52 protein-coding genes and 1 riboswitch are annotated in these 55,670 nt (G+C 71.9%); of the genes, 15 read left to right on the plus strand and 37 right to left on the minus strand.

All coding sequences use genetic code 11. The features are described from left to right. The first annotated feature begins 180 nt into the window (after positions 1-180). The gene (locus tag ACFYWQ_RS35475; protein WP_389522409.1) at positions 181-324 is read left to right on the plus strand and encodes a hypothetical protein; all 144 of its coding nucleotides are present in this window, start codon (positions 181-183) and stop codon (positions 322-324) included. A 24-nt stretch (positions 325-348) separates the two neighbouring features. Here the strand turns inward: ACFYWQ_RS35475 and ACFYWQ_RS35480 are convergent, their stop codons facing one another. Further along, positions 349-1,083, minus strand: a complete 735-nt coding sequence (locus tag ACFYWQ_RS35480) for an SDR family oxidoreductase (RefSeq protein WP_389522410.1) — start codon at positions 1,081-1,083, stop codon at positions 349-351. Positions 1,084-1,522: 439 nt separating this feature from the next. Between ACFYWQ_RS35480 and ACFYWQ_RS35485 the strand changes: the two genes are divergently transcribed. Further along, positions 1,523-2,404, plus strand: a complete 882-nt coding sequence (locus ACFYWQ_RS35485) for an SDR family NAD(P)-dependent oxidoreductase (protein ID WP_389522411.1) — start codon at positions 1,523-1,525, stop codon at positions 2,402-2,404. Positions 2,405-2,914: 510 nt separating this feature from the next. Here the strand turns inward: ACFYWQ_RS35485 and ACFYWQ_RS35490 are convergent. Both ACFYWQ_RS35490 and ACFYWQ_RS35495 read right to left on the minus strand, forming a co-directional pair. Next, complete coding sequence (locus tag ACFYWQ_RS35490; protein ID WP_389522413.1) at positions 2,915-4,048, minus strand: FAD-dependent oxidoreductase; 1,134 nt, start codon at positions 4,046-4,048, stop codon at positions 2,915-2,917. Between the two features lie 264 nt (positions 4,049-4,312). Beyond that, on the minus strand, positions 4,313-4,933 hold the full coding sequence (locus ACFYWQ_RS35495; protein WP_389522415.1) for a TetR/AcrR family transcriptional regulator: 621 nt from the start codon (positions 4,931-4,933) through the stop codon (positions 4,313-4,315). 72 nt (positions 4,934-5,005) lie between these two features. Between ACFYWQ_RS35495 and ACFYWQ_RS35500 the strand changes: the two genes are divergently transcribed. Next, positions 5,006-5,533 carry a GNAT family N-acetyltransferase gene (locus ACFYWQ_RS35500; protein WP_389522417.1) on the plus strand — a complete coding sequence of 176 codons (528 nt, stop codon included), beginning with the start codon at positions 5,006-5,008 and terminating at the stop codon, positions 5,531-5,533. Positions 5,534-5,715: 182 nt separating this feature from the next. On the opposite strand, the gene ACFYWQ_RS35505 is transcribed toward ACFYWQ_RS35500, so the two are convergent. Beyond that, complete coding sequence (locus ACFYWQ_RS35505; protein ID WP_389522419.1) at positions 5,716-6,099, minus strand: DoxX family protein; 384 nt, start codon at positions 6,097-6,099, stop codon at positions 5,716-5,718. Between the two features lie 281 nt (positions 6,100-6,380). On the opposite strand from ACFYWQ_RS35505, the gene ACFYWQ_RS35510 reads away from it, so the two are divergent. Next, complete coding sequence (locus tag ACFYWQ_RS35510) at positions 6,381-7,271, plus strand: LysR family transcriptional regulator (protein WP_389522420.1); 891 nt, start codon at positions 6,381-6,383, stop codon at positions 7,269-7,271. Between the two features lie 97 nt (positions 7,272-7,368). On the opposite strand, the gene ACFYWQ_RS35515 is transcribed toward ACFYWQ_RS35510, so the two are convergent. Next, complete coding sequence (locus ACFYWQ_RS35515) at positions 7,369-8,733, minus strand: family 43 glycosylhydrolase (protein WP_389522422.1); 1,365 nt, start codon at positions 8,731-8,733, stop codon at positions 7,369-7,371. A 1,077-nt stretch (positions 8,734-9,810) separates the two neighbouring features. Between ACFYWQ_RS35515 and ACFYWQ_RS35520 the strand changes: the two genes are divergently transcribed. Next, on the plus strand, positions 9,811-11,010 hold the full coding sequence (locus tag ACFYWQ_RS35520) for an oxygenase MpaB family protein (RefSeq protein ID WP_389522423.1): 1,200 nt from the start codon (positions 9,811-9,813) through the stop codon (positions 11,008-11,010). A 125-nt stretch (positions 11,011-11,135) separates the two neighbouring features. On the opposite strand, the gene ACFYWQ_RS35525 is transcribed toward ACFYWQ_RS35520, so the two are convergent. Then, positions 11,136-12,299 (minus strand): TetR/AcrR family transcriptional regulator, encoded by a 1,164-nt coding sequence (locus ACFYWQ_RS35525; RefSeq protein WP_389522425.1) that lies wholly within the window; start codon positions 12,297-12,299, stop codon positions 11,136-11,138. Positions 12,300-12,482: 183 nt separating this feature from the next. Here ACFYWQ_RS35525 and ACFYWQ_RS35530 point away from each other — a divergent pair, with 183 nt between their 5' ends. Next, positions 12,483-13,523, plus strand: a complete 1,041-nt coding sequence (locus tag ACFYWQ_RS35530; protein ID WP_389522427.1) for a vWA domain-containing protein — start codon at positions 12,483-12,485, stop codon at positions 13,521-13,523. Between the two features lie 228 nt (positions 13,524-13,751). Here the strand turns inward: ACFYWQ_RS35530 and ACFYWQ_RS35535 are convergent, their stop codons facing one another. Further along, a complete protein-coding gene (locus ACFYWQ_RS35535) occupies positions 13,752-14,732 on the minus strand; it encodes a threonine/serine dehydratase (protein ID WP_389522428.1) in 981 nt (326 codons plus the stop codon). A 90-nt stretch (positions 14,733-14,822) separates the two neighbouring features. After that, positions 14,823-16,031 carry a serine hydrolase domain-containing protein gene (locus tag ACFYWQ_RS35540; protein ID WP_389522430.1) on the minus strand — a complete coding sequence of 403 codons (1,209 nt, stop codon included), beginning with the start codon at positions 16,029-16,031 and terminating at the stop codon, positions 14,823-14,825. Between the two features lie 701 nt (positions 16,032-16,732). Here ACFYWQ_RS35540 and ACFYWQ_RS35545 point away from each other — a divergent pair. Beyond that, positions 16,733-16,993, plus strand: coding sequence for a pentapeptide repeat-containing protein (locus ACFYWQ_RS35545; RefSeq protein WP_389522432.1), 261 nt, complete (start codon positions 16,733-16,735; stop codon positions 16,991-16,993). Positions 16,994-17,022: 29 nt separating this feature from the next. On the opposite strand, the gene ACFYWQ_RS35550 is transcribed toward ACFYWQ_RS35545, so the two are convergent. Continuing rightward, entirely contained in the window at positions 17,023-17,874 is an 852-nt protein-coding gene (locus tag ACFYWQ_RS35550) for an NmrA/HSCARG family protein (RefSeq protein WP_389522434.1), read from the minus strand. A gap of 188 nt (positions 17,875-18,062) precedes the next feature. Further along, positions 18,063-18,971 (minus strand): NmrA/HSCARG family protein, encoded by a 909-nt coding sequence (locus ACFYWQ_RS35555; RefSeq protein ID WP_389522436.1) that lies wholly within the window; start codon positions 18,969-18,971, stop codon positions 18,063-18,065. A 105-nt stretch (positions 18,972-19,076) separates the two neighbouring features. On the opposite strand from ACFYWQ_RS35555, the gene ACFYWQ_RS35560 reads away from it, so the two are divergent. Next, positions 19,077-19,637, plus strand: coding sequence for a TetR/AcrR family transcriptional regulator (locus ACFYWQ_RS35560; RefSeq protein ID WP_389522438.1), 561 nt, complete (start codon positions 19,077-19,079; stop codon positions 19,635-19,637). An 18-nt stretch (positions 19,638-19,655) separates the two neighbouring features. On the opposite strand, the gene ACFYWQ_RS35565 is transcribed toward ACFYWQ_RS35560, so the two are convergent. From ACFYWQ_RS35565 to ACFYWQ_RS35595, 7 genes are all read right to left on the minus strand, one after another. Then, positions 19,656-20,729, minus strand: a complete 1,074-nt coding sequence (locus ACFYWQ_RS35565) for an LLM class flavin-dependent oxidoreductase (RefSeq protein WP_389522439.1) — start codon at positions 20,727-20,729, stop codon at positions 19,656-19,658. A 14-nt stretch (positions 20,730-20,743) separates the two neighbouring features. After that, the gene (locus ACFYWQ_RS35570; RefSeq protein ID WP_389522441.1) at positions 20,744-21,613 is read right to left on the minus strand and encodes an ABC transporter substrate-binding protein; all 870 of its coding nucleotides are present in this window, start codon (positions 21,611-21,613) and stop codon (positions 20,744-20,746) included. A gap of 1 nt (position 21,614) precedes the next feature. Further along, positions 21,615-22,334 carry an ABC transporter ATP-binding protein gene (locus ACFYWQ_RS35575; protein ID WP_389522443.1) on the minus strand — a complete coding sequence of 240 codons (720 nt, stop codon included), beginning with the start codon at positions 22,332-22,334 and terminating at the stop codon, positions 21,615-21,617. Then, positions 22,331-23,170 carry an ABC transporter permease gene (locus tag ACFYWQ_RS35580; protein ID WP_389522445.1) on the minus strand — a complete coding sequence of 280 codons (840 nt, stop codon included), beginning with the start codon at positions 23,168-23,170 and terminating at the stop codon, positions 22,331-22,333. Before ACFYWQ_RS35580 ends, ACFYWQ_RS35575 begins: the two co-directional genes overlap by 4 nt. After that, positions 23,167-24,168 carry an NrtA/SsuA/CpmA family ABC transporter substrate-binding protein gene (locus ACFYWQ_RS35585; protein ID WP_389522447.1) on the minus strand — a complete coding sequence of 334 codons (1,002 nt, stop codon included), beginning with the start codon at positions 24,166-24,168 and terminating at the stop codon, positions 23,167-23,169. Before ACFYWQ_RS35585 ends, ACFYWQ_RS35580 begins: the two co-directional genes overlap by 4 nt. Before the next feature lie 7 nt (positions 24,169-24,175). Next, positions 24,176-25,207, minus strand: coding sequence for an ABC transporter substrate-binding protein (locus tag ACFYWQ_RS35590; protein WP_389522449.1), 1,032 nt, complete (start codon positions 25,205-25,207; stop codon positions 24,176-24,178). Positions 25,208-25,492: 285 nt separating this feature from the next. Continuing rightward, entirely contained in the window at positions 25,493-25,573 is an 81-nt protein-coding gene (locus tag ACFYWQ_RS35595) for a putative leader peptide (protein ID WP_389522742.1), read from the minus strand. A 223-nt stretch (positions 25,574-25,796) separates the two neighbouring features. On the opposite strand from ACFYWQ_RS35595, the gene ACFYWQ_RS35600 reads away from it, so the two are divergent. Next, positions 25,797-26,570 carry an IclR family transcriptional regulator gene (locus ACFYWQ_RS35600; RefSeq protein ID WP_389522451.1) on the plus strand — a complete coding sequence of 258 codons (774 nt, stop codon included), beginning with the start codon at positions 25,797-25,799 and terminating at the stop codon, positions 26,568-26,570. Between the two features lie 61 nt (positions 26,571-26,631). Here ACFYWQ_RS35600 and ACFYWQ_RS35605 read toward each other — a convergent pair whose 3' ends face one another. Further along, the gene (locus ACFYWQ_RS35605) at positions 26,632-27,018 is read right to left on the minus strand and encodes a winged helix-turn-helix transcriptional regulator (protein ID WP_389522453.1); all 387 of its coding nucleotides are present in this window, start codon (positions 27,016-27,018) and stop codon (positions 26,632-26,634) included. A gap of 112 nt (positions 27,019-27,130) precedes the next feature. Here ACFYWQ_RS35605 and ACFYWQ_RS35610 point away from each other — a divergent pair, with 112 nt between their 5' ends. Beyond that, on the plus strand, positions 27,131-27,760 hold the full coding sequence (locus ACFYWQ_RS35610) for an LUD domain-containing protein (RefSeq protein WP_389522455.1): 630 nt from the start codon (positions 27,131-27,133) through the stop codon (positions 27,758-27,760). Between the two features lie 37 nt (positions 27,761-27,797). On the opposite strand, the gene ACFYWQ_RS35615 is transcribed toward ACFYWQ_RS35610, so the two are convergent. The 12 genes from ACFYWQ_RS35615 to ACFYWQ_RS35670 form a co-directional block, all read right to left on the minus strand. Then, positions 27,798-28,535 carry a glucose 1-dehydrogenase gene (locus ACFYWQ_RS35615; protein ID WP_389522457.1) on the minus strand — a complete coding sequence of 246 codons (738 nt, stop codon included), beginning with the start codon at positions 28,533-28,535 and terminating at the stop codon, positions 27,798-27,800. Positions 28,536-28,666: 131 nt separating this feature from the next. Further along, a complete protein-coding gene (locus ACFYWQ_RS35620) occupies positions 28,667-28,903 on the minus strand; it encodes a DUF6059 family protein (RefSeq protein WP_389522459.1) in 237 nt (78 codons plus the stop codon). Between the two features lie 7 nt (positions 28,904-28,910). Then, positions 28,911-30,131 (minus strand): dipeptidase, encoded by a 1,221-nt coding sequence (locus ACFYWQ_RS35625; protein WP_389522460.1) that lies wholly within the window; start codon positions 30,129-30,131, stop codon positions 28,911-28,913. Beyond that, the gene (locus ACFYWQ_RS35630; RefSeq protein ID WP_389522462.1) at positions 30,128-31,840 is read right to left on the minus strand and encodes a dipeptide ABC transporter ATP-binding protein; all 1,713 of its coding nucleotides are present in this window, start codon (positions 31,838-31,840) and stop codon (positions 30,128-30,130) included. Before ACFYWQ_RS35630 ends, ACFYWQ_RS35625 begins: the two co-directional genes overlap by 4 nt. After that, positions 31,833-32,807 (minus strand): ABC transporter permease, encoded by a 975-nt coding sequence (locus ACFYWQ_RS35635; protein ID WP_389522463.1) that lies wholly within the window; start codon positions 32,805-32,807, stop codon positions 31,833-31,835. The genes ACFYWQ_RS35630 and ACFYWQ_RS35635 overlap by 8 nt, the downstream gene beginning before the upstream one ends. Positions 32,808-32,810: 3 nt before the next feature. Next, positions 32,811-33,893 carry an ABC transporter permease gene (locus ACFYWQ_RS35640; protein ID WP_389522465.1) on the minus strand — a complete coding sequence of 361 codons (1,083 nt, stop codon included), beginning with the start codon at positions 33,891-33,893 and terminating at the stop codon, positions 32,811-32,813. Continuing rightward, positions 33,890-35,524 (minus strand): ABC transporter substrate-binding protein, encoded by a 1,635-nt coding sequence (locus tag ACFYWQ_RS35645; protein ID WP_389522467.1) that lies wholly within the window; start codon positions 35,522-35,524, stop codon positions 33,890-33,892. Before ACFYWQ_RS35645 ends, ACFYWQ_RS35640 begins: the two co-directional genes overlap by 4 nt. Positions 35,525-35,750: 226 nt before the next feature. Continuing rightward, positions 35,751-35,861: riboswitch (SAM riboswitch) on the minus strand. A 217-nt stretch (positions 35,862-36,078) separates the two neighbouring features. After that, complete coding sequence (locus ACFYWQ_RS35650; RefSeq protein WP_389522468.1) at positions 36,079-36,903, minus strand: DUF427 domain-containing protein; 825 nt, start codon at positions 36,901-36,903, stop codon at positions 36,079-36,081. Between the two features lie 318 nt (positions 36,904-37,221). Continuing rightward, positions 37,222-37,677, minus strand: a complete 456-nt coding sequence (locus ACFYWQ_RS35655; RefSeq protein WP_389522470.1) for a VOC family protein — start codon at positions 37,675-37,677, stop codon at positions 37,222-37,224. Between the two features lie 98 nt (positions 37,678-37,775). Beyond that, positions 37,776-40,352: an aminopeptidase N gene (pepN, locus tag ACFYWQ_RS35660; protein WP_389522471.1), complete on the minus strand. Its 2,577-nt coding sequence runs from the start codon at positions 40,350-40,352 to the stop codon at positions 37,776-37,778. Between the two features lie 141 nt (positions 40,353-40,493). Next, complete coding sequence (locus tag ACFYWQ_RS35665; RefSeq protein ID WP_389522473.1) at positions 40,494-41,399, minus strand: TauD/TfdA dioxygenase family protein; 906 nt, start codon at positions 41,397-41,399, stop codon at positions 40,494-40,496. Between the two features lie 78 nt (positions 41,400-41,477). Beyond that, a complete protein-coding gene (locus ACFYWQ_RS35670) occupies positions 41,478-42,383 on the minus strand; it encodes an FkbM family methyltransferase (RefSeq protein ID WP_389522475.1) in 906 nt (301 codons plus the stop codon). A gap of 291 nt (positions 42,384-42,674) precedes the next feature. Between ACFYWQ_RS35670 and ACFYWQ_RS35675 the strand changes: the two genes are divergently transcribed. Then, on the plus strand, positions 42,675-44,693 hold the full coding sequence (locus ACFYWQ_RS35675; protein ID WP_389522476.1) for a GTP-binding protein: 2,019 nt from the start codon (positions 42,675-42,677) through the stop codon (positions 44,691-44,693). A gap of 55 nt (positions 44,694-44,748) precedes the next feature. Further along, on the plus strand, positions 44,749-45,663 hold the full coding sequence (locus ACFYWQ_RS35680; protein WP_389522478.1) for an aminoglycoside phosphotransferase family protein: 915 nt from the start codon (positions 44,749-44,751) through the stop codon (positions 45,661-45,663). Positions 45,664-45,714: 51 nt separating this feature from the next. On the opposite strand, the gene ACFYWQ_RS35685 is transcribed toward ACFYWQ_RS35680, so the two are convergent. The 7 genes from ACFYWQ_RS35685 to ACFYWQ_RS35715 are packed head-to-tail and all read right to left on the minus strand — an operon-like array spanning position 45,715 to position 53,849. Continuing rightward, the gene (locus ACFYWQ_RS35685) at positions 45,715-47,475 is read right to left on the minus strand and encodes an ABC transporter ATP-binding protein (RefSeq protein ID WP_389522480.1); all 1,761 of its coding nucleotides are present in this window, start codon (positions 47,473-47,475) and stop codon (positions 45,715-45,717) included. Beyond that, positions 47,472-49,163, minus strand: coding sequence for an ABC transporter transmembrane domain-containing protein (locus tag ACFYWQ_RS35690; RefSeq protein WP_389522482.1), 1,692 nt, complete (start codon positions 49,161-49,163; stop codon positions 47,472-47,474). Before ACFYWQ_RS35690 ends, ACFYWQ_RS35685 begins: the two co-directional genes overlap by 4 nt. A gap of 56 nt (positions 49,164-49,219) precedes the next feature. After that, complete coding sequence (locus ACFYWQ_RS35695; protein WP_389522484.1) at positions 49,220-49,972, minus strand: class I SAM-dependent methyltransferase; 753 nt, start codon at positions 49,970-49,972, stop codon at positions 49,220-49,222. A gap of 28 nt (positions 49,973-50,000) precedes the next feature. Beyond that, positions 50,001-50,738 (minus strand): SDR family oxidoreductase, encoded by a 738-nt coding sequence (locus ACFYWQ_RS35700; RefSeq protein WP_389522485.1) that lies wholly within the window; start codon positions 50,736-50,738, stop codon positions 50,001-50,003. Next, positions 50,735-51,808: an alpha/beta hydrolase gene (locus ACFYWQ_RS35705; RefSeq protein ID WP_389522487.1), complete on the minus strand. Its 1,074-nt coding sequence runs from the start codon at positions 51,806-51,808 to the stop codon at positions 50,735-50,737. The genes ACFYWQ_RS35700 and ACFYWQ_RS35705 overlap by 4 nt, the downstream gene beginning before the upstream one ends. After that, positions 51,805-52,692, minus strand: coding sequence for an inositol monophosphatase family protein (locus ACFYWQ_RS35710; RefSeq protein ID WP_389522488.1), 888 nt, complete (start codon positions 52,690-52,692; stop codon positions 51,805-51,807). The genes ACFYWQ_RS35705 and ACFYWQ_RS35710 overlap by 4 nt, the downstream gene beginning before the upstream one ends. Then, positions 52,689-53,849: a glycosyltransferase family 2 protein gene (locus tag ACFYWQ_RS35715; protein WP_389522489.1), complete on the minus strand. Its 1,161-nt coding sequence runs from the start codon at positions 53,847-53,849 to the stop codon at positions 52,689-52,691. The genes ACFYWQ_RS35710 and ACFYWQ_RS35715 overlap by 4 nt, the downstream gene beginning before the upstream one ends. Before the next feature lie 116 nt (positions 53,850-53,965). Here ACFYWQ_RS35715 and ACFYWQ_RS35720 point away from each other — a divergent pair, with 116 nt between their 5' ends. From ACFYWQ_RS35720 to ACFYWQ_RS35730, 3 genes are all read left to right on the plus strand, one after another. Then, complete coding sequence (locus tag ACFYWQ_RS35720; protein WP_389522491.1) at positions 53,966-54,769, plus strand: LamG-like jellyroll fold domain-containing protein; 804 nt, start codon at positions 53,966-53,968, stop codon at positions 54,767-54,769. 163 nt (positions 54,770-54,932) lie between these two features. After that, on the plus strand, positions 54,933-55,187 hold the full coding sequence (locus ACFYWQ_RS35725) for an acyl carrier protein (RefSeq protein ID WP_389522493.1): 255 nt from the start codon (positions 54,933-54,935) through the stop codon (positions 55,185-55,187). Beyond that, positions 55,184-55,670: AMP-binding protein (locus ACFYWQ_RS35730; RefSeq protein ID WP_389522495.1), on the plus strand; the 487-nt coding region annotated here is incomplete at its 3' end. The genes ACFYWQ_RS35725 and ACFYWQ_RS35730, both read left to right, overlap by 4 nt.

Genomic DNA, 55,670 nt, shown 5'->3' on the forward strand with positions numbered 1-55,670 from the left:
AACGGGGCTATCCAGGAGGGCTCCGACGCCGTGATCACACCAGCCACGGCAAGATCATCTCACCCATGAACAGCAGTTACGGGACAACGCTTAGCGCCCTCCTCACCGTCCGTACGCCGTTTCGACCATCCGACCCTGGGGCGCATCGAACTCGGCTATGTGAAGTTCAGTCTCGCAGGCGTGGACGCGACCTTCGTCGTCTACCAGCCCGTCGCCGACAGCCGTCTCCTCGCCCGTCTCCGCGAGCTGGTCGAGGAGAGGATCCGACCGCAGTCGCGCATGCCCGGGGAATCAGTCGACAACACGGCAGGGCACCGAGGATGACCCCGGTCATCACGGTCCCCGCCCTCACAGCGTGCCGCCGCCGTCGACGTGCACGACCGCACCGGTGACGAAGGTGTTCCGCAGCAGGTGGAGCACCGAGAACGCGACGTCGTCGGGCTGTCCTACCCGACGCACGGGAGTGGATTGGGCGGTCTGCTCGAACAGGTCCGCGCGGGCGTCGGCGGGCAGGAAGTCCCACAGCGGGGTGTCGATCATGCCGCCCACGACCACGTTGACCCGTACCGGGGCCAGTTCGACGGCGAGGGAGCGGCCCATGCCACCGATGCCCGCGTTGGCGGCGGCGGTCGCGCTCATGTCGGCGTACGACTTGAAGCCGGCCGCCCCTGCGATCAGCACGATCGAGCCCCGGTCGGAGATCTTCCGGCCGGCGTACCGGACGCTCAGCAGCTGCCCGACGACCTTGGTGTTCAGGGCGGCGTGCACGGCGTCCAGGGAGACGTCGTAGACGGAGCCGACGGCCATGTCACCGGGGCAGACGACGAGGTGGTCGAGGGAGCCGAGGGAGTCGAAGAAGGCGCGCACGCTCTCCTCGTCGGTCACGTCGACGACACCGGTGGTGATGCCGTCGATCTCCTTGGCGGTCTGCTCCAGCTTGTCGAGGGAGCGGGAGCCGACCACGACCTGTGCACCGGCGGCCGCGGCCCGGCGGGCCACCGCCTTGCCGATGCCGGACGAGCCGCCGATCACCACGACACGGGTGCCGGACAGCGGGGATGCGGAAGAGGGAACAGCGGACACGGTTGTCTCCTGGTCACGAGCGGAGGGCTGTCGTACCGGCCGGGTCGGCTTGGCGGCCCGGCCGGAGATGACGCTGTCAGCTCGCGGAAGGGGCAGGGAGACCAGGATCGATGCTAGTGGGAACGCCACCTGGCTAGCCATGGGCGGGCACGCCACCATGGAATGACGTCGGGTTTCCCGGGCTCGGCCGGCGCCACCCCTGTTTTTCCCCGTGCGCACCCTCCTGTGCTGGGTGGAGACCGTGCCGTCCGGCGAGCCACGGCCGGCACACACGCTGAACCGATCAGAACGGTGACGCTGAAGACAGGGCAGGTCGTCCACCACCACGGCGAGTCCCTGCCCGTGTGGCACGACGTCCACAACCTCTCCGACCAGATGCTCGTCATGGTCGCCTCGAGCTACGCACGGCACCGGCGCCGGCGGAAGGAACACGTTCATCATGAGCCGACACGAGAACAGCGCGGGACAGCAGCCTCAGGGACGACCGCGGCCGACCGCCCCCGCCCTGGTCACCGGTGCCACCTCCGGGCTCGGCCGAAGCCTCGCCCGGGCACTCGCCGACCGTGGGTGGACCGTTTTGGTGCACGGCAGGGACAGGGACCGGTGTGCCGCCGTCGTCGACGAGCTGCGTACGGCGGGCGGCACGGCCCACCCGTATCTCGCGGACCTCTCCTCGCTGCGGGAGACCGCCGAGCTCGGTCGGCGGGTGGCCGCCGATCACCCCTCGCTCGGGTTGCTGGTGAACAACGCGGGCGTGGGCGCGGGGCGGGACGCGCGCCGCCGGGAGGTGAGCCGGGACGGCTACGAACTGCGGCTCGCCGTCAACTATCTGGCGCCGGTCGTCCTGACCCGTGTTCTGCGCTCCCCGCTGCGCGCGGCGGGCTCGGCTCAGGTCGTCAACATCGGATCGATCGGGCAGAGCCCGGTCGATCCGGACGACGTCCAGTTCACCCGTGGGTACGACGGCATGGAGGCGTACACGCGGAGCAAGTTCGCGCTCGCCGCGTTCACGCTCACCATCGCCGAGGAGTACGCCGTCGACGGCATCCGGGTCAACTGTGTGCATCCCGCGACCTACATGGACACCACGATGGTCACCGAGGCCGGGGTACGCCCCTGGACCTCGGTGTCCCAGGGAACCGAGGCGGTGCTGCGTGCCATCGACGAGGGCGCGCGGGGCGCGAGCGGTGAGTACTACGACGAGGGTCGCCGGGCCAGGGCGCATCGTCTCGCCTACAGCGCCGGCGTCCAGCGGCGACTCGCCGACCTCACCGACCGGCTCATCGCCCCCGTGGAAGAGGCGAACGGCACGACGTGGTGAGCGGACAGCGTCGGCGACGGCCGGAAAACAGCCTGGGCGTTGCCACGGTCCACCGGCACTTCCCCTCGCGCACCGACCTGGTCACCGCGGCGCTCGCCGAGCACGTCGCGGGGTGCCGCACGGACATGCGGGATGCCGCGCAGACATGCGGGGCGCCGCGCAGACATGCGGGGCGCCGCGCGGACATGCGGGGCGCCGCGCAGACATGCGGGCCGCCGCGCAGACATGCGGGCCGCCGCGCAGACATGCGGGCCGCCGCGCGGACATGCGGGCCGCCCTCGGCGAGCCCGACCCGTGGCGTGCGCTCAGCGGCATCGTCCGCCGCTTCGCGGAGCGCCGGCCACAGGCGGTCGTGGCAGCGGTGGCGATCTTCAGTGACGCGGTTGCCGGGATCAGCGGGTCGGGCGTTCGCGGAACGGTCACGGTGACCGTTCCACGAACGGGAGTCATGGAGCGGGAGGGCCACCTGGGCCGGAGGTGGCGGTCACCGCGGTGACCCCGGTCGGCGGCTCATGGGGTCCGCTCGTCTTCGGCGATCGCGGTGAACAGGCTGTGGGGTGCGTCGTCGCCGAACATGAGCTCGTGGAGCCGGGTGCCGTCGGTCGCGGCTTCGGTGCCGCGGGGAAACAGGGCCTGCTCGTACTCGGTGAGGGCGGCCTCGACGTCGTCGGGGTGCGCGGCGAGGGCCTTGCCGAGTTCGGCGCCGTCGTACAGGGCCAGGTTGGCGCCCTCGCCGTTCGGGGCCGAGAGGTGGGCGGCGTCGCCGACCAGGGTCACCCCGGGCACCCGGTCCCACCGGTGTCCGATCGGCAGGGCGTGGAGGGGGCGCAGGACCGGTGCGGTCTCGCTGTCGGTGATCAGCGCGGTGAGCTCGGGCGCCCACCCGTCGAACTCCTGCGCGATCCGTGCGGTGGCCACGGCAGCATCGGCGAAATCGATGGCGCCGAACCACTCCTGCGGCTCCGTGAGGGCCACGTAGGTGTGCAAGGTGCCGCCGCTCTCCCGGTGCGCCTGGATCCCCTTGCCCGGAGCGAGCGCCAACAGCGACCCGCCGCCGACCGCCTTCGCGGTGGCCGGGTGCCGGGTGTCGGCGTCGAACAGGTAGGTCTCGACGAACGACCTGCCGGTGTACTCGGGAGTGGCGTCGGAGAGCAGCGGTCGGACCCGTGACCACGCGCCGTCCGCGCCGACCAGCAAGCCGGTGACGACGGTGGTGCCGTCGGTGAAGGTCACCTCGTGGCGGCCCTCGCCGAGGGCACGGGTACCCCGGGCCTTGTGGCCCCAGCGGACGGTGCCGGCCGGGAGCGAGTCGAGCAGGATCCGGCGAAGCTCGCCGCGCATCACCTCGGGGCGTCCGCCCGTGCCGTCGTCGGGCTGGTCGAACAGGACGGTCCCGTCCCGGTCGAGGATGCGTATGGCCTCGCGGCCCTCGAGGACGAGGCTGCGGAACTCGTCCATCAGGTCCGCCGCCTCAAGGGCGAGCTGACCGTTGTAGTCGTGCACGTCGAGCATCCCGCCCTGGGCGCGGTCGGTCGGTGAGGCCTCCGCCTCGTAGACCGTGGCCGGGATGCCGTGGACGTGCAGGACGCGGGCGAGGGTCAGTCCTCCGAGCCCGGCGCCGATGATCGTGACGTCAGTGGTCATGGTGATTCCTGGTTCCTTGCGTGTCGCACGCCTGCCGGATGGGCCCGGCAGGACCACCGCCAAGGTTCCGGGCCTCCGCCGACAAGGCGCCGACAGGACCCGACAAGCAGCCGACAACGGACCGGCAGCGCCGACATGTGACCGACACCCTTCGCTCCGTGCCCCCTCGCCCCGGGGCGAAGCGCCGATCGGCCAAGGGGAGGCCGGAGGCTCGGCGGACGGTCCGACGCGGATGTCCTCGGATCCCGCGGTGACCGACGGCGGCTAGGGCGTCGGATCATGGTCAGGCGCCGTCGTGGTCCTGTCCTCGCCGTCCAGGTAAGCCAGTTGCCGGTGGACGGCGGTGGTCACCCTGCGCTCGTCGTCCGTGGCGAGGAGGTCGAGCAGTGCTCCGCGGAGGACCGCCAGCGTCAGGGTGCGGCGGGTGGCACCGTCCTCGCCGTCCCGTTCCGGCTGCGGCTGGCAGGCGGCCAGGACGTCGAGCCAGTCGTCCACCGTCGTCCTGGCGAACCCGGCCCAGGGGCCGTCGGGCTCCACGAGGGAACGGGCGTACGCCTCGGTCCACAGACGCAGCAGCGGGCGGTGCTCGTCGGCGGCGAGCCACGTCCACACCTGGTGGGCCGCCGGAACCAGGCCGACGGGGCGGTCGGACCGACGGAATCGCGCCAGGAGTTCCAGCTCGTCGGTGCGGGCCCGCTCCAGCAGCGCCCGCACGAGTCCGTCCTTGTTGCCGAACAGGAACATCAGCACCCGTGTGCTGGAGCCGATGGCCTCGGCCAGGGGGCGCAGCGACAGATCGGTCAGGCCGTGGGTGAGTGCGTACCGGTAAGCGGCCTCGAGCAGGTGGGTCCGGCGTGCGGACGGGTTTGCGGTCTTCGGGGGCATGGACCTAGCCTAAAGCGACTGACACAGTCGTGTCAGTAACGGAATGTGATGAATGACTCCGGAGAGTGTGTCATGCCGAAGGGAACCCACCAGCGGCAGGCGGTGATCCGCCGTGCCGGCCGTCCCGGCGACCTGGGCTGGGTGGTGATGGCCCACGGCGAGCTGTACGACCAGCAGTTCGGCTGGAGCACCGACTTCGAGGCCCTGGTGGCCAGGATCGTCGCCGACTACGCGGCACAGCACTCCCCGGCCACGGAGGCGGCATGGATCGCCGAGGTCGACGGCGAACGCGCGGGCTGCGTGTTCCTGGTCGCCGACGACCGACCGGGGGTGGCCAGGCTGCGCGTCCTGCTCGTCACCCCGGCCGCCCGGGGCCTCGGTCTCGGCACCCGCCTCGTCCAGGAGTCCCTGGCCTTCGCCCGCGAGGCCGGCTACCGGCGCGTGACCCTGTGGACCACCGACAACCTGGTGTCCGCCCGCAGGATCTACGAGCACTTCGGCTTCGTCCTCGCCGACGAGGAGCCCCACCACGGTTTCGGCCATGACCTCGTCGGTCAGACCTGGACCCTCGACCTCCAGGGCAGCCCCACGGAGGGATGACGCGACCGCGCCTGCGGACCACGGCCCGGGCGGATGCGGCCTGAGAGCCATCGGGCAGCGCCCGTGCCGCTCGCGGCGGTGAAAGGGACGCTCACCAGGCGACCCTGCCGACCCTGCCGACCCGGGCGACGTCATCCGGAGGGGAGACGGACGACGCCGGGTCGAGACACCGACGGCCTGCCTCAACTGCCGAAGGACCAAGGGCCGAAGCGGCCCCGCGCGATGAGAACGGCAAGCACGAGATAGACCGAGTTCAGCAGCACCAGCCCGGTCTGGCCGAGGCGGCCGTGGGTCACCATGGCGCCGACCATGAGGGCGATCCAGCAGGTGGCCGTCACCGGCACCATGACCGGTGCGATGCCGAGCGCGGCGGGCAGGATCAGGCCGACCGCGGCCAGCAGTTCGAGGACCCCGAGGGTCTTGATGAAGCCGGCGCTTGCGTCCTGCGTCCATTCCCCGCCGTGCTGCGCGGCCAGTCTCGCCTTGGGTACGAAGGTCTTGGTGATGCCGCCGGCCAGGGCGACCGCGGTCAGCAATCCGGCGGCGATCCAAAGGGTGAGGTTCATGGGCGGACTCCCCGTCGTGTGTGAAGTGAGTGGTGAGGTGAACGCTGCGTGGTCGATGCGCAGAACGGAGCGCGCGGCCGGTCGCCGGTGTTCGTCAGCAGTGCCGGTGCCCCAGGCGCCGGGACGGTGAGTCCCTGCCCCCACTCGATCCCCGCCTCGTCGATGCGTGCGCCGGTCAGGTGTCTGCCGCCTGCCCGGTGGGTGATGTGTCCAGCATCGAGGCAGGTCAGCGGCGGAACAAGGTAAAGTCCGTGGAGCTGTCCATAACATGGGGGTTATGTATGGAGCTGCGTGACATCGAGATCTTCCTGACCCTGGCGGAGGAGCTGCACTTCGGCCGCACCGCCGAACGGCTCCACGTGTCCCAGGCCCGCGTCAGCCAGGCCGTCCGCAGTCAGGAACGCCGCCTCGGCGTGGCCCTGTTCGACCGCACCAGCCGACGCGTGGCCCTGACCCCTGTCGGCCGGCGCCTGCGCGAAGACCTCCAGCAGGCCCTCGACCTGCTCCACGCCGGACTCGCCCGCGCCCGAGCGGCCGGCCCGGGCGCGGGCCGGACCCTGCGGCTGGGCGTCTTCGGTCACGCCGGACACGAGCTGCGCCCCCTCCTCGACGCATTCCGCGCCCGCTGCCCCGGCAGCGACGTCCGGTTCGGCGAGATCAACGCGAACGACGCGTTCACCGCCCTGCGCACCGGAGAGCACGACGCACACGTGCTGTGGCTGCCCGTCGCCGAACCGGACCTCACCGTCGGACCCACCGTGCTGACCGGAGGCCGCGTGCTGGCCGTGGCCGCGGACCATCCGCTCGCCGAACGCGGCACCGCCTCCCTGGAAGACCTCGCCGACAACCACGTCGTCGACCTCGGCCCCGAAGCCCCCGAGTACTGGGTCGCCTCCATGGTCCCCGCCCGCACCCCGCTCGGCCGCCGCATCCCCCGTGGGCCCACCGCGCGGACCTTCCACGAGATCCTCTCCCTGGTCGCCGCCGGACGCTGCGTCCACCCGCTGGGCGAAATCGCCGCACGCTACAACAATCCCCCGGGCATCGTCTTCCTCCCCCTCCACGACGCCCCCGCCCTCGCATGGGCACTCACCTGGCGTACCACCGCCGACAGCCCCGCCCTGCGCGCACTGGCCCAGACCGCCGCCGACCTCGGCCCCATCGCACTCTGACGGCGACACCGGGGCAACGGTCCAGGACACACCACCGACCTGGGGTGGTGCGGCCGGGAGCGGGGACGGCCCGCGGCCGACCCCGCTCCACCTGTGATCAGGCGCTGTTGCGGCGCTCGACGTAAAGACGCTTCCCCTTGGGGCCGGTCCACTCCAGCCGTACGACACCGGGGACGGCGGCGCCGTCGACGCGCTCGGAGTTGGCGTAGTAGCCGGCGGCCGGGTTGAGGAAGAACGTCGCCCACAGACCGCCGCTGTGATCCACGAAGAAGTTGTTGTGGCCGGCGCCGACACCGGCGGTCCACCGCTGTGAGTACGGACCCTCGAACGTGTCCGACACGGCGACGATCGCGTCGTACTGGTACTGCACGCGACCGGTGGCGGCCGTGTCGTAGGCCTGCCGCGTCGTACCGTCGCTGTTGACCGAGGTCCGGTCCCACGCGGCATGGACGAGGTAGTACGTGCCGCCGTACTTGAACACGTACGCGCCTTCGAGATACGGCTCGGGGGAATAGGGCTGCTGCTGGAACGTCGGAAGGCCTGTCGGCGTGACGATGTCCTCCATGTCGTCCGTGAACTTCGCGTACAGGTTGTTGTGCAGGACGAGCCACGCGTCGTCGCCCTCGGAGAAGAGCCCGCCGTCGATGTGGTGGTACGCGCCGGGCTCGATGAAACTCGGCCCCCCGATGAACGAGTCACCGAAGGGCTTTTCGAGGTTGCCCTCGGCGAGCCGGTACGGGCCCTCGACCCCGCCCTCGCTGACCAGTAGGAAGGAGCCGACCTTCTTGGCGTAGTCGCCCGTGCACGCGACGATGTACCACTTGCCGCGGAAGTAGTGCACTTCCGGCGCCCAGGCATGGCCGCGCTTGCCGTACTTGGTGTCGTACCAGTACTCCTGCCACGGAGCGACGACGGTGCGTCCGGAGCGGTTCTCGTCGACGAACTCGGGCGACCACACCTTGCCCTTCTCCGCGTCGGGCCGGATGCCGGTCGTGTCGGCCAGTCTCCACGGGCCCTTGAGCGAGGGGGCGGTCCACACGAAGATGCCGTCGTTCCACGGGGCGGCCACGGCGAGTCCGGGTACGCGTGTGGTGCCCGTGGCGACATACAGCGGACGGCCGTCGACGACGAAGCAGTTGACATAGGTGTCCCGGATCCAGACCACGCCCCGCTCCTCGTCCCGAGGGCGCAGTTCGAGCGGAAGGACGAAGGAGTTGTCGTCGCGCGGCCACAGGTCCAGCCGGGTGTCCGCCACGCCGTAGGAGCTGGGGTCGGGCCAGTTCGAGGGGTACCGCCGCGCCGACGCCGGCACGGCCTTCGCGGGATCCGCCGGCGCGGGCGCCGCCTTCGCCGGTGCGGCTTGCGCCGTGGCAGCGGGCAGCGCCGCCGTCACGCCCATGCCGGCGCCTGCTGCCAGCAGGGACCGCCGGCCGACGTGCGACCTTTTCTCGGCACTGGTCATCAGTCACTTCTCCTTCGTCGTCAGGGTGCCGGTGCCCGGCCCGCGGCCCTGAGGGATCGCGGGCAGGGCACAACCGGGGGTGGGGCCGGGGATCCGGCGTGTTTCGTCTTCCGCTCCGTCTTCCGCTCCGTCTTCCGCTCTCCCGCGCGCCGTGCCGAAGACGTCGTGTGCGGCGACGCGGAGGGGCAGGTGAACGCGGCGTCAGGTGAACGCGGCGTCAGGCGGAGCTGCGCCGGGCTCGGGCCGGACCCGAAGGACGGTTCCGGCCCGCCGGACAGCGGCTTGTGCGGCCGGGGAGCCGATCTTGTGCGGCCGGGGGGCCGATCCGCTGCGAAAGCCGCGACAGCGCGGCGGCTAAGCGTGGCGCGGCGACGTCTGCGCCGGACACGGACGTCCCGTACAGCCCGTCAGTGGGGCCATGAAGCCCGCATCGGTCGAGGAAGCCTGGACCGTGCGGCCGTTCGCGCAGAAGCCTGTCGCACCGCGTCCGACGCGGGCCGACGGGCCGTCCTGGGGTGACATGCTGCTCAGCATGCGAACGGGCGCTGATTTTCGTCAACACTCCGGATAATTAATCCCGAGCGTCCGGTATGCGGACAGGCGTGGGCGCCGATGGTTTTCGCAGGTCATCCGAAGGATCGAGGGACCGGACGGGAATTCATAAGATCATGTAACAGGGCGGTTGCTGAACGCAGCGCCGCGCGGGCGGGGCTCAGCGTGCCGCGGGGTTGCCCTGGTGGGTGATGGCGGCAACGGTCGGCGACCGGGCAGGCGTGGTCGCCGGTCGAGGACAGGTCAGCCCCGGTGACCCGGCCGGTGGCGGGAAACGGTGATGCGCCGTACGGGGTCTCCTCGGGCCGAACGCTTCCCCTCCGTGGCGGGCGGGTCGGCCGACGGGTCGCGCTCGGACGGTCGGGCATCCCACCTCCGTCACCACCATTGCCGACGGTAACTCGCCTCGCTATGTTAATGGAAAATCACATCGCTCAACGAGATCCGAAACATGACGGACATGCAAATGACGTGCGAGGCATGGCGTACAGCGCCGTCTGGCCCCTTAGGGAAGCAGGTAAGTCAATGGAGAACCTCAGCAGGCGAAAGGCTCTGTCACTCGGTGTCGCACTCGGCCTCGTGGGCCTGGCGAACCCCGCACGGGCGTGGGCGTCGACGGACTCCGTGACGGGAGCCGCCGCGGGGACCGGTCCGGAGTGGATCTGGGACGACGCGGCGGACCCTCTGATGGTTTCGATGCTCGAGAACGGACACGTGCCGACGATCAACACCGCTTGGGCGTCGTGGGTGAACAACGACGACCCGCTGCCCAGCGGCCTGCCGGCCGAATTCGCCGCATACCTGGGGCAGGTCAACCAGCTGCCCTCCTGGGCCGACCCCGCCAAGCTGGCCCGCGCGGCCGACTTCAACCGGCGCAGGGACACGTACCTCTTCATGCTGTACGGCCTCGGCAGCGGAATCATGAGCACCGTGATTCCGCGCGAGGCCAAGAGCGTCTACTGGTCCGCGGGCGGCGCCGACATGCAGGACCGCGCGGCCAAGACGTTCACGTTCGGCTACGACCTGTCCCAGCTGGGCGCCTTCGAGCCGACGGGACAGTTCGTCGTCACCGCCAACAAGACGCGCGTGGTGCACGCCGCGGTGCGTCACCTGCTGCCGCAGTCGCCGCACTGGCGGGCGGTCGCCGACGAGACCGTCCCGATCAGCGCCGCCGACATCCTGGTCACCTTCCACAGCCTGGGCACCTACGTGTACAGGAAGCTGCTCGACTGGAAGATCCCGTTCCCGGCCGCGGACCAGGAGGCGTTCCTGCACTCGTGGCAGGTCGCCATCCACCTGCTCGGTGTGCCGTACGAGCACATCCCCAAGACATGGGCGGCCGCCGAGAAGCAGTCGGCGCAGGTGCTCACCCCGATCCTCACCCCGTCGACCGAGGGCATCGCACTGGCCGAGGAACTGCTCGGCCTGACCGCGCAGATCGACCTCGGCGTCACACGCGGCTTCCTGAACGAGTTCGTGCGCTACGTCCTCAGCGACGAGGTCGGCGACTGGCTGGGACTGGAACGCGACTACGCGTCGGCGGCCCTGGTCCGCACCGCGTGGCCGGCGTTCATCCTGTTCCGTGAAGGGCTGTCGCCCATCATGCCCACCGCCTTCTACATGTTCGACCAGTTCGTGCGCGCCCTGGCCATGCTGTTCCTCAACAAGGGCTCCTCCGGTACCACCACCCCCATCACCATCCCCACCGGAAACAGGGCGGCCTGAGCCGTCGCGCCGATCTCACCTGCCCGTCCCGCGGCAGATCGGGCCGAGGGACGGGCACCAGGGTGACGTTCGCACCAGGCGCCTCACGACGCTGCGCCTCGTCGCCGCCGGGGTCCGACGGCGGTTCAGAGACCCAGAGCACCCAGGACCAGAGCGGTCACGGCGTCACGGTGGTCCTGGCCGTCCCGCCACCGCAGTCTGCGTCCGGCCTCGACCACCACGCCGAACCCCGCGTGCACCAGCACCCGGGCCTGGCGCGGGTCCAGCTCCGGACGGGCCAGCCGCAGCTGCTGCTCCCAGACGGCGATGTGTTCACGCTGTGCGAGGACCAGGGACCGCCGCAGGTCGGCCGGCAAGCCGGCCAGCTCGGCTTCGGCGACGCTGTTGAGCGCGGTGTACTCGAAGCTGTAGGCCACGTACGTCGCCGCCAGCGCGACGATGGCGTCGCGCGGGCCGGTCACCTCGTGAAGACTCTGCTCCACTCCCCGGGCCAGGAGTCCCGCCGCCTGAAGACACGCCGCCGCCAGGATGTCGACCTTGCCGGGATAATGCCGGTAGAGCGCGGACGGGGCCAGTCCCACCGCCTCCGCGATCTGTCCGTTCGTGACGCTGGCGAACCCGTCCCGTGCGAACAGCGGGATGGCGGCCGCGAGGATCTCCGCGCGTCGCGTCCGCGGCACCGACTGGGCGGGCAGTTCGACGGGGCGTGCGCCCCTGAGGGCGGCCGCGGGATCGGTCGCGGCCACGCGCAGCGCGGACGCCGACAGCAGCTCTTCGGCCCGGCGTTGGGCGATGGAGGTGTGGTGCATCGTGATGGACCCGATCGCGCCGAGGGCCGCCACGGCCCGCAGGCGCTCGTCGGGCAGTGCGTACTCGCGCTGCACCGCCTCGTCGACCCGCCGGACGACGTACCCGAACTTCGCCCCGAGATGCCGGCGGTCCTCACGGTTGAGGTACCGCGCCTCCCATCGGTACACGCCGCCCGACGCGCGATGTGCGACGGTGACCCGGGTGACGGCGGTGAGCACGTCCGTCAGGGCCGCCCCGGGCGGCACCTCGTCGAGCGCGGCGACCAGTCGGTCCGCCATGACGTCGGCGCACTCGGCGAACAGCGCGTACTTGTTCGGGAAGTGCCGGTACAGGGCCGCCGCGGTGATCCCCACGCCGGCGGCGATCTTCTCCATGGATGCCGTGTGGTAGCCGCGCTCGCTGAAGATTCGGCCGGCCGCCTCGACGATGAGCTGCTTGCGGTTGCGGGGCCGAGTGGCCGCGGTCGGTTCGGCGGTCACGGCCGAACGGGCGGATGCGGAGACGGGGCCATGCGGATCAGTCAATCACACGTGGCTCGAAGGTGTCGGCGCCTTCACCGGCACGGGCCACGCCCGGCCGGCCGGTGCCCCCCGGAGCCAGGACCGATTGTCAGTGGTGGGTGAGACGGTAGGAGCATCGAGTCCGAACGAGGGGGAGCCGTCATGTCCGGGAAGCAGAACTACATCAATCACGTCGCTCTTGTGCTGGACGCCAGTTCGTCCATGTCCCACCTGAGCCGCAAGGTCGTCGAGGTCGCCGACCAGCAGATCGCCTACCTCGCCCGCCGGTCGAGGGAACTGGACCAGGAGACCCGCGTCACCGTGTACGCCTTCGCGGACGAGGTGGAGTGCGTCATCTACGACAAGGACGTGCTGCGGATGCCGTCGCTGAAGCAGCTCTACCGGGTCGGCGGTATGACGGCTCTGCTGGCGGCCGCGCTGAAGTCGCAGCGGGAGCTGGCACAGACCGCTCAGCTGTACGGCGACCACAGCTTCCTGACGTTCGTCCTGACCGACGGGCAGGAGAACGCGAGTCATCGCTGCCCGGACGCCCCTTCCAGGAATGCGCGTGAACTGGTCGAGGCCGTGTCCCGGATGATCGAGACGCAGGAGGCCAACTGGACGCTGGCGGTCCTCGTGCCGGACCAGATGGGCAAGCGCGAGGCCATGCAGTGCGGGTTCCCGAAGGACAACATCGCCATCTGGGACGCCACGAGCACACAGGGCCTGGAGGAGGCCGGGCAGGTCATCCAGCAGGCCACCGAGAAGTTCATGGTGGGCCGCACCCAGGGGATCCGGGGTTCGCGGGCGGTGTTCTCCACCGGTGCGGAGGCGGTCAACAAGGACACCATCAAGGCGGCCGGCCTCGCCCCGGTGGATCCGTCGGCGTACCAGCTGATCCAGGTGGGCCGGGACGCGGGGATCCGGGACTGGGTCGTCGAGAGCGGGCACACCTACCGCACCGGCGGCGCGTTCTACCAGCTGAGCAAGTCGGAGAAGATCCAGGCGCGGAAGCGGATCGCGGTGCTGGAGAAGAAGACGGACCGGGTGTACACGGGGCCCGAGGCCCGAGCCCTGCTCGGTCTGCCGGACGTGGAAGTCCGCGTCAAGCCGAACCACAACGACGACTTCACGATCTTCGTGCAGAGCACCAGCGTGAACCGGAAGCTCGTACCGAACACGCGGCTGCTGCTGATGCTCTGACGGTTCGTCAGATCGGGAGTCACGTCAGGGGGCTGCGGTGCCGTACACCTCGAAGCTCCACTGTCCTGCCTGGACGCCTGCGGCGGGGAGACCGCGACGGCCCTCGTCACCCTCATGGCCGGCACCACCCCCGAACGGGCCCGCCTCGCCCTCGCACACGGCGGCGGACGGTCCATCGCGGCGCTGGCCCACGTGATGCGGGACGCGAGCGGGTGACCCGTACTGCGGTCAGGACCTGGGGACGGGAGCCGCGCCGACCCAGCGGTGGTAGGCGTCCATGTCGACGTTGCCGCCGCACACGATGGTGACGACGTGTCGGCCGGCGAAGCGGTCACGGTCTTCGAGGAGTGCCGCGATGCCGAGCGCGGCCGACGGTTCGACGACGAGGCCGGCGTGGTCGAGGAGCAGCCTCATACCGGCGGTGATCGACGCCTCCCGGACCAGGACGGCGTCGTCCGCGACCAGGAGGAGGTCGTCCAGGACGGCCGGGATGGGACACCGGCCGGCGACGCCGTCGGCGATGGTATCGGTGGAGTCGGTGGTGACGACACACCGCCTGCGCCACGAGTGTGTCATCGCCGGTGCGCCCAGCGGCTGGACGCAGATCACCTCGACGTCGGGTGCCCGTGCCTTCATCACGTGCCCCACGCCGGTGGCCAGCGCCCCGCCACCGAGAGCGATCAGGACGGTGTCGAAGGACGGCGCGGCGTCCGCCAGTTCCAGGCCGATGGTCGCCGCGCCCTCACAGGTCTCGATGTCCAGGCTGTCTTCGACCAGCCGGATGCCGTCGTACCGCGCGATGGCCGCCGCCCGCTCGCGAGCCGTCTCGTGGTCGCCGTCCACCAGTTCCAGAGCGGCGCCCAACGCGCGGATGCGATCAAGCTTGGCCGCAGTCGCGAAACGGGATGCCACGACGGTCACGTCGAGCCCCCGGCCGCGGCCGGACCACGCGAGGGCCTGGCCGAGGTTGCCCGCGCTGGCGCACACCACGGCCGGCGAGCCGTTGTCGGCGAGCAGGCTCGCGACCACCTCGGTGCCGCGGGCCTTGAAGCTGCGGACCGGGTTCGCCGTTTCGAGCTTGATGCTCACCGCGCACCCGAGCTCGGGCTCCAGCGCCTCGCAGCGGTACAGCGGAGTGTCGAGGAAAACCGGGTCGATCACCCGGCGGGCCGCCCGGATCCGGGCGGTGTCGAGGCGTGTCTCCTGCACGACACGGCAGCGTAGTGCCCGCCGGTGCCGTTCCGCCGGGCAATCGTCGATCGCCGCCGGTCCGTCGATGCGGATCAGGAGACCTGCCGGTCACCGTCGGCCGCGGACGACGTCCGGGGCGATCTCCTCGCGGAACCCGTCGTCGACCGCTGCCGCGGCGCTGACGGAAGCGGCCGCCGGGGCGGTGCCGCAGAACGCCGCCTCCAGCGTCGCGCCCAGCGTGGTGTTCACGGTCCCGTTGTTGGAGGTGTTGGCCATGGAGGTCATGGTGCGGCTGCCGTCGGCGGCACCGAACGCCCAGGTGTAGTAACCCTGCACGGTGCCGGTGTGCCCGTAGACCGTCACACCGCAGGAGAGCTTCCTGGCGCGCAGACCCAGACCGTAGGACTGGCTGCCGTCCGCGTTGACCGGGACCATGGTGGTCATCTGCCGCAGGGCGCTCTCCGGGAGCAGGGCGCCGGAGAGCAGGGCGCTGAAGAACGTGTCGAGGTCCTCCGCGTTGGAGATGATCGCGCCGGCGGACTGCGCCCAGGAGACCGTCTGCTCCGTGGAGTCCACCAGGGGAAGCGTGGTGTCGTCCGGTCGCAGATAGCCGCGTGAGGCGGACCCGGTGATGCCGGTCAGGGGGTGCACGTAGGAGGTGTTGCCGAGCTTGAGCGGCTCGAAGATGCGCTGCCGGTACTGCTCGGCGACCGGCTTCCCGGTGAGGTGCTCGATGATCTGGCCGATCACCACGAAGTTGGTGTTGGAGTAGCTGTAGCCGGATCCGGGCGTGATGGTCAGCGGGTGCGCCGTGGACTTGTCGATCAGTTCCTGGAAGCTGAACGTCTTGTTCCGCACCGCTTCGAAGCCCGGAACGGTGTAGTAGAACATGTCGTTGGTGTAGTCGTAGAGCCCGCTGCGGTGGCTGAGCAGGTGCCGCACGGTGATGGAGCTGCTCGGCAGGGGTGTGGGCAGGTACGTGTTGGCGGGCGCGTCCAGATCGACGAGGCCCTCGGAGACCAGCTGCATCAGGACGACCGTGCTGAAGGTCTTGGTGACGCTGCCGATCCGGAACCGTCGACCGGTGTCCATCCTGGCCCCCGTGGCGGTGTCGGCCTTGCCGCTCGCGACGCCGTAGTAGGTGGCCTGGTCGTCGATGAGGGTCAGCGCGCCCGGTGCGCCCTGCGCCATGGCCTGTCGCTGCACGGTGCGGATGGCCTCGATGTTCGGCGCCGGCAGATCCGCGGCCTGTGCGGGGGTCGCGAGGGTGGCGAGCGTGAGGCCCGCGACGACGACGCCGATTGCTCGAATGCGCATACGAGATCTTCTCTGGGAGGGGTCGGTGGGTGCCGACCGACGCTGGAGGGGTTCCGGTCCTGCTCGTCGTTCCGGTGGCAGTGGCGTGGCGATGGCGGGGCGGTGGCAGGGCTGATTCGGTGGTCCGTGCTCAACCCGCCGGACCTTGATCGGCATGACGGATCACCGACACCTTAACGACCTTGGGCGTCGGCTGTGTTGAGCCTTGGAACTTCCCATGGGCGCTTTCCGGCCAGTCGGACACGCAGGAAGGCGGCGAACGCCAGCAAGTCGTACTGGGCGGTGTCCAGATGGGCTGCGGCTTTGGGGAACTCGGCTTCCAGAGCGTCCAGGACGGGCCGCATCCGTGCCCGGACCGATCAACTGGGCGTCCGGTCCCGTCGAGCACCCGGAGTTCGAGGTGCTCGACGGCTGCACCCGCTCGCCTTGCCGACGGCGCCCACCTCTCCACCACGCCTGGTCGCCGAGCGCGCCGACGGCGCACCCGGGGACGGGGCGGCCGGGAAGCAGTCACCAACCCGCCACCCCCAGCGCCCCGGACCACCGCACAGAGGCGTACACGCGCCCATTTCGCTTGCGGAAGCGGCCATTCACCCCTCAGTCGAGTATCCCAGCTCTTACCGTGAACGAGTGTCTTCAGCACCTACGCCCTTACCTGAAGGGCCCCCGCGCCCTGGCCGTCGACAGCTGTGGCGTGCGCGGTGGGCCGACCGGCATGCTCTACCGCGGTTCGGCTACTGGCCGACGCTGTCCTGACAGGCGCTAACCTGATCAACGCCGGCATGACCGGCGTCGATCTGAGGGGAGCCGCCATGGGCTTCCCCGGCGGATCGATCTGGGACAAGGAAACCCGGTGGCCGCTCCGCTGGGCAACGCTGGTCAGCATGGTGTCCAAGCAAGTCGGACCCGGCACATATCAAGTGCGTGGCGGTGGCGGCCGCAGAACGCCGTACAGAGCCTGAGACCTCCGCTCGCCGTTGCCGCCGACGGCTCAGCGAGCGTCGGCCCATGTGCGCTGCGCCCAGTCCGCGAAACGGGTCCAGGGGATGTCCGGGTGGGCATGGTGGAGGGCGGGGATGTCGACGCGGTAGCCGGGCCCGTTGAGGAACGTCCACATGGCGTGCATGTCGGGGTTGCCGATCGCCGCCAGCGGTACCCGTTCGTGGCGGACCTCCCGCCCCAGCGCCGCGCTGAACGAGTCCGCCATCTGCGTGGGTGTGGGGGCGTCACTGGCCAGTTCGATGCGCTGCCCGACGTAGGAGGCGGGGGCGACCAGGACCTCCGCGGCGAAAGCGCCGAGGTCCCGGCGGGCGAGCTGCTGGAGTGGACGGTCGGGGGGCAGCGGCAGGTCGAGGTGGCCGCTGACGATGCGTTCCGCTCCGCCCATGGCGTTGTCGAAGAAGTAGGTCGGCCCCAGGATCGTGTACGGCACGTCGCCGTCGGCCAGTTCCCGCTCGATGCGCGCCTTGCTGTCGAAGTGCGGTACTCCGCTGTCCTGGTCGGCCCCGGCGACGGAGCTGAACACGAGGTGCGGGACGTGCTCCTGCGCCGCGGCGGAGAGGATCGCCCGCCCTTGGGCGACCTCCGCCTCCGTACCGGCTTCGAAGGGAGTGGTGAACGCGAACACACTCGCCACCCCGCTCATCGCCGCGGCGAGCGACGCATGGTCGCTCAGCGATCCGGCCCGCACGTCGACGCCCTGCTCGGCCAGTTCCCGCGCGGCTTTCCGGTCCGGGTCGCGGACCAGCGCCCGGACCGGGGCTCGGCGGCCCAGCAGCGCGTCCGTCACGGCCCTGCCCTGTCCGCCGGTCGCGGCGAGCACCAGAATCGGCTCGTCAGCCATCGAACGACTCCCCTCACACGTACGAAGACGAGCCTCCGACAGGCCCGACCGCCATCATCGGCCCCTGGCTCCGCGGACCACATCACGGCGCGCCTGGAGGAGCCGCAATGGGCGCTGTCAGGCTTGCACAGTGCGCGCACGGTCATGCCGTCCGTACGTTCTGTACGGGACCTGCGGCAGGGGCAGCGTCAGGCTGTCGCCCGCAGGTGTTCTCGTGCCCACGCCTCGAAGGTGGTGAGGGAGAGGCCGAGGTCTCGCGCGAACTCCGGGCGGGCGGGCTGGGCGTGCTCGTTGAGGTGAGCCTGTGCGAAGCCCATGTCGGGCATCCCGGCAGCGGTCGCCCGCTCCTCGGTCATGTCGGGCGCGGTCAGCTCGGTGTCCAGGTGGCGGGAGAGGACTTCGGCGATGTCCGTCATCGTCAGGAAGTCGCTCGCCAGCTCCAGTTCGACACGGTGGAACCGCTCGGGCGCGGCGACGGCCGCGGCGGCCGCCCTGCCGATGTCCTCGACCGCGACGAGGGACAGCCGGGTCGGGGGCTTCAGCAGGCTCACCAGTCCGCCCTCGACACCGCGGGGGAACATGATGGCCTCCGAGGGGTGGAAGTTCTCCATGAAGAAGCCCGGTTTGATGAGCGTCCACTGCGCGAAGCCCGCCTCCCGCACCCGGTCCTGGATGCCGGCCTTCGCGGTGTAGTAGGGCTCCATCCAGGCCCAGGGACCCTTGACCCATCGGGTGTGCTGCCCGGCTCCGGAGACGGAGGTGTGCACGAACTGCGGTACTCCGGCGGCCCGCGCCCCCTCGATCAGATGGACGGCCTGGGCGACCTCGCCGTCGAAGCCGCGTCCGGCCATGTCGGGCATCTGGACCGAGAACACGGCGCGGGCGCCCTCGGCGGCCGCGGTCACGGAGTCGCGGTCGTCGAGGTCGCCGGTGACCAGTTCGGCGCCGAGCGCCCGGACTGCTTTCGCCCGGCCGGTGGCGGGGTCGCGGACGAGTGCCCGGACGCGCACGCCCTGCGCGAGCAGGGCGCGGGCGGTGGCACCGCCCTGCCTGCCGGTCGCGCCGGTGACCAGGACCGGTGCGGATTCTGTGGTCATAGGGGTTCCTCACGTGGTGGCACGGCACTAAATGGCGGGGCCCGCCGTTTACGTTCGGGTACGATACGGAGGGCCCCGCCACTTAGCAAGCTCGGAGAGAACGCCATGACCGTCCAGCGCGCGGACGCCCGGCGCAATTACGCGCGGATTCTCGCCGTGGCCGAGGAGGAGGTCGCCGCCCACGGCGCCGACGCCTCCCTGGAGCGGATCGCCCGGGTCGCGGGGGTCGGTTCGGCGACCGTGCGCCGGCACTTCCCCGGCCGGCGCGCCCTGCTCCAGGCCGTGTTCAGCGAGCGGATCGAGGCCCTGTGCGCCCGCGCCGAGGAGTCGGCCGGGGCGGCCGACGCGCGGGCCGCGCTGCTGGACTGGCTGGGCGCGCTCACCGCGTACGCCGCCTCCGCGCGGGGCATGGCCGACGCGCTGATCCAGGACGGAACGGACGACCCGGACCATGTGAACGTCTGCTCGGCACGGCTCACCGGGGCGGCCGATCCTCTGCTGCGGCACGCCGTGCGGGCCGGTGCGGTGGCGCCGGGTGTGACCATCGCCGACCTGATCACGCTGGTCACGGGGATCGCCCTGGCCACGGAGCACCACCCGGACCCCGCCGCGGAGGCGCACCGGCTGCTCGGCCTGACGGTGGAGGGGGTCAGCCCTCGGAGGTGACCGGGAGGGGAGGGACGTTCAGGGCCTGACGCCGAGGGCGGGCAGGACGGTCTCCGCGACCCGGTACGCCTCCTCCAGCAGGGGGTTGCCGGAGAGGATGAAGGTGTCGACGCCCAGGTCCTCGTACTCCTTCAGCCGCTCCACCACCTGGGCGGCCGAGCCCACCACCGCCGTGCCCGGCCCCGGGCGGAACAGGCTCATGCCCGGCCAGAGGTTCGGGTGGGTCTCCAGCTCCCGGGCTCGGGCGGGCACCCGGCCGCCGTGCTGGCGGAACTGCCGCTGCCAGCCGACGCCGTCCTCCCCCGCACGGTCGCCGAGCTGCCGGGCGTACGTCGCCTCGCTGGTGACGTCGAGCAGCCGGTCGGCCGCCGCCCAGGCCTCGTCCTCGGTGTCGCGGACGATCAGGTGCAACCGCAGGCCGATGCGCAGGGTGCGGCCGTGCGCCGCCGCCCGCTCGCGCACCCGGTCCAGCTTCTCCTTCAGCAGGTGCGGCGGCTCGCCCCAGGTGAGATAGACGTCCACGTGCCGGGCCGCCATCTCGATGCCCGGTTCGGAGGAGCCACCGAACCACAGCGGCACGTGCGGGGTCTGCGTCGGCCTGAGGTCGCCGAACGAGGAGCCGGCGCCCTTGAGGTCGTAGAACCGGCCCCGGTGGTCGAAGACCTCGCCCGCGGTGAGCCGCTTGACGATGGACCAGTACTCGGCGCTCAGCGCGTACCGCTCGTCGTGCTCGACGTTCAGGCCGTACTCGCGCAGCGTCTTCGTCGAGCCGTTGACGACGTTGAAGCGCAGGCGTCCGCCGAAGAGGCTGTCGAAGGTGAGCGCCATCTTGGCGAGCAGCGTCGGGGCGATCAGACCGGGGTGGACGGCCAGCAGCGGATGGAAACGGGGGCTCGTGGCGGCGGCGAGGGCGCTGCCCAGCGGCCAGACGTCGTACAGGTCGGTCGCGAGCAGCGCGCCGCTGAAGCCGAGGCGTTCGACCGTGCCGGCGAGCTGCTGGAGGTAGCCGAGGTCGACCGGGCGGCGGCCGCCTGGCTCCCAGGGGTAGGCGCCCTCGCGCGGAATGATGTACCAGAGCACTTCGGAGGCCATGGTCGTGTGTCCCCTCAGTCCCTGTCCCGGCGCGCCACGGCGTCGGCGACCGTGACGGGGCCGTCGATGAAGCCGGTGCGGGCGAAGATGTCGGCGGCCTGCTGCTGTTCGGCGAGGAAGTCCGCGCCGACGTCCTCGATGCGCCAGGGCAGGGCGCGCAGGGCCGTCTCCCAGTCGGCGGCGGTGCCGCCCTGGTGGCCGGCGGCGATCGCGGCGGCCTCGCCCGGATGGGCCTCGGCCCAGGCGTCGGCCCGGCGCAGGGCGCGTACCAGTGCCTCGACGACCTCGGGCCGGTTCTCGGCCAGCTCGCGCCGGGTGAAGAACACCGAGCGGTCGGTGATGACGTCGCCGGTGCGGACGAGGGCCCGGACGCCCCCGGTGCGCAGGGCGGCGGCCAGCTGCGGCCCCTGGGCGACCCAGGCCGCGATGGAGCCGTCGCGCAGCAGCTTCTCGCTGTCCTCACCCCCGCGTTCGGCGGTGATGTCGATGGCGTACGACAGTCCCGCGTCGTCGAGGGCCTTGGCGACGAGGTGGGTCTGCCAGGAGCCGATCGCCAGGTGCACGGTGCCGCCCTCCAGGTCGGCGACCGTGCGCGCGGGGCTGTCCTCGGTGACCAGGAGCGCGCCGTGGTCGGGGCGCGGGGCGGAGACCGCGACGTAGACGAGGTCGTGACCGGCGGCCTGGGCCGTGACGGGCGGGGTCGAGCCGGTACCGCCGAAGTCGATCACGCCCTCGGTCAGCAGTGGCCCGGTGCGCACGCCGTCGGTGTACGGGTGGAAGACGACCGTCTCCCCCAGCGGGGCCAGTTCCTCGGCGGCGAAGTCGAGGCGCGAGAGGTAGTAGAGGGTGGGGTTGCTGTTGTGGACGCCGATGGTGAGGGACATTTCAGTGCTCTCCGGTCTCAACGGTCGTGGTGGGCGGTACGCCCAGGTCGTTCAGCAGGCGGCGGCGCAGGGCGGCGAAGGACGGGTCGCCCGGGTCGCGGGGACGGGGCACGTCCACGGGCTCGTCGGTGACGAGCCGGCCCTCGCGCAGGACGCAGACGCGGTCGGCGAGACGCACGGCCTCCTCCACGTCGTGGGTGACGAGCAGGACGGCCGGCCGGTGGGCGCGGCACAGCTCGCCCACCAGGTCCTGCATGCGCAGCCGGGTGAGGGCGTCGAGGGCGGCGAACGGCTCGTCCAGGAGGAGGAGTTCGGGCTCACGGACCAGGGCGCGGGCGAGGGCCACGCGCTGCGCCTCACCCCCCGAGAGGGTGGCGGGCCAGGCCCGGGCGTGGCCTTCCAGGCCGACCTCCGCCAGGGCCCGGCGGCCGCGTTCGGACGCGGTGCGGGGCAGGGCGACGGTCACGTTGGCCAGCACCCGTTTGGAGGGCACGAGGCGCGGTTCCTGGAAGACGACGGTGCGCGCGCCGGGGACCAGCACCCGGCCCGCGTCGGCGCTGTCCAGGGCTCCGAGGATGCGCAGCAGGGTCGTCTTGCCGCTGCCGCTGGCGCCCAGCAGGGCGACGAACTCGCCCCGCCCGATGGTGAGGTCGAGCCCGTCGAGCACGGCCCGTGGTCCGAACGCCTTGCGCAGCGCGCTGACTTCGACGGCAGTCGTCATCGGCCCGCCCTCCGCCACGGCATCAGCACCCGCTCCAGGAGCCGGACGATCGCGTCGGCCAGCAGCCCGAACAGGCCGTAGACGAGGATGCACACGGCCAGGACGTCTGTGCGAGCGTAACTCTGTGCCTGGGCCATCAGGTAGCCGATGCCGGCGGTGGCGTTGATCTCCTCGGCGGCGATCAGCGCGATCACGCTGAGGGTCATCGACAGCCGGAGCCCGGCCAGCAGCGACGGCAGTGCGCCGGGCAGGACCACCTCACGCACGACGGCGATCCTGCTCATGCCGAAGCTGCGCATCGCCTCGACGAGTTTCGCGTCGGTGTTGCGGACGCCGCTGGAGGTGGAGACGTACATCGGGAAGGTGGTGGCGACGGCGATCAGCAGGATCTTGGCGATCTCGTTGATGCCGAACCACACCATGAACAGCGGGACCAGGGACAGGAAGGGGATCGTCCGCAGGGTCTGGAGGGACGAGTCCAGGAGTTCGTCGCCCAGGCGAGTGAATCCGGTGACGACGCCCAGCGTCAGGCCCGCGGCGAGGCCGAGGAGCAGACCGGTGGCGGAGCGGGTCAGCGAGGTGGCGAGCGCGTCGGACAGCTGGCCGTTGCCCCACAGCTCGCCGAGCGCGCGCACCACGTCGGCCGGTGAGGCGAGCACGTCCGGGGTGAGGACGCCCGTGGCGGAGGCGGCCCACCACAGCACGAGCAGGGCGACCGGTCCCAGGGCCCGGACGACGACCGTGACCCGGCGGGGGCGGGGCCGTGGGACGACGGCCCGGGGCGTCACCAGTCCCGTGCCGCCCGGCGGTGCCGGGATCTCGTGGACGGCCGTCATGACAGGGTCGTCACGTCGATGAGGTGGGCGGCGACGTCGACCTCGGCAGGGGTGACCTTCTGCTGGGCGTAGAAGCTCGCGACGGCCTCGAAGCGGGTGATGTCCGCATCGGTGATCGGCTCGACGGTGCCGCCCTTGCCGGTGAACTCGACCTGGATGCGCTTGGCCTCTCCGGTGAGGGCCTGGGGCCCGGCGTCGGTGTTGACGTTCAGGTAGGCGGCCGGGTCCCGCTTCTCCTCGACGCTGCCGTCGTGCAGGTACTGGTAGAGCGCCTTGACGACGTCGGGATGCTGCTCGGCGAAGGCGGCGCGGACGGCGGTGAGACTGTAGTTGTCCGATCCGATGGCCTGCCCGTCGGCCAGGAAGTGAGCCTTGCCGGTGCCGAGCTCGGCCACGGAGTAGGTCGCCCAGACCGCCCAGGCGTCGACCTTGCCGGCGTTGAAGACGGCGGCCGTCTGGTCGGGCCGCAGATAGACGCGCTCCACCTCGTCCGCGGCGATGCCCTCCTCGGCGAGCGCCTTCAGCAGCAGGTACTCGCCGGTGCCTCCCTGGTTGACGGCGACTTTCCTGCCGACGAGGTCCTTGACGGAGTCGATGCCGGAGCCGTTCTTGACGAGGATGCCCTCGCCGACCGGGTCGGGTGCGGTGGCGGTGAAGAACTTGAAGCGGGGGTTCTGCGACAGCGAGGTGATGCCGGAGGTGATCGAGCCGGTGGCGATGTCGAGCTGGTCGGCGTTGAGGGCCTGCGCCGCCGGGGCGAAGGGTCCGGCGCTGCCGGTCCAGGCGACCTTCGCGTGCACCTCGGCCAGCGCCTTGGCGAGGGAGCCGTCCTTCTTGCCCACCGCGAGGACTCCGGAGTTGCCGGGGTCGGGGATGCGGATGGTGACCGTGGCGGCGGTCGCGGAGCCGGTGCCGGCCTGTGAGGTGCCGCAGGCGGTGAGGACGATGAGGGCGGTGGCGGTGGAGACGGCGGCGGGGAGAAGTCTCGAAAGGCGCATGACAGTCCTACGTGTCGAGAGAGCGGGACGGGGGCCGGTGGTCGGCGAGGCGGAGGCGGGCGCGGCGCAGCGGTTCGGGGTCGGCCCAGGCCCGGACGTCGACGGGTTCGGGCAGGAAGCCGTGGGCGCGCAGCGCCGACTCCTGGAGGGCGAGCAGGGAGAGCCGTTCCTCGGAGAGGTCGGGGTGGAGGGTGCGGTGGGTGCCGGGCCGGTAGGCGCCGCGCACGCCCTCCGCGCCGGCACCGGTCTCGGCGCCCAGGATGCGGGCCACCTCCTCCGGCTGCTCCGCCGCCCAGTCGGCGGCGCGCAGCAGCACGGCGAGGAACCGGTCGACAAGGTCGGGGTGCTCGTCGAGCAGCCGCTGGTGGACGGTGATGGGGCGCGGGGTTCCGTTGTTCACCCGGTGGACGCGGTCGGGCAGTTCGTCGAGTTCGACCGCCACCTCGGCGCCGGCGCGCCGCGCGGCCTCGACGGCCACGGCGCCCTTGACGTACACCGCGTCGACGTCGCCGCGGGTCAGTGCGGCCAGTTCGGCGGCCCACTGTCCGGTGTGGCCGCCGACGGGCACGTCGACCGGTTCCGCGTCCTCCAGGCCGAGTCCGGCGGAGGCCAGCGCGCCCTCGAAGCCGCGCAGGGCCATGGCGCGCCAGAAGTCGATGGCGACGGGGTGCCGGGGCACGGCCAGTCGCCGTCCGCGCAGGGCGGCGGCGCCGCGGAGGGGCGAGCCGGGGGCGACGAGGACCGCCTGGCGCTCCTCGATCCAGGTCAGACCGATCAGACGGGTGGCCTCGCCCCGCGAACGGGCCCACAGCGCGGGCACGTTGCCGCCCTCGCGGAACAACGCGGGCAGGGTGTGCGTGTAGTGGGTGCCGCGGATCGCGGCGTCCACGTCGGAGGTCGCGTCCTGGAGGGAGCGGACGGCGATCCCGTCCGGCGCGAACTCCTCGGCGAGCCAGCGCCGGTCGGCGGCGATGCCGGTCGCGGTGGGCACCGGACAGCGGGTGAACCACAGGGTTCCGGGCAGGAGTGGGTGCGTCATGGGCTCTTCCCAGGGAGGGCTGATCGCCGCGCGGGCGACGAGGGCGAAGGGGGGGAGCGGGCGCCGGGCAGGCGCGGGCCTCGGTGCGGCCGTCGCTCCGGCGCTCGGTGCGGGGTGGGGGTGGTGGGCGACCGGCCGGGTTCCACCGAGGACGTCCGGCGGTCCGGTGGGTACGCGGGCTGTCGGCGCGACGACGCGGTACGGGTCGGCGGCGCGCCGAGTGGGTACCGGCTTGGGCTGCCGACGCGATGATGCCCGCGAGGGGGGCCGGTGAGCCGGGGCGGATCAGCGACAGACGGCGCTGGCGACGCGGCCCAGGTCGACGTGTCGGCGCGTGGTGAGCAAGGGCGCAGCGGTCCCGCGCATGGCTCCGCCCCTTTCGCCGACTCGCGCCGGACCCGTTCCGGCGGCGTGCACGCAGCCTGACACGCCCCTCCAGCAGGCGGCAAGCAGCTTCCCATGATGTGGGAGTGAGCGTGAACAGGCTGTTTCGGCAGGCGCTGAACGCCCTGCGGACTTCCCGTCATGTGGGAATCTTCAGCCCGGGCCCCGGAGGGCACGGTGTGAGAGGACAGGGAGAAGAGGGACGGTGGCACAGACTCCGATAGCAGGGGCACAGGCGGTCCAGCGGGCCCTGGACGTCCTGCACTGCTTCCACGACAACGCCCCGGACCTCAGCGCCTCGGAGATCTCCCGCAGGCTCGGCCTGTCCACGTCGACGGCGCACCGGCTGGCCCGTACGCTCCTGGGTGCCGGTTTCCTCGAGCAGGACCCCCGCACGGCGCGTTACCGGCTCGGGCCCGCCGTGACCGAACTCGGGCGTCTGTCGTATCACCAGCGCGGTCTGCACCTGGCCTCGCCCGAACTGACGGACCTGGCCCGGCGCACCGGTGCCACCGCCGACCTGGCCCTGCGCAGCGGGCCGCATGTGGTGATCGTGGCGGGAGGCTCGGTCACGCCGAAGGTGGGGCTGCGCCGGCCGCTGCACTCCACGGCACTGGGCAAGGTGCTGCTGGCGTGGCCGCGCCCCGGCGAGACCGGCGCGGAGGCGCTGCCGCCGCTGCGGGCCTTCACCGACCGCACGATCGTCGACCGGGAACATCTCACCGTCGAGCTGGAACGGGTGCGGGAGCAGGAGTACGCGCTCAACGACGGCGAGTCGGCCCAGGGGATCAGGACCCTCGCCGTGCCCGTCCTGGACCATCTCGGCTCGGCGCGCTTCGCGCTCGCCGTGCGCGGCACGCCCGAGCTGATCACCGGCGACCGCTTCGCGTGGTTCCTCGCCCAGGCACGCGCCTGCGCACAGGCCCTGGAGATCCTGCTGCTCCCACCGGCACAGCGCAGCAGCACGCTCCGGGCCTGAGCCGGCGGCGGACGGCGCACGGCGGCCGCGCAGGGCGGTCGACAGCCCCCGGTCCCGCGCGTCAGGTCCGGCCGTCGTACGCCTTCCGGGCCACGTCGATGTCGTCGACGTGCTCCAGGGCCCAGTCGAGGACGGTGCGGACCGACTCCAGCAACGTGCGGCCGAGCGACGTCAGCTCGTAGTCGACGCGGGGTGGCACCACGGGGTGCACGGTGCGCTCGACGAGTCCGTCGCGCTCCAGGCCCCGCAGGGTCTCGGTGAGCATGCGCTGGCTGATGCCGGGGACGGCGTTCTTGATCTCGGTGAAGCGACGTGAGCCCGAACCGAGTTCATGGATCACGGTCACCGTCCACTTGGATCCGACCCGGTCCAGGACGTCGCGCACACGACAGGTGACCTCGTCCCGTCGTCCCAGCACGGACATCGGATCGGACTCGCCGGTGGTCATGGTTCCCTCCACCTCACTGAGGCAGTAATAAGTGCCGTCTTCCGGGTCGTTCCATGCTTTCGCAGACTGGGTCCACTCACCAGCCGTGACCGGCTCGATTTCCGGAGGACCCATGACCACTCAGGCACCCGCCGTCGACGAGGGCTTCGCCGAGCCCGCCGCCGAGTCCCGTCTGGAGCGCGCGGCCGCCGCCCTGCGCGACCACGGCTATCTCGTCCACCTCGTCGGCACCGCGGCCGACGCCAAGGAACTCGTGCTCTCACTGCTGCCGCGCGACCGGTCGGTGTTCGCCGCCACCAGCGAGACCCTGCGTCTGTCCGGGACAGCCGCCGCGATCGACGAGTCCGGCGACTTCCGCTCCGTGCGGGCCGAGGCCGGGGACCTGGGTGACGACGTCGACGCCAGGATCCGGCTCGGTGCGACCCCCGATGTCGCCGTCGGCAGCGTGCACGCCGTCACCGAGGACGGGTTCCTTCTGGTCGGCTCCGCGAGCGGCAGCCAGCTGGCGCCGTACGCGTCCGGCGCCCGCAAGGTGATCTGGGTGGCCGGCGCGCAGAAGGTCGTCCCTGACATCCCCACCGGGCTGCGCCGCATCCGCGAGTACAGCCTGCCCAAGGAGTGGCGACGGCTTCACGACGCCTACGGCCAGACCTCCTTCCTCGGCAAGATCCTCATCCTGGAGCGTGAGGCGCTGCCCGGCCGCGGGACGGTCGTCCTCGTACGTGAGGCCATCGGTTTCTGAGGGGACATCGTCATCTCCCGGGTCAGACCAGGCCGGGTCAGAACAGGCCGCCGCCTGCGTGGATGGTCTGACCGGTGATCCAGCCGCCGGCATCGGAGACCAGGAAGGCGACGACCGCGGCGATGTCGGCAGGCTCGCCGAGGCGCCCGAGGGGCGTCTGCGCACGGGTCGCCTCCAGCCGCTCCGCGGTCATGCCGGCTTCCAGGGCATCGGTGCGTGTCGCGCCGGGCAGGACACTGTTCACGGTGATCCCCCGGGGTCCCAGTTCCTTGGCGGCCGTACGCACCAGCAGATCACCGGCTGCCTTGCTGGCTGCGTACAGGCCCGAGGCCGGGCGGGCCGTGACCGCCGCGCCGCTGGAGACGACGACGATGCGTCCGCCGTCACGCAACCGCCGGGCCGCCTCGCGCAACGCCATGAAGGTGGCGCGCGTGTTGGTCGTGAACATCAGCTCGAAGTCCTCGTCGGTGGCATCCGCCAACGGCGCGAACCGCGCGACGCCCACATTGCCGACCAGGAGGTCGAGGCCGCCGTAGGACCTCTCGGCCATCTCGAACAACCCGCGCAGCTCCTCCGGGTCGGAGACGTCGGCGCGGACGGCCGTCGCTCGGCCGCCGGCCCTTTCCACCGAGGACACCACCTGGGCGGCCGCCTCGGCGTCGGACCGGTAGTTCACGATCACCCGCGCTCCGTCCGCCCCCAGCCGTTCGGCGATGCCCCGGCCGATCCCCCGCGAGGCCCCGGTCACCAGGGCGACCTTTCCCTCCAGCACCATGCCCTCCATCCGTCGAGGTACTTGACTGTCGAGATGCTCAACCACATCAGACGCTCAACCGACATGGTCCACCGTGGCCGGCGAGGACCTCCGGGAGCGGATCCGGCTCCGTTTCGCCGCCCGTCGGTTCGTCAGGCTTCGAGGCCCAGGGCGGACCAGAGTTCCCGCTCCGTCTCCGTCATGGGGAGGTGCGCGAGACACTCCGGGTGGCCGGGCGGCGGTCCGCCGTCCGGCTCCGGCATGCGCTGCGTCTCCTCGGCGCGGGCGGACGCCTCGGGCAGGGGCAGTCCCCCCAGGAGGCAGCCGACCGCGAGCAGGCCCGGTGTCCAGCGGGCGAGCACATCGGCCCATCGGCGCGCGCGGGTCACCGTGGGCTCACCGCAGCGGGGCCGTCGGCCACAGCGGTTCGGTCGCGCGGTGTTCGGCCTCGCGCAGGACGCGCAGCACGTTGCGGCCGGTCAGCGCCTCCAGGTCGGCCCGGGACCAGCCGCGGTCGGCGAGTTCGCGCAGCAGCACCGGGTAGCCGGAGACGTCGGCGAGGCCGGTGGGCTGGTGGTCGACGCCGTCGTAGTCGCCGCCGAGGCCGATGTGGTCCCTGCCCGCCACCTCGCGGGCGTGCTCCACGTGATCGGCGACCTGGGCCACCGTCACCTCGGGCCGGGGGTGCTTCTCGGTCCAGCGCCGCAGCCGGTCGTCGGCGGCCGCGGCGAAGGCCTCCGCGTGTTCCCCGGCGACGTCGGCCGGGTCCTCGCCGGGCCGGGGTGCGCGCGGCCAGGTCCAGGGCAGGAGCCCGAGACGGTCGCGCTCGGCCTGCAACTCCTTCGACCACTCGGCGACGTCGGCGGAGATGAAGTACGGGACGAACGTGAGCTGGAGGACACCGCCGTTGTCCCGCAGCAGTTCCAGGACCGGATCGGCGACGTTGCGCGGGTGGTCGTTGAGGGCGCGTACGGAGGAGTGGCTGAACAGCACCGGAGAGGTGGAGGCGGCGAGGGCCGCCCGCTGGGTGGACTCGGCGACGTGGGAGAGGTCCACGAGCAGACCGGTGCGGTTGAGTTCGGCGACGATCGCCCGGCCCGTGTCGTTCAGGCCGCCGACACCGGGCTCGTCGGTGGCCGAGTCCGCCCAGGAGGTGTTGTCGTTGTGGGTGAGGGTCACGTAGCGGACGCCGAGCCGGGCGTACGACCGCAGGACGCCCGGGGACTCGGCGAGGCTGTGGCCGCCCTCGATGCCCAGCAGGGAGGCGATCCGTCCGTCGGCGACGGAGCGCTCGACATCGGCCGCGGTGTAGGCGATCGCCAAGGTGTCCGGGTAGCGGGCGACGAGCCGGTACACGGCGTCGATCTGTTCCAGCGTGGCCACCACGGCTTCGGGCTCGGGCAGTTTCGAGGAGACGTACACCGACCAGAACTGCGCGCCGACCCCTCCGGCGCGCAGCCGGGGCAGGTCGGTGTGGAGGTCCGGGCGGCCGTCGGCGAGCCCTTCGACGCTGTAGCCGGAGCGGGCGCGCAGCGCCAGCGGCAGGTCGTTGTGGCCGTCGAAGACCGGGGTGCTGCTCAGCACCTGTTCGACCACGTCCCACGCGGTGTCGGTCATGCGCTTGCCACTCCTTCGTCGAGGGCGTCGGGGGTCAGGTGCCGGCGGCGGGCCTGCCGGACCGGGTCGGGGACGGGCAGCGCGGCGACCAGCCGCCGGGTGTAGTCGTCCTGTGGACTGCCCAGTACCCGGGCCGTGGAACCGGACGCGGCGATCCGGCCGCGGTGCAGGACGACGACGCGGTCGGTGACCTGTTCCACCACCGCGAGGTCATGGCTGATGAACAGTGCCGCGAAACGCAGTTCCCGCTGGAGTGCGACGAACAGGTCGAGCACTGCCGCCTGTACGGACACGTCGAGGGCCGAGGTGGGTTCGTCCGCGACGATCAGCGGGGGCCGCAGGGCGAGCGCGCGGGCCAGGGCGACGCGCTGTCGCTGGCCGCCGCTGAGCTCGTGGGGGTAGCGGTCGGCGTAGGCGCGGGGCAGGTGCACGGACTCCAGCAGCGCCTCGGCTTCGGCGCGGATCGCTGCCGCCCCCAGCTCGCGCCGGTGGACGGTCAGGGGTTCCGCGACGCTGTCGCCGACGGTCAGCAGCGGGTTGAAGCCGGCCGCGGGGTCCTGGAAGACGTAGCCGATGTGGCCGGCGCGGCCGCGCGTGCGTCGCCGGGTCGTCACCGGCCGGCCGAACACGTCGAGTTCTCCGCCGGTCACGTCCGTCAGACCGGCGACGGCCCGGCCGATGGTGGTCTTGCCGCTGCCGCTCTCCCCCACCAGCCCGAGCACCTCCCCCGGCCGGATCTCGAAGCTCACGCCGTCGACCGCCCGGAAGCCCTTCCTGCCCAGCCTTCCCGGGTAGTCCACGACCAGCCCGGCAGCCCGTACGACCGGCGGCCCGTCACCCACCGGCGGCCCGTCACCCACCGGCGGCCCGTCGTCCGCGGGGGACGCCGGTGTGCGGCTTCCCTCGCCGAAGACCGGTACGGCGGCCAGCAGGTCCCGGGTGTACGGATGGCCGGGTGCCGCGAACAGTTCGCGGACCGGGGCCTGTTCCACCACCTCGCCCTCGTTCATCACCGCCACCCGGTCCGCCAGGTCGGCCACCACGCCCATGTTGTGGGTGATGAGGAGCACGGCGGTGCCGAAGTCGGTGCGGCAGCGGTGCAGGAGTTCCAGGATCTCCGCCTGGACGGTGACGTCCAGCGCCGTGGTGGGCTCGTCGGCCACGATGAGCCGGGTGCCCAGGGCGAGGGCCATGGCGATGACGGCCCGCTGTTTCTGACCGCCCGACAGCTGGTGGGGGTAGTGGTCCACGCGGGTGGCCGGGTCCGGGATGCCGACCTTGTCGAGCCATTCGACGGCCAGGGCGCGGCGTTCGGCCTTGCCGGCACCGTGTCCGTGGGCGCGCAGGCCCTCGGTGAGCTGCCAGCCGATGGTGAAGACCGGGTTCAGTGCGGTGGAGGGCTCCTGGAACACCATCGCCGCGTGCGTGCCGCGCAGGGCGCGCAGCCGGGCGGCGGACGCGGTGAGCACGTCCTCGGCCGGGTCGGCGGTGCCGTCGCCGAGCAGCACGCGGCCGCGGGCGGTCGCGGTGGCGGGCAGCAGTCCCAGGACCGACCGGGCGGTCACGGTCTTGCCGCTGCCGCTCTCGCCGACCAGGGCCAGCACCTCCCCCGGAGCGACGGACAGGTTCACCCCTTTCACCGCGGGGGCCGCGCCGGTGTCCGTGGCGAAGGTGACGTGCAGGTCCTCGATGCGCAGCAGGTCAGTCATCGTCCGCGCCTCCGTCCGCTCGGGTGACGGTCGGTGTGGGGCCGACGCGCCGCCGGAGGCGCGGGTCGGCCAGGTCGGTGAGGCTCTCGCCGAGCAGGGTGGTGCCGAGCACGGTGAGCACGATGGCCAGGCCCGGCGGTATCGCGGTCCACCACAGTCCCGATGTGACGTCGGCGACGGAGCGGTTGAGGTCGTAGCCCCACTCGGCGGCCGAGTTGGGTTCGATGCCGAAGCCGAGGAAGCCGAGTCCGGCGAGGGTGAGGATGGCCTCGGAGGCGTTGATGGTGAAGATCAGCGGGAGCGTGCGGACCGAGTTGCGCAGCACGTGCCGGAACATGATCCGCCAGGTTCCGGTGCCGATCACCCGGGCGGCGTCCACGAAGGGCTCCGCCTTGACCCGGATCACCTCGGCCCGTACGACACGGAAGTACTGCGGTACGAAGGCCACGGCGACCGAGCAGGCCGCCGCGCCGAGGCCGCCGACCAGGCTCGACTGTCCGCCGCTGATCACGATCGACATGACGATGGCGAGCAGCAGCGGCGGGAAGGCGTAGAGCGCGTCGGCGAGCCCGACCAGCAGCCGGTCGAGGCGGCCGCCGAGATAGCCGGAGGCCAGGCCCAGCACGGTGCCGGGGACCACCGAGAGCAGCAGCGCCGCGAGGATGATCTCCAGTGCGGTCCTGGCGCCCCACACCGTGCGGGACAGCACGTCGTACCCCGCGATGGTGGTGCCCAGCGGATGTGCGCCGCCGGGCGGCTGCTGCGAGCCGAACAGTCCAACAGCGTCCTGGAGTTGGGCATACCCGTACGGCGCGACCAGCGGGCCGAGGAGCGCCGTGAGGACGAACAGCGCCGTGAGGGCCGCGCCGGTGAGCAGCATGGCGCGCTGTACGGCACCGCCCGTGCGCAGTCGTGCCCGCAGACGGTCCGGCAGCGACGTCTGCCGTCGCTGGAGGAGTTGTGCCACGGCTCAGTACCTCACTCGGGGGTCGATCAGGGCGGCGACGACGTCGACGAGGAAGTTCGTCACCGCCACCACGACGGCGAACAGGGCCACGATTCCCTGCACCGCCGGGAAGTCGCGCACGGTCAGGTAGTGGGCGAGTTCGTAGCCGAGGCCCTTCCACTCGAAGGTGATCTCCGTCAGTACGGCTCCGCCGAGCAGTCCGGCGACCTGGAGCCCCAGGACGGTGACGACCGGGATCAGGGCGGGCCGGGTGGCATGCCGGGTGACCAGCCGGAAGGGCGCCACGCCACGGGAGCGGGCGGCTTCGACGTAGCCGGCGGAGAGGGTGCCGATGAGGTTCGTGCGGACCAGGCGCAGCAGGATGCCCGCGACGAGCAGACCCAGTGCCAGGCCGGGCAGTACGGCGTGTTCCAGGACGTCGGCGAGGGCCGCGGGGTCACCGCTGCGCAGGGCGTCGACGAGGTAGAGGCCGGTCGTGCTGGTCTGGTTCTGGAGGAAGAGCTGGACGTCGGTGCTCGCCCGGCCGGACGCGGGCAGCCAGCCGAGCTGGATCGCGAAGACGAGTTTCAGCAGCAGTCCCACGAAGAACACGGGGGTGGCGTAGGTGAGGACGGCGAACAGCCGCAGCACGGCGTCGGGCGCGCGGTCCCGGCAGGAGGCCGCCACCATGCCCAGGGGGACGCCCACGACGAGGGCGACGGCGAGGGCGTAGAAGGAGAGTTCGACGGTGGCGGCGCCGTAGGTGCCCAGTACGTGGGTCACCGGTTCGTTGTCGGTGACGGTGCGGCCGAAGTCGCCGCTCGCCAGGGACGTCAGGTAGTCCAGGTACTGGGTGAGCAGCGGCCGGTCGTAGCCCGCCTGGTGCAGTTTCGCCTGGAGCTGGTCGGGGGTGAGCCGGTCGCCCAGCGCGGCGCTGATCGGGTCGCCGGTGGCGCGCATCAGGAAGAAGACCAGGCTGACCAGGATGAACACGGTGGGGATGATGAGGAGGAAGCGGACCACCAGGTAGCGGGCGAGTCCGTACCCGGCGGCGCCGTCGGCGGGAGGGGCGACGGCGCCGGGGGTGTCCTGCGTCAGGGCGCTCACTTCTTCGCGAGTCCTGCCCAGCGGAACGTGTAGGCGCTGTTCAGCTCGTCGGGCACACCGCTGATGTCGGTGCGGGTGACGATCGCGGTGGACCCCTGGAGCAGCGGGAGCAGCGGTACCGACGCCGCGGCCTTGTCCTGGGCCTGCTGGAGCAGGTCGGTGCGCTTCGCCGGGTCCGTCTCGGTCTCCTCCTTCTGGATCAGCTCGCGTACGGCCGGGTCGGAGTAGCCGTTGGCGACCCAGGTGTTGGCCGAGTAGAAGGGCGAGAGGTAGTTGTCCGCGTCCAGGTAGTCGGCGTACCAGCCGAGCTGGTAGAGCGGGTAGAGGTGCTTGATGCGGTCCTCGCCGTACTGGGTCCACTCGGTGGACTGGAGGTTCACCTTGAACAGTCCGGTGGCTTCGAGCTGGGACTTGACCAGCGCGTACTCGTCCGCCGAGGACGAGCCGTAGTGGTCGCTGTTGTACTGGAGGTTGAGGGTGACGGGGGTGGTCACCTTCGCCGCCTTCAGCCGTGCGGCGGCCGCGGCCTTGTCGGGGCCGCCCTTCTTGTCGCCGTAGAGCGACTTGAAGGAGTCGGTGGCACCGGTGAGTCCGTCCGGCACCGAGCTGTACAGCGGCTGGTAGCTGTTCTTGTAGACCTGCTGCGCGAGCTGGGCCCGGTCGACGGAGTCGGCGACGGCCTGCCGGACGGCCAGGGCCTTGGCCGCGTCGGCGTTCTCGGTCTTGGTGCCGTACGGCTGCGTCTGGAAGTCGAAGACGATGAAACGGATGCCGTTGCCGGAGCCGGTGTGGACCTTGATGTTCTTCTTCTCGGACAGGTCGTCGAGGTCGGCGGTGGTGAGGGTGCGGTAGACGGCGTCGACGGTGCCCTGCTGGACGTCGAGCTTCAGGTTGCTCGCGTCCGTGTAGTACTTGAGCTGGACGTTCTTCGTCTTCGGGGTGCCCAGCCGGCCGCCGTAGGCGCTGTTGGCGGTGAAGGAGACCAGCGAGTTCTTGTCGTAGCTCGTGATGCCGTACGGCCCGTTCCAGGGCTTCCCGGCGACGATGGCCTTGTCGTCGAGGATCTTGTCGGCGGGGAAGACCTCCTCGTCGACGATGTAGCCGGCCGCGGTGGACAGCACCTGCGGGAACAGGGTGTCGTTGGCGGACTTGAGGGTGAAGACGACGGTCGTGGGTGTCGGCGCGGCGACGGAGGCGAGGTTGTAGAGGAGCGACGACGGGCCGTTCTCGTCGGCTATCTTCACGATGCGGTCGAGGCTGAACTTGACGTCGGAGGACGTCAGTTGGTGCCCGTTGGCGAACTTCAGCCCTTCCCCGAGGGTCACCGTGTACTCCTTGGGCGCCGTCAGCTCGATCCCGGTGGCCAGATCCGGGGAGACCTCCGTGGCGCCGTTCTTCACGCTGAGCAGCGTGGCGTAGACCTCGCTCTCGATGGTGCCGGAGCCCGCGTCCCAGGCGCCCGCCGGGTCGAGGCTGGTGACCTGGTCCGTCGTACCGACGGTGATCGTCGCGCCGTCGGAGCCGGCGGAGCTCTTGGTGCTCGTGCAGCCGGTCAGGGCCACCAGGACGGCCGTGCCGAGGGTGAGGGCGCCCAGGGGCCGGAACGTTCTGACAGTGCTGTGCTGTGCCATGGCTGGTCTCTGCTTCCGCATGAAGGAGACACGAACGGGGCGCGGCGGACAGGGTGTGCCGCGCGCACGCTCGTGTGAAAGGTGAGGGTGAGGAGCGAAAACGGGTCAGGTCAGCTGTGACAGAGGCAGCTGCAGACCAGCAGCAGATCGACATGGCGTCGGGAGCACAGCACGAGGCCGGTTGCCACGCCGTCCTCCCAGGGATGTCGTCGGCCCTCGGGCCGGGGGAACGCACTTGCAGAACAGGAACATCCGCCGAGCCGTCACCTGGGGGCACCCCACTGCGTCGAGGGTTGCCGTCCGGCCAGCCAGGGCTTGATCACCGGAACTCGTGGCTCGCGCTCACCGTAGATCGACGCTTCTCCCGGCGTCAAGCAGTGGCTTTGCCGGGACGGTGTGCGCGGGCAGGGCGGCCGTTCTCCGCGCCGGACGGCGGGGGCAGGCCCCTCCCATCGACGGCCGTGGCCCGCACGAGGTTGGTCACGGCCGCCTTCGCCGCGTGGTGGCCCCAGGTACCCGGGAGGCGGCGCCCGTGATCACCGCGACCGGTGCCGTCAGGCCGGCGGCCGCGCGGCGAGCGCCGTGGTGAACGGGGTGACGGGGCGCTCCAGCCGTTCGCCGTCCACGGTGATGTCGACGGCCTCGTTGTAGAACGCGAGGAGCCCGGTGACGGCGCCGACCGCGGGCAGTGGCTCGGGATAGCTCCAGACGACGTTCGGCGGGACGCCGGGGTCACCGGTCCCGCCCCGCCACGACCAGTACGTGGCGGTCCCCTTGTAGGGGCAGCCGGTGCTGTGGTCGGTCGGTTCGAACAGGTCCAGGCGGACGTCCTCGGGCGGGATGTAGTAGCGCGTCGGCAGGCCGGTCTCGAAGAGCAGCACGGGGCGGTGGGTGTCGGCGACGACCGTGCCGCCGATCTCGACCCGGACGTGGCGGCTGCTGGGGATGGCGTCCACCCGCTTGTGCGGGTCGCGGGGGTGGACGAAGATCTCTTCCTCCTCCTCGTACCAGTGGTCCAGGCCCCGGCCGACGCGCCGGAACCACTCGAAGGCGATGTGCCCGGCCAGGTCGGCGGCGGGGAACGTCCAGGCCGCGTTCTCCAGCAGCTCGCCGCCGGCTTCGAGGTCGTAGAAGATCTGCGATCCGGTGTGCGTGCCCGTCGGGGGGTTCTTCGCCGGGCGGAGCAGGTCCGTACGGACCTCCTCGCGCGGGAAGGCGTACAGCGGGACGGGCACTCCGGGTTCCCACACGAGGACGGGATGCCGGCTGTCGACGACGGTGAGGTCACCCTTGCGGCCGCGCACCCAGCGCTCGCCGGGCTCCCACAGGAGGCCTTCGGGGGTGGTCCGTACGGCGCGCGCGGTGGGGAACGTGGTCATGAGCGGCTCTCCTTCTCCTTGCTCACCCGGTGACGTCGGCGAGGTGGGCGCGGTTTCTCGCGCCACGCGGCGATCTGTTCGGGGCGGCCGAACACCCTCAGACAATCGTCGACGGTATTGCGGGCGCGCTCCCCCACCGACACGGGTTGAGCAACGGGCCCGGGCCGGGCCGGTACGTCCAGGCGGCCGCGCCCCGTCCCGAGAGCCTGACCCTGCTGGAGGGCATCGCCGGTGTCGACCGGTGGTAGTGGGCGGAGAACGCGGCAGGGCGCGCGTTTCCGGGCGTCGCGGGGTGGGCCGGGGACACGCACGGCGGTCTCAGCGGTCGGGCAGTTCCTCGTAGAAGCCGCATCGAGGCAGGTCGGAGGCGGATCCACGCGCCCGTGGGTCTTCGGTGTAGATCTCCAGCCGGATACCGTCGGGGTCCTTGAAGAACACCTGTCCCGTCGCCGCGGTACCGTTCGTGGCGCCGCGCTCCTCACGGATCGGCACGCTCGCCGCCCGCAGCCCGGCCTCCACGGCGTGCAAGTCGTCCAGCGAGGGCACTTCGAAGGACAGGTGGTGCAGTCCCGCCCGGTCGGCCGCGAAGCCCGCCGTGCCCTGCTGCCAGAGCGTCAGCAGCACGACGCCGTCGAGCCCGAGGTGGGCGAAGCGATGTGTCTCGTCGGTCGATTCCCGTATCAGGTCGAAGCCCAGCGCCCGTCGGTAGAAGGCGAGGGAGCGGTCGAGGTCGGTGACGTTGAGTCCCGCGCTGCCGAGACCGATCGTCGTCATGTCACGCTGCCTTTCGAGGGCGTCAGCCCCGTCCTGCCCGCAAGGGCGGAGAGTCCTGTGGGCTCCGGTCCGGTCGCCGGCGGTGCGGTCCGTTGCCGTCACCCGGTGGCATCGAGCCGCCGGGCCCGCAGGGCACGCCGGGTTCCGTCCCGGCGTTCCGACAGCGTCCTGCGCAGCCCGGCCGGAACGGACCGCTCGTCGCGGGCCAGCAGGGTGTCGACGGCGACGACGACACCGTGGTCGACGACCGTGATCGGATAGAGGCCCGGGGTCTTCGTCGTCCCCCCGGCCAGGAGTCGTGCCATCTGCGGGGTGCGTCGTGCCCAGAGCTCGGAGATCGTCGCGAAGAACTCCCCGGCGTAGGGCCGCAGCAGTTCTTCCTGGCCGTACTGCTGGAAACCTCGGCTCAGTGCGACCAGCATCTCGTTCGACGGACTCTCGCCCCCGGTCATCCGGGCCCAGGACGCGGCCTTGGCCTCGGCGCGGGGCATGGCGGCACGGGCCGCGGCGGCGTACCGCAGGCCGTCGGCCGTCGGGTCCCGGTCCGCTTCGGCATCGATCTCGGCTCCGCCGGCCCACCCGGTGGCCGCCAGCCGGCGGAGGACGGACCACCTCAGCCCGGTGTCGATCGGCAGTCCGTCGAGAGCCTCGTGGCCGCGCAGGAGCCGGGTGAGGAAAGTGAGCTGCTCGGCGTTCTCGGCCGTGTCGCACAAGGCGTCGAGCCAGAGCACCTGTGCGTCGCTTCCCGGTGGTGCGGCCAGCAGCGCCGAGTGGGCCAGAGCGGCCCACTCGGCTGCCAGCCGGGAACGGCGGGAGGGCGCGGCGAAGAGTTCGATGGCGGAGTGCACACGGCGGTGCAGCGAGCGAAGGGCTTCCGTGTCGGATTCCCTGCGGGCCGTCCGCATGGCGACCGCGACGTAGTCGCTCGCCCTGATCTCGGCGTTCTCCATCATGTCGGTCAGCGCGCCCATGGTCAGCGCGCGGGGCAGCGGTGCGGTGAAGTCGGCCCCCGCCGCGGACAGGGTCCGCAGCGAACGGTCGTCGAAGCGCAGGTGCGTGTACGTCAGGTCGCCGTCGTTGACCAGCACCAGGTCCGGTGGTGGTTCCCCGATGAGCCGGGGGACCACCGTGCGGGGCCCGTCGATGTCCGCCGCGATCCGCCGGGTGAGGCTCAGGGAGCCGGTGGTGTCCTGGTGGTACAGCCCGATCGCGACACGGTGCGAGCGCGGCGCCGGACGGTCGGCCGGCGCCTCCCGGACGATCTCGAAGGAGGCGTACCGTCCTTGCCGGTCGAGTGCGGCCACGGGGCGCAGGGTGTCGGCGCCGGCCGTCTCCAGCCATGCCCGGGACCAGGCGCGCAGGTCCCGTCCGCTCGCGGTCCGCAGGGCGTCGAGCAGATCGGTCAGCGTCGCGTTGCCCCATGCGTGCCGTGCGACGTAGGTGCGCAGTCCGGACAGGAACGCCTCGTCCCCGATGTACGCGGCGAGCTGTCCGATGACCGAGGCGCCTTTGGCGTAGGTGATGCCGTCGAAGTTGGTGTAGATGTCCTCCAGATCGCGGATGGTGGCCGCCACCGGGTGGGTCGAGGGCAGCCGGTCCTGGTGGTAGGCCGCGTTCTTCCGCACGGTGACGAACGAGGTCCAGGCGTCGTGCCATCGGGTCGTCCGTTCCATGCAGCGCAGGGAGGCGTAGCTGGCGAAGGCCTCGTTGAGCCAGAGGTCGTTCCACCAGCGCATGGTGACGAGGTCGCCGAACCACATATGGGCCAGTTCATGGAGCAGGGTGTCCGCGCGCCGCTCGTGGTCGGCGTCCAGGGCCTTGGAGCGGAAGACCAGGTGTTCGCCGATCGTGACGCAGCCCGCGTTCTCCATGGCGCCGGCGTTGAACTCGGGGACGAAGATCTGGTCGTACTTGGCGAAGGGGTAGCGGTGGCCGAACAGTTCCTGGAAGTAGTCGATGCCCCGGCCCGTGATGTCGAAGATCTCGTCGGTGTCCAGGTGGGACGCCAGTGACCGGCGGCTGGCGACGGCCATCGGGACGACCGTGCCGTCCGTGGTCACGAAGTCCTGTCGGACGGTGTGGTAGTCCCCGGCCACCAGGGCGGTCGCGTACCCGGGGAGCCGTTCCGTGGGGGCGAACGACCATCGTGACCGTCCCCGTCCCCACGGTTGCGGCGGCGGTGTCGGGGAGTTGGAGAAGACCGTCCACTCGTCCGGTGCGACGACGGTGAACCGGAAGGACGCCTTGAGGTCGGGCTGTTCGAAGTGGGCGAACACCCGCCGGGCGTCGGCGACCTCGAACTGCGTGTACAGGTACACGCCTCCGTCGACGGGGTCGACCATCCGGTGCAGCCCTTCGCCGGTGCGGCTGTACGGGCAGTCGGCCCGCACGGTGAGGACGTTGTGGGCTTGCAGGCCGGAGAGAGAGATCCGTGCGTCGGCGTGGACTTCCGCCGGGTCCAGACGGTGGCCGTTCAGGGTGATCTCGTGGACCGGACCTTCGGCGATCAGGTCGATGAAGGTCGCCGCCCCGGGAACGGCGGAGAAGCGGACGGTCGTCGTCGAGCCGAAGGTCCGCTCGCCGCGGGTCAGGTCGAGGCCGATCTCGTAGGACTCCACTGTGACGAGGGCCGCGCGGTGTTCTGCCTCGGTCTGTGTCAGGTTCGTCCCGGGCACGTGCTGTGGACTCCTTACGGTGGGTTCCGGTGGTTCCGGTGGTTTTCTGGCTCTTCGGCCGGCTTCACCCGCTCTCGGTCGCCGTCGGGCGGCTCGGTGGTCTGGCGGCTCGGTGGTCTGGCGGCTCGGTGATCGGCCGGCTCAGGCCGCTTCACCGGTGTGGTAGCGCGACGCGTCGCCGCGCAGGGTCACGCCGACGCGGCCGTCCACTCCGACGGGGGCCGGGCCGGCGACCGTGACGCGCTCGCCCCGGCGGTGTTCGCCGCCGTAGTCGAAGATCGCGTAGTGCTGGGTCGCCTGGTTGTCCCAGATCGCCAGGTCGTGGGGGCGCCACCGCCATCGCACCGTGTGCTCGGGCCTGGTCGCGTGGTCCTGGAGGACCCTGATCAGATCGCGCGACGCCTGCGGCTCCAGTCCCGCCACCGAGCGGGCGAAGCCGCCCAGCAGCAGGCTGCGTTCGCCGGTCTCGGGGTGCACCCGGACGGCCGGATGCTCCGCCTCGTACACGGTCGAGACGAAGTCCCGGTGTGCCGTCACGACGGTGGCGGCGGTGTAGTCGGAGTCGTTGCTGTGCACGATCCTCAACCGGTCGGCCAGGTCGCGCAGTTCGGGGGGCAGGTCGGCGTAGGCGCTGGCGGTGTTCGCCCACAGGGTGTCACCGCCCACCGGCGGCACCACCACGCTGTGCAGCAGGGAGAAGGCGGGAGGACGGTCGAGGAAGGTGAGGTCGGTGTGCCAGTGGTTGGCACGGGTGCCGTCCGCGGAGTCGATCTCCCTGAGGTGGGGCTTGTCGCCCGGCGCCTCGAAGATCGGGTGTCCGAGCGTCAGGTCGCCGAGCAGGCGCGCGAACGCCACCTGGCCGGCATAGGTCAGTGCCTGGTCGCGCAGGAACACCGCCTTGTACGCCAGCAGTGCGGCCCGGACCGTGGCCACCACCTCCTCGTCGAGCGGCCCCGTCGTGTCGACGCCCCTGATCTCGGCGCCGATGTTCCCCGCCAGCCTCACGATGTCCACTCCGGGCGGGAGGCGACGCGGCAGTTTCTTCATGGTGATGTTCTCCTGACTGGTGACGGCCTTCCGGCGCGGGTCCCGGGCGGCGCCCGACCACGGTGGGCGGCACGAGGGTCACAGCGCACGCGTCAGGCGTGCTGCCTCCTCGTAGTCGCCGCCACGGCGGACGGCCAGGATGTCGTGGGTGAACTCCTCCCGCCGCGCGGTCCGGAGGTCCAGCCGCCGGGCCCGCATGCGCACGTATTTCCTGGGCAGACCGAGGAAGCCGTAGCCCAGCCGGTCCAGCAGCCGCAGCACGGGGTGGTGGCGCGGATCGGGGCCGGGGGCGTCGAACTCGAAGAGGATCGCGTACGGCGGGTGGTCGGCGAAGTACCTCTCGGCGCCACGCAGCACCTCGGTCTCGAACCCCTCGACGTCGATCTTCACCAGCCGGATGGGGCCGATCGGGCGCGCGGCGAGGACATCGGACAGGGGGCGCACCTCGACGTCGACGTCGTCACTGCCGTGGGGGCTGCGCTCCGCCACGAACGAGGACGCGGCCGCGTGGCCGTCCGGCACCGTGAGGGCGAGACGGCTCTCGCTCTCACCCAGCGCGAACGGGTGCAGGGTGACGTTGGTGACCCGGTTGCGCGCGATGGCCTGGTCGATGAGGTCGTGCAGGCGGGGCAGGGGTTCGAAGGCGTGGACGGCTCCGGACGGTCCGACCATCGCGGAGAGCGCGAAGGTGACGAGCCCGATGTTGGCGCCGATGTCCAGGACGGTGTCGCCGGGGCGGACCAGCCGGGAGCACGCCCATGTGATCTTGGCGTCGTTCTCGCCGACGTAGAACACCGCCCGGCCGAGATAGTCGTCCAGCGGGGCGCGCACCCGGTACCCGCCGGGTACCTTGCCCCACGCCACTTCGGCGCTGGTGCCGGCGAGTCGCTGCACCCAGTCGCGGTTGGCCAGCGTTCCGCAGCCGCTGTAGAAGGGGTAGCGGCGGGTGACAGAGGCGACGAGGGACTGCCGGACGGATGGCATGGCGGTCGGGTACCTCCGAGCGAATGGGGAGCCTGCTGGACGAGGACCTCTCCTCGGCGGCCCGACGCCCGTGGCGCGTCAACGGCGGAACCCGCCTCCCCAATGTTGCCACGACACCTGAAACTTTGGCAACTTAATTGCCAACAGGAGCCGGGAAAGTGATTTGCCATATTCGGCAAAAGCTGCTGCACTGACCCGACGACGGTCGACCGACGGAGGCGATGTGGCTGTACAGGCACGGTCGGCGCCGGCCCCGGCGGGGTCCGAGACCTGGCGGAGGACCTGACCCCTGTGCGCGTCCTGAACCTCGGCATCCTGGCACACATCGACGCCGGCAAGACGAGCCTGACCGAGCGGCTGCTGTACGCGGCCGGCGTCATCGACGCGGTCGGCAGCGTCGACAAGGGCGACACCCGCACCGACTCCCTGGCCCTGGAACGGCAGCGTGGCATCACCATCAAGGCCGCGGTCGCCTCCTTCGACGTCGACGGCACCACGGTCAACCTGATCGACACGCCCGGGCACCCCGACTTCATCGCCGAGGTGGAGCGCGTCCTGGACGTCCTCGACGGCGTCGTCCTGGTCGTCTCCGCGGTGGAGGGCGTGCAGGCGCAGACCCGGGTGCTGATGCGGGCCCTGCGGCGACTGCGCATCCCCACCCTCGTCTTCGTCAACAAGGTCGACCGCCGGGGCGCCCGGTACACGACGCTGCTGGACGGCATCGCCGACAAGCTGTCCGCGTCGGTCCTCTCCATGGCACGGGTCGACGGCCTGGGCACCCGTGAGGCACGTGTGGTACCCCACGCGGGGGACGACGCCGTCTTCACCTCCGCGCTGGCCGACCTGCTGGCCGACCACGACGACGCGTTCCTCGCCGCCTACCTCGACGGGGAGAAGGACTTCCCCCACCCCCTTCTCCGCGACGAACTCGCCCGGCAGACGCGAAACGCCCTGGTCCACCCCGTGTTCTGGGGTTCGGCGATCACGGGTGCCGGAACGGCGGAACTGCTCACCGGCATCACCGAGTTACTGCCGTCGGCCCGCGGGGACGCCGACGGACCGCTCTCGGGCACCGTCTTCAAGATCGAGCGGGGGCCCGCCGGGGAGAAGATCGCCTACGTGCGCGTGTTCTCGGGCACGGTGCGGTTACGCGACCGGCTGCGGTACGGCCCCGCCGACTCGGCCGGCGAGGGGAAGGTCACCGCGGTCGGCGTGTTCGGCCAAGGGCGCGACCTGCCGGGCGAGTCGATCCGCGCGGGTCAGATCGGCAGGCTGTGGGGGCTCGGCGGCATCCGGGTCGGTGACACGATCGGCGACCCGGACGCCGTGTCCGCCCCCCGGCGGCACTTCGCCCCGCCGACCCTGGAGACCGTCGTCACCCCGCGCAGGGCGGCCGACAGGGGCCGGCTGCACAGCGCGCTCACACAGCTGGCCGAGCAGGATCCGCTGATCGACCTGCACCAGGACGAGCTGGGGCACCGGATGTCCCTCTCGCTCTACGGAGAAGTGCAGAAGGAGGTCATCCAGGCGACGCTGGCCGAGGACTTCGGCGTCGAGGCCGTCTTCCACGAGACGACGACCCGTCACATCGAACGCCCCGTGGGCACGGGCACGGCCGCCGAGATCCTCCACGGCGACTCCAATCCCTTCCTCGCCACGGTCGGCCTGCGCATCGAGCCGGCGCCGGTGGGCAGTGGCGTGGGGTTCCTCCGGGAGGTCGAACTCGGTTCCCTGCCGGCCGCGTTCATGAAGGCGGTCGAGGAGACCGTCCACCTCACCCTCCAGCAGGGCCTGCGGGGATGGCAGGTCACCGACTGCACGGTCACCATGACGCACTCGGGGTACGCGGCACGGCAGAGCCACTCCCACGGCACCTTCGACAAGAGCATGTCCAGCACCGCGGGAGACTTCCGCAACCTGACGCCGCTGGTCCTGATGAACGCGCTGGAACAGGCCGGCACCCAGGTCTGCGAACCGGTCCTCCGCTTCCACCTCGACATCCCCACGGACACCTACCGCGCGGTGCTGCCCGTTCTCTCCCGTCTGCGCGCCGTCCCCCGGACGTCGACGGCCCGGGGCTCCTCGTCCGTGGTGGAGGGCGAGATCCCGGCCGCCTCGGTGCACGCGCTGGAACGCCAACTCCCGGCGCTGACCAGCGGCGAGGGCGTACTGGAGTGCGTCTTCGCGCACTACCGCGAGGTCCGCGGGGACATCCCCGTCCGCCCGCGCTCCGGTCCCGACCCCCTGCACCGCAAGAACTACCTCCTCCAGGTCGTGCGCCGGGTACCCGGCGACCGGGAGGACGCATAGCTCCCGCCGTCCACCAGGACGGCGGGCCGATCGACCCCTACCAGGAAGGGTGTTCATGTCCGGCAGGATGCACGCCGACGAAGTGGACCTCGACGTCTTCGTCGTGCGCCGGTTGCTCGCCGCTCAGTTTCCCCGGTGGGCGGATCTTCCCCTGACGCCGGTCGACTCCGCGGGAACGGACAACGCCATCTACCGGCTGGGGGCGGACAAGGCCGTACGGCTGCCCCGCATCCCCTCCGCCACCGGCCAGGTGGACAAGGAGCAGCGGTGGCTGCCGAAGCTGGCCCCGTCGCTGCCGCTGCCCGTGCCGCTCCCGCTCGGCAAGGGAGCGCCCGGCGAGGGCTACCCGTGGCACTGGTCCGTCTACCGCTGGCTCGAGGGCCGGAACGTGGCCGTCGAGGACATCCCCGACGTCCGTCGGACAGCGGTCGATCTGGCCGGGTTCGTCGCGGCGCTGCACCGGATCGATCCGAGCGGCGGCCCCGCGCCCGGCCCGCACAACTTCGGCCGGGGCGTCCCCCTCGCCGACCGCGACGCCGCCACCCGGAAGGCGATCGCGGAACTGCGGGACGAGGTCGACACCGCCGCCGTCACCGAGGCCTGGGACGTGGCCCTGGGGGCGCAGCTCCCGCAGGGTCCGGGCGTGTGGGTGCACGGCGACCTGTCCTCGGGCAACCTGCTCTTCCACGACGGCCGGCTCGCCGCCGTCGTCGACTTCGGCGGCCTGGGCGTGGGTGATCCGGCGGTCGATCTCAGCGTGGCGTGGGAGCTGTTCCCCGCCCCCGTGCGGGAGGTGTTCCGCACAGCCGTGGGAACCGACGCGGCAGCCTGGGAGCGGGGGCGTGGCTGGGCGTTGTCCATCGCCCTGATCCAGCTGCCCTACTACCGGGACACCAACCCGGTGATCGCCGCCCGTGCCCGCCGGGTGATCGAGGAGGTGCTGGCCGACCACCGCGACGCCGGCGTCTGAGCCGGCGCGCGGAGCCGGGACGGTCAGCCTGCCCGCTGCGGGCCCCGACGGTCATCCTGCCCGCTGCGGGCCGGACCGGTCCGTGCCGTGCCAGGAGGCCCACAGGGCGGCGTAGGTGCCGCCCGCGGCGACGAGTTCGTCGTGCGGACCGATCTCGGTGATCCGGCCCTCCTCCATGACCGCCACCCGGTCGGCGTCGTGGGCCGTGTGCAGCCGGTGCGCGATCGCGATGACGGTGCGGTCCGCGAGGACGGCGGCCAGGGAACGCTCCAGCCGGCGGGCGGTACGGGGGTCGAGCAGCGAGGTGGCCTCGTCGAGCACGAGGGTGTGCGGATCGGCGAGGACCAGCCTGGCCAGGGCGAGTTGCTGGGCCTGGGCGGGCGGCAGGTCGACGCCTCCCGGGCCCAGCGGTGTGTCGAGTCCGAACTCCTCGGGCCAGTCGACGATCTTCAGCGCGGCAGCGGTCTCCTCGTCGGTGGCCGACGGCTTCGCGAACACCAGGTTCTCCCGGAGCGTCCCGCGGAAGACGTGGTGTTCCTGGGTGACCAGCGCGATCTCGCCGCGCAGCTCCTCCAGGGGCAGGTCGGTGACCGGCACCCCGCCGATCGCCACGCTGCCGGTCCGCGGCCGGTGGATCCCCGCCAGCAGCCGGCCGAGCGTGGACTTGCCCGCCCCGGACGGCCCGACGATCGCCAGCCGCTCCCCCGGCTCGACGACCAGGCCCAGGTCGCGCAGGACGTCCCGGCCGTCCCGGTAGGAGAAGCTCACCCCGCTCACCACCAGCCGTTCGCCCCGCAGCGGCCTGCGCACGGCGCGTGCCCGCTCACGGGGCGGACCAGGGGTGTCGTCCGGTGCCCGGACGCCGAGCAGACGGGCCAGGGAGGCGCCGCCGGCCTGGAGTTCGTTCAGCCAGGGCAGGAGCCGGTCCAGGGGATCGACCAGTTGCTGGGTGTAGAGGACCGCGGTGGTCGCGGCGGCGAGCGACACCTGCCCGTGCGCGTAGAGCAGGCCTCCGGTGACGAGGGTGGCCGCGACGGGGAACATGTAACTGATCTCCGCCGCCGGGAAGAGCACCGTGCGCAGTCCGAGCGTGTACCGCTCCGCCCGGTAGGAGCCCTCGATGTCCTGGTCGGTGCGGTCGATCCGGCGGCGGTGGACGCCCAGCGCCTCGATCGTGCGGGCCCCTTCCACGGTCTCGGTCAGGCCTTCGGTGATGCGGGAGTAGGAGGCGCCCGCGCGCAGGTATCCGTCGCGCGCGCGGGCGAGGTACCAGCGGGCGATCACCCACAGGACGGGGACCGGAAGCAGGCAGGGCAGCACCAGCAGCGGGCTTGCCAGGACCAGGGCGCCGAGGGTGAAGACCAGTGCCAGCAGTGCGGTCACCGCCTCCGGCACCGCCCACCGCACCGCGTACGACAGGCCGGCCACGTCCAGGCTGGTCCGGGTGACCAGGTCGCCGGTGCCGGCCCGTTGCACCGTGGACAGCGGCAGCCTCAGGATCCGTGCGACGAAGTCCTCCCGCAGTTCGGCGAGGATCGTCTCGCCCAGCCGGGAGGCCGCCAGGACCGCGCAGCGCAGCAGGGCCGCCTGGGCGGTGATGAACGCCAGGATGACGAGGACCGTGGCGGCGACGTCCGCCGAGCCGTCACGCATCCGGTGGACCAGGCCGCCCAGTTGCCAGGGCGGCACCAGGGCCGCCGCGGCGGCGAGGCAGTGCAGCCCCAGCGCGGCGAGGAACTGCCGGCGGTGGCGTACGAGCAGTGCGGCGGTGTGGGCGCGGACCTCCTTGGCGGAGGCGACGGGCAGGCTCATCGGCCGGTGTCCTCTCGGGTGACGACCGAGGCGTAGCGGGGATCGGTGAGCAGTTCCCGGTGTCGCCCCTGGGCGACGACCCGCCCGGCCTCGACGTATGCCACGTGGTCCGCCTGGCCGAGCAGGATCGGGCTGGTGGTGAAGACGACGGTGGACCGGCCGCTGCGGCCGGCCCGCAGCCGGCGGGCCACCCGCTGTTCGGTGTGGGCGTCGACGGCGCTCGTCGGCTCGACCAGGACCAGGGTCTCCGGGTCGGTCATGAGGGCCCGGACCAGGCGGAGCCGCTGCTGCTGCCCGCCGGAGAGCTCCCAGCCGCCGGCGATCACGGTGTCCAGGCCGTCGGGGAGCACGTCGACGACGTCGGCGGCGGATGCCGTCCCGACCGCCTCGGCCAGGCCGGTGCCGCGTCCGCCGGGGTCGAGTTCATCGCGCAGCCGGCCGGAGAACAGGCGTGCGTCGTTGTCGGCCACGAGGATGCGGCGCCGTACGTCGGCCAGCGGCAGCCGCGTCAGCTCGACGCCGCCGAGGGTGACGGCCGAGTCGGTGTAGCGGCCGAGCCGGTCGGCCAGGTCGGCGCTGTCCGTCCGGGACGCGCAGGCCACGGCGGTGAGCAGGCCTTCGCGCACGACGAGCCCCGAGTCCGGGTCGGCCAGGGCCGCTCCGTCCGGCTCGCGGTCGCCGGGTCCGTCGGCCAGGTCCGGTTCGAGGGCCAGGATGCGCACGACGCGGCGCGCGGCGACGTACCCCTTGACGGCCTTGTCGATGACCTCGATGAGGATGGTGAGCGGCGTGACGAGGAAGACGGCGTAGCCGTAGGACGTCACCAGCTGGCCGGCCGTCACCTCGCCCGCGAGGACCCCCCGCGCCCCCAGCCACACGATGACGACGACGAGCAGCCCGGGCAGCAGCACCTCGGCGGCCTTCAGCAGGGCCTCCACCCGGGAGGCCCGGACGCCCGCGCGTCGTACCTCGCCCGACTCGGCGCGGTAGCGGGCCCCGAAGGTCTCCTCCCCGCCGATGCCGCGGATCACCCGCAGTCCCGTCACGATGTCGACGGCCCTCGTGGTGAGCCGGCCCTGCGACTCCCTCAGCCCGACCGCGCGACGGTGCAGGGGACGGACCAGCAGGCCCAGCACGAGGACCACGACCGGTACGCCGACCAGCACGATCAGGGCCATGTGCGCCGAGGTGACGAGCATCAGCGCGGCCACCGCACCGATCGTCACCAGGGCGGCGGTACCGCGCAGGACGACGTTCAGGGCGTTGCCGACGCTGTTGATGTCGGCGACGCCCACGGCCACCACCTCTCCGGTGGCCAGGTGCTTGTGCAGCGTGGCTCCGAGCCGGGTGACGTGCCGGGTGACGACCTGCACGGTCTGATAGGCGGCGCCGAACCGGCTGACCATGCCGTAACGGTGGCGCAGTATGCCGGTGACCGTCTGGACCGCTCCCAGTCCGAACACGACGGCGCCCCAGAAGACGATCCGTCCCTCGTCCCGGGCGGTCACTCCGGTGTCGACGGCGCGTCCGACGGCGTACGGGATCAGCGCCTGGGCGCCCATGCAGCAGACCGCGTACAGGACACCCGCCGTGAGCTGCCGGCGCAGGGTGCGGGCGAGCCGGCGGAGGTAGCGCAGCGGGGAGGTGTGGTCGGGGGTTCCTGGGTCCTTCTCGGGGAAACGGCGCATCGGTTGCGGTACCTCGCGGAGGGGGACGGCTGGAGGAGCTGATGTGACGGCAGGGCTCAGGGCCTGACGGCGTGGAACGTCCAGTCGCCGCTGTCGGGGCCCGGCCGTACGTCCTCCTGGTAGTCGGCGCTCACCCGGATGTCCGTGAACCCGGCCTCGGTCAGGAGTTCCTCGAACTCCTCCAGCCCCCAGTGCTGGAGATGGAAGCGGTGCAGTTCGGTGACGACCTGCTCGCCGTCGCGCCATTTCTCGTAGCGGAGGAACTGGGTCGTCCGGTTGACCACGGGGTCGTAGTCGTAGCGGATCGTCTGGACGGTCCACACGTACGGCTCGCGCTGGTGGATCTCGACGGGGGGCAGGCCCGTCACCATCCGGGGCGCCGCGACATCGAGCACGAGACGTCCGCCGGGCACGAGCGAGCGGTGGAAGGAGCGCAGTGCCCGCAGTGTCGGCTCCCGTCCGTCGAGGTTGCGGATGGAGCCCGCGGGAACGACCACCGCCTCGTAGGCGCCGGGTCGCACGAAGGTCGTCATGTCGGCCGCGTGCAGGGCGGGTTCGGGCAGACCGCGCTCCCGGCAGTACTTGCGGCAGACGTCCAGCATCTCCGGGGAGTGGTCCAGGCCTTCCGCCCGGTGTCCCGCCTCCAGCAGGGGGATGAGCACCCGGCCCGTCCCGCAGGCCGGTTCCAGCACGCGGCCGGTGATGCCGTTCAGCGCGCGGAGGTAGTACTCCACGTCTCCGTTGGAGTAGCCGATGGGCAGGTGGAACTCGTACACCTCGGCCACCAGGTCGGAATACGCCCAGCTCACGATGGTTCTCCCGTTCGTAGGTGCGATGTCACCAGGGCAGCGGGCCCTCGTCGTGGAAGAAGCCGCCGGTCGGCCCGTCGTCGGGCAGGGTGGCGAGCTCGACGATGATGCGGGCTCCCTCGGCGACGGTCCGGGTGCCGCGGTGGCCGTTCATGTCCGTGGCGGTGAATCCCGGTGACGCCGCGTTGATCTTTATGTGGGCCAGGGCCGGGTCCGCCTGGAAGGCCCGCGCGTACTGGAGGGTGAGCATGTTGAGCGCGGCCTTGGAACTGGCGTACGCGAGGCGGCGGTCCGTCTCTCCCGGGATGGCCCGGCCGTCGCCGGTCAGCGCCAGCGACGCGGTGGTGCTGGAGACGTTGACGATGCGGGGTGCGCGGGCCTCGCGCAGCAGCGGCAGCAGGGCCCGTACCAGGCCCACGACGCCGAAGACGTTCACCTCGAAGAGGTCGCGCATGTCGGTGACGGTCGTGGCGAGGTTGCGGGTGCCGGTGGTGACTCCCGCGTTGTTGACGAGTACCTGGAGCCGGCCGTGGTCGCGGCGCACGCGGTCGGCGACCGAGGCGACACTGGCGGGCTCGGTGACGTCGAGTTCGACCGGTACCACCGGGGCGCCCTCGTCGGCGAGCCGGCGGGCGGTCTCCAGGCCCCGGCCGAAGTCCCTGCTGCCGAGCAGGACGGTGTATCCGTGGTGGGCCAGTCGCCGTGCGGTCTCCCTCCCCAGGCCCTTGTTGGCTCCGGTCACCAGTGCCACGGGGGGCGCGCTCACCGCTGGTCCGCCGTCGACAGCGCGTGCCGGTCGAGCAGCCGGCGCAGCCAGGCCGTACGGGCGGCCCGTGCGGAGCGGGAGACGACCGCCCGGGGCACCCATTCGTCGAAGCTGTGGAAGGCGCCGGACCACACGTGGAGTTCGGCCTCGCCGCCCGCCTGCCAGATCCGGCTCGCGAAGGCGATCGCCTCGTCGCGCAGCGCCTCGGCCGAGCCGACGTCGATGAAGGCGGGCGGCAGGCCGGTGAGGTCGGTCGCCCGGGCGGGAGCCGCGTAGGGGGACACCGCGGGGCCGCCCCGGCGGTCGCCGAGCAGGGCGGTCCAGCCCGCGAGGTCGGACAGGCCGTCCCACAGCCCCACGCGGGCCATCTGGGCGATGGAGGGCGCGTCGCAGCGGTCGTCCAGCATGGGGCACTGCAACATCTGGCCGAGCAGCGCGGGGCCGCCGCGGTCGCGGGCGAGCAGCGCGGTGCCGGCCGCCAGGGCGCCGCCGGCGCTGTTGCCGCTGACGATGATCCGGCCGGGGTCGAACCCCAGCTCGACGGCGTGCTCGGCCACCCACAGCAGCCCGGCGTAGCAGTCCTCCACGGGTGCCGGGTCAGGGTGTTCCGGGGCCAGGCGGTAGTCGACGGCCACCACGGCCAGCTGGAACTCCTCGGCGCGGTCGAGTTCACCGGCCAGCTCGGCCGTGCGGGTGCTGCCGGCGACCATGCCGCCGCCGTGGGTGTTGTAGATGACGCCGTGCGGTCCGGGGGTGGCCGTGGGACGGCAGATGAGCAGCGTGAGGTCGGGGCCGTCGGCCGGGCCCGGTACCGGCCGTTCCTCGATCTCGAAGGATCCGTCGCGGCGGATGTCCGCGTCGGAGAGGTTTCCGGCCGCGGTGAGGGCGCGTCGGGAGGGGATGAGTTCGGGGGTCAGCGGCATCGGGAGCCGTCGCAGGACGGATCGCAGCGGGTCGGCCAGTTCATGGTCGAAGGGCGGTGGCGGACCCACCCGGTGCCGGTCCGGCGCGGCCACCGGGTCGGCGGGGACGCCGCTCCGGGCGCCGGGGAGGGCGCGGGTCTGTGTCAAGGTCGCTCCTCGTGGGGTGGGCCGGCCGGGGCGTGGGGGGCTTCGGCCGGGCGGGTGGCTCCGGGGTGTGCGTCCTGTGCGGCCCGGGTCCGGGGGGTCAGCAGGGACCGCAGCGTCCGGTGCAGGGCGGGGCCGGCGGCCAGCACTCCGGTGCCCAGCGTGGTCACCGTGCCGCCGGCCTCGCGGACGATGAGTGCTCCCGCCGCCCAGTCCCAGCGGGAGAGTTCGTCCTCGTAGAAGCCGTCGCACCGGCCGGCGGCGACCCAGCACAGGTCCAGTGCCGAACTGCCGGTGCTGCGGATGTCGCGGGCCCGCGGCAGCACCTCGGCCAGCAGCGCCGCCTGTCGCGCCCGGGTCGCCGACACGTAGGAGAACTCGGTGGCCAGCAGGGCCTGCGGCAGGGGGGCCGCTTCGTTGACCGCCAGGGCGGCTCCGTCGAGGTGGGCTCCGCCGCCTTCGACCGCGGTGAACGTCTCGCCGCGCGTGATGTCGTGGACCACGCCGACCACCGGCTGCCAGTCGTCGCCGGCGGCCCGCTCGCAGGCGATGCTCACCGCCATGTGCGGGATGCCGTAGACGTGGTTGACCGTGCCGTCGAGCGGGTCGACCACCCAGCGCAGTCCGCTGGCCGACGGGCGGTCGGCGCCCTCCTCGCCGAGGATGCCGTCGCCCGGGCGCTCGGCGGTGACGAGGCGTCGGATGGCCTCCTCGCCGGCCCGGTCCGCGTCACTGACGAGATCGGTGGCGCTCGACTTGGTGCCGACCACGGTGGATCGTCCGGCGCGCCGGACGATCTGCGCCGCGCCCGCCCGCGCGGCCCGCAGGGCGAGCGCCAGCAGCCGGTCGGCGGGGACGGCGGCGGGCGGGGGCGCGACCTGGGTCACCTCCACTGCTCCGCGGGCAGGACCACCGACTTGGCGACCCGGTCCACCTCGGCCCGTACGGCGTCCCGGTACCTCGGGGAGAGCCCCAGCACCGGTGGCAGCACCCGGCACTCCGCCACGCTCTTGTCCTCGTACGGCAGCGCCAGCCCGACGAGCCGGCTGACCCGGGGGCCGCGTCCGTCGAACAGCGCGGCCGGTGCGGGGTCCACGAGCCGTCCCTCCTCGTCGAGGACGGCGCCGACGACCAGGACGTCGGCGCCGTCGGCGGTGCCCCGGGCGACCCCCAGTGACCGTCCCGCTCCGCCGGCCGCCCCGCGCAGCTCTGTCAGGAAGTCGAGGTAGAGCCGGTTGGCCTCCACATCGCCGACGGCGTGGGCGAGTTCGACGTCGGGGCCCGGCCACTTGTCCAGGAAACGGCGGTAGTTGGCGCTCTCCGTGCGCTGATTGGCCCTCATGTCCCGCGTGTGCGGCAGGTGGAGGCCGTACACGTCGCTGCGCAGCACGATCGGGGTGCCGCTCGCGCTGATCCGGTGGCCCCACTCCAGGTCGTCCACCCCCCAGCCCCGGAAGGTCTCGTCGAAGAACAGTCCGTGTCTGCGGACGGTGTCCGCGCGCAGCGCGATCAGGCCGGTCCACGCGAAGGCCCAGGGGATGACGTGCTCGGCCCGGAAGCGCGGGTCCTTCGGGTCCGCCGCGAGGTCGCCCGCCCGGGCGAGGGCGTCCCGGTAGTGGGCGTACGGCAGGGCGCGGACCTCGTCGACGTCGCGGTCGTTGTTGCCGTAGCCGACGACCTGTCCGACGACGCAGATGTCCTGGCCGAAGGAGAAGTGACGGTCGTAGAGGTTGCGCAGCGCGTCCGGCGGCAGCAGCGTGTCGGCGTCGATCTGCACGATCACCTCACCGAGGGCCTGACGCATGGCCAGGTTCCGGGCGCGCGGGATCTCGAAGTCCCGGGAGGTGAGGACGGAGACGATGTTCAACCGGTCCTGGAAGTCGCGGCACAGCGCGGTGTACTCCGGGGAGTACTCCATGGCCCCGACCACCACCTCGAACTCGGAGCTGTCCAGGGTCTGCTCCGCCAGCGCCTCGAGGACGAGCCTGAGGTTGCCCAGACGCTGCTTGTAGGGAATGGCCAGGCTGAGCCTGATGCCGGGCATACTGCCCCCTCACCGTGTTGTGCCAAGCCGACGTCGATATTGCCTAAGGTTGGCAACTATGGCAACCTACTCTCCGGTGGCTGTCAACACGCCGTAGGCCCGAACAGGGAGCTGCTTTGACCGACACGCAGAACGCATCGCCCGCCACAGCATCGTCCGCCGCAGCCGTCGGTACGACCGACCGGCCGAACCGCCTCACCGCGTGGTGGAGGTTCGACGAGGGGGCGGGCCACACGGCCACGGACTCCTCCGGCAACGGCCACACCCTCGTCGCGGAGGAAGGCGTCGCCTGGCTCCCGGGCGGCGGGATCGCCCTCGACGGCGCCCGGCGGAAACTCACCACCACGGGGCCCGCCGTGCGGACCGACGAAAGCTTCAGCGTCGCCGTCTGGGTGCGGCTGGACAGCGCCACGCTCGACGGTGCGCTGCGACCGGAGCCCGGCGAGTACGCCTGGACCGCCGTCAGCCAGGCCGTCGACTCCCACGGCGCCTTCTACATCGGGGCCCGGCTGTTCACGGAGACCGGGGCGGACGGGACCGAACAGGCCGTCCTGCGCTGGAGTTTCACGGTCTCCCCCGTGGACGGCCCGACCTCGGCGTTCGAATGGCGGCACGCCACGTCGGCCGCCGCGGTGGACGCCTCCGCCCTCGACACCTGGGTCCTGCTCGTCGGCGTCCTCGACCCCCGGACGCACACCGCCCGGCTCCTCGTGCCCGGCGCCGAGGACGTGCGGACGGTGGACCTGCCGGAGGGCTGGACCTACTGGCACGCCGAGGCCCCCCTCCAGGTCGGGCACGGTACCTGGCTGGAGAAGACGGTCGACTTCTGGCCGGGTTCGATCGGCCCGGTCCGGCTCTTCTCCGGAACCCTCACGCCCGAGGACGCCGCGGTCCTGTACCGGCAGGACGCCCCGGCCTGACCGGCCGGTCCGCGCGGCCCGGCGCGCAGCCCGCGCCGGGCACCGCGGGAGCCGGCCCGGTCACGGCCGGCTCCCGCGGTGCCGCCGTGACCGCCGGTACCCGCCGCCTGTCCGTCCCCGCTCGGCCGGAGGCCGCGGGCCCCGGCCTGGAGGTGAAACGCCCATGCCGTCCCTTCCCGACGTCGACTCACTGACCCGGCTCTGCGCGGAGGTGATCGGGGTCCCCTCCGTGGCCCCGGAAAGCAGTTTCTACGAAGCCGGCGGGGACTCCATCGGAGCCTTCCGTCTCGCGGTCCTGCTCAGGTCCCGCTGGGGAGTGGACGCCGACACCTTCATGATCATGGCGACCGAGAGCCTCCTCGACGTCCACGCGGAACTCGTCGCGCGGCTGGGCGACGACTCCGAAGCGGCCTCGTGACGCCCGACCGCCACGAGCACCGGCCGGGAACGGGCTGCCCGCTGGTCGCCCGGGTGGAGAGCGTGGTGCGCGAGCGCCCGGACGCGCCGGCCGTGTCCGTGTCCGCCGGAGCGTCCATGACGACCTACGGCGAGCTGTGGGACGGTGTCCTCGCCTGCCGTGACGCCCTCGCCGCCGCGGGCCTGCACCCCGGCACCACGGTCGCGGTCCTGTCGGACGGCGGCCCCGAACTGGTCGTACGGTTCCTGGGCGTCCGTGCCGCGGGGCTGGTGCCGCTGCTCGTCGACACGCTCCTGCCGCGGGAACGCCGGTCGGCGATGCTCCGTGCCGCCCGGCCCGCCGCGGTCCTGGACGGCACGAGCCGTTCCGCCGCCCCCGCCGTCCCCGCCGTCCCCGCCGTCCCCGCCGTCCCCGCCGTCCCCGCCGTCCCCGCCGTCCCCGCCGTCCCCGCCGTCCCCGCCGTCCCCGCCGTCCCCGACGTCC

Origin of the sequence: Streptomyces sp. NPDC003247 (genome assembly GCF_042888135.1) — a bacterium.
GTDB lineage: Bacteria > Actinomycetota > Actinomycetes > Streptomycetales > Streptomycetaceae > Streptomyces.

Bases quoted from the DNA above. Each gene is read 5' to 3' on its own strand.
- ACFYWQ_RS35485 (WP_389522411.1), top strand. From the start codon at position 1,523: ATGAGCCGACACGAGAACAGCGCGGGACAGCAGCCTCAGGGACGACCG.
- ACFYWQ_RS35490 (WP_389522413.1), bottom strand. From the start codon at position 4,048: ATGACCACTGACGTCACGATCATCGGCGCCGGGCTCGGAGGACTGACC.
- ACFYWQ_RS35495 (WP_389522415.1), bottom strand. From the start codon at position 4,933: ATGCCCCCGAAGACCGCAAACCCGTCCGCACGCCGGACCCACCTGCTC.
- ACFYWQ_RS35500 (WP_389522417.1), top strand. From the start codon at position 5,006: ATGCCGAAGGGAACCCACCAGCGGCAGGCGGTGATCCGCCGTGCCGGC.
- ACFYWQ_RS35505 (WP_389522419.1), bottom strand. From the start codon at position 6,099: ATGAACCTCACCCTTTGGATCGCCGCCGGATTGCTGACCGCGGTCGCC.
- ACFYWQ_RS35510 (WP_389522420.1), top strand. From the start codon at position 6,381: ATGGAGCTGCGTGACATCGAGATCTTCCTGACCCTGGCGGAGGAGCTG.
- ACFYWQ_RS35515 (WP_389522422.1), bottom strand. From the start codon at position 8,733: ATGACCAGTGCCGAGAAAAGGTCGCACGTCGGCCGGCGGTCCCTGCTG.
- ACFYWQ_RS35520 (WP_389522423.1), top strand. From the start codon at position 9,811: ATGGAGAACCTCAGCAGGCGAAAGGCTCTGTCACTCGGTGTCGCACTC.
- ACFYWQ_RS35530 (WP_389522427.1), top strand. From the start codon at position 12,483: ATGTCCGGGAAGCAGAACTACATCAATCACGTCGCTCTTGTGCTGGAC.
- ACFYWQ_RS35540 (WP_389522430.1), bottom strand. From the start codon at position 16,031: ATGCGCATTCGAGCAATCGGCGTCGTCGTCGCGGGCCTCACGCTCGCC.
- ACFYWQ_RS35550 (WP_389522434.1), bottom strand. From the start codon at position 17,874: ATGGCTGACGAGCCGATTCTGGTGCTCGCCGCGACCGGCGGACAGGGC.
- ACFYWQ_RS35555 (WP_389522436.1), bottom strand. From the start codon at position 18,971: ATGACCACAGAATCCGCACCGGTCCTGGTCACCGGCGCGACCGGCAGG.
- ACFYWQ_RS35560 (WP_389522438.1), top strand. From the start codon at position 19,077: ATGACCGTCCAGCGCGCGGACGCCCGGCGCAATTACGCGCGGATTCTC.
- ACFYWQ_RS35565 (WP_389522439.1), bottom strand. From the start codon at position 20,729: ATGGCCTCCGAAGTGCTCTGGTACATCATTCCGCGCGAGGGCGCCTAC.
- ACFYWQ_RS35570 (WP_389522441.1), bottom strand. From the start codon at position 21,613: ATGTCCCTCACCATCGGCGTCCACAACAGCAACCCCACCCTCTACTAC.
- ACFYWQ_RS35575 (WP_389522443.1), bottom strand. From the start codon at position 22,334: ATGACGACTGCCGTCGAAGTCAGCGCGCTGCGCAAGGCGTTCGGACCA.
- ACFYWQ_RS35580 (WP_389522445.1), bottom strand. From the start codon at position 23,170: ATGACGGCCGTCCACGAGATCCCGGCACCGCCGGGCGGCACGGGACTG.
- ACFYWQ_RS35585 (WP_389522447.1), bottom strand. From the start codon at position 24,168: ATGCGCCTTTCGAGACTTCTCCCCGCCGCCGTCTCCACCGCCACCGCC.
- ACFYWQ_RS35590 (WP_389522449.1), bottom strand. From the start codon at position 25,207: ATGACGCACCCACTCCTGCCCGGAACCCTGTGGTTCACCCGCTGTCCG.
- ACFYWQ_RS35595 (WP_389522742.1), bottom strand. From the start codon at position 25,573: ATGCGCGGGACCGCTGCGCCCTTGCTCACCACGCGCCGACACGTCGAC.
- ACFYWQ_RS35605 (WP_389522453.1), bottom strand. From the start codon at position 27,018: ATGACCACCGGCGAGTCCGATCCGATGTCCGTGCTGGGACGACGGGAC.
- ACFYWQ_RS35610 (WP_389522455.1), top strand. From the start codon at position 27,131: ATGACCACTCAGGCACCCGCCGTCGACGAGGGCTTCGCCGAGCCCGCC.
- ACFYWQ_RS35615 (WP_389522457.1), bottom strand. From the start codon at position 28,535: ATGGTGCTGGAGGGAAAGGTCGCCCTGGTGACCGGGGCCTCGCGGGGG.
- ACFYWQ_RS35625 (WP_389522460.1), bottom strand. From the start codon at position 30,131: ATGACCGACACCGCGTGGGACGTGGTCGAACAGGTGCTGAGCAGCACC.
- ACFYWQ_RS35630 (WP_389522462.1), bottom strand. From the start codon at position 31,840: ATGACTGACCTGCTGCGCATCGAGGACCTGCACGTCACCTTCGCCACG.
- ACFYWQ_RS35645 (WP_389522467.1), bottom strand. From the start codon at position 35,524: ATGGCACAGCACAGCACTGTCAGAACGTTCCGGCCCCTGGGCGCCCTC.
- ACFYWQ_RS35650 (WP_389522468.1), bottom strand. From the start codon at position 36,903: ATGACCACGTTCCCCACCGCGCGCGCCGTACGGACCACCCCCGAAGGC.
- ACFYWQ_RS35655 (WP_389522470.1), bottom strand. From the start codon at position 37,677: ATGACGACGATCGGTCTCGGCAGCGCGGGACTCAACGTCACCGACCTC.
- ACFYWQ_RS35665 (WP_389522473.1), bottom strand. From the start codon at position 41,399: ATGAAGAAACTGCCGCGTCGCCTCCCGCCCGGAGTGGACATCGTGAGG.
- ACFYWQ_RS35670 (WP_389522475.1), bottom strand. From the start codon at position 42,383: ATGCCATCCGTCCGGCAGTCCCTCGTCGCCTCTGTCACCCGCCGCTAC.
- ACFYWQ_RS35680 (WP_389522478.1), top strand. From the start codon at position 44,749: ATGTCCGGCAGGATGCACGCCGACGAAGTGGACCTCGACGTCTTCGTC.
- ACFYWQ_RS35685 (WP_389522480.1), bottom strand. From the start codon at position 47,475: ATGAGCCTGCCCGTCGCCTCCGCCAAGGAGGTCCGCGCCCACACCGCC.
- ACFYWQ_RS35690 (WP_389522482.1), bottom strand. From the start codon at position 49,163: ATGCGCCGTTTCCCCGAGAAGGACCCAGGAACCCCCGACCACACCTCC.
- ACFYWQ_RS35715 (WP_389522489.1), bottom strand. From the start codon at position 53,849: ATGCCCGGCATCAGGCTCAGCCTGGCCATTCCCTACAAGCAGCGTCTG.
- ACFYWQ_RS35725 (WP_389522493.1), top strand. From the start codon at position 54,933: ATGCCGTCCCTTCCCGACGTCGACTCACTGACCCGGCTCTGCGCGGAG.